Origin of the sequence: Zoogloea dura (assembly GCF_012927165.1) — a bacterium.
In the GTDB taxonomy this organism is placed as follows: domain Bacteria; phylum Pseudomonadota; class Gammaproteobacteria; order Burkholderiales; family Rhodocyclaceae; genus Zoogloea; species Zoogloea dura.
In genome coordinates this window covers 113450-167523 of record NZ_JABBGA010000008.1, presented here as the reverse complement: position 1 = coordinate 167523, position 54074 = coordinate 113450, and the positions used below count along the sequence as shown (strand labels likewise).

The following is a 54074-nucleotide window of genomic DNA, read 5'->3' as shown; positions in this document are numbered from 1 at the left end:
GCCCTCGCCCAGCAAGGTGTGACAACCGATGCAGTTGTTCACTTCCCAGACCTTCTTGCCCGCCACAACGGCCGGTGTCAGGTTGGCCCGGTTGTCGCGCTTGGGCAGGGTCTGCATCGAATCGAAGGTCAGCGCGAGGAACAGGAGCGCAAAAAACACGGTGCCCCCGTAAAAGATGTTTCGCGCCATGGATTTTGTGAATGTCCCGCTCATGGAACCTCCCTGGATGGCATCGCTGCACGGCGCAGCTTGGGGCGGATATTCCGGATCGGTGGGGTCCACGTCCTTGACTCGGGTCAATCCAGCCGGATCAGCCTTGCGCCCGCAGTAGTCAAGCCCGTGGCCAGGGCTGATAATCGGGCCCCGCAGCCACCTGCCGGACACCCGCAACCCGCCTCTTCCGAGCCCATGCCCTCCCGAACTGAAAACGACTTTCTCGGCCTCGCCCCTTTCCTGCGCCTGAGCATCAACGGCGCCGATCTGCGCCAGATCGCCCAGGCGCTGCTCGACAAGGCAGGCCAGGACGAGGACAACCCGTCCCTGTGGATGAACCTGTCCACCGCCTTCTTTGCCATCGGCGAGCGCCAGCTGGGCCTGACCATGCAGGAGCAGGCCCTGCAGATGCAGCGCATCCATGCCCTGCCGGCCCAGCACCAGCCGGCCCGGCTGCGGCTGCTGGTGCTGCTGTCGGCGGGCGACCTGGCAGAGAACACCCCGGTGGACTGCCTGCTCGAGAAGAGCGAGGACATCGATCTCGTCTACGCCTACGCCACCCCCGACATGCCCCTGCCGGCGGGCCTGCCGGAACACGACGTGCTGCTGCTGGCCCTCTCCGACACCACCGACACCCGCCCCATCCTGGACGCCCTGGAGTTTCTGCTGGCCGACTGGCCGTGCCCGGTGATCAACACCCCGGCGGCCATCCGCAACACCGAACGCGGCCGCGCCAGCGCCCTGCTCGGCGACGTCCCCGGCCTGCTCATGCCGCCCACCCGCCTGGTCTCCCGGGCCACCCTGGTGGCGATGGTGATGGGCACGGCGCGCATCGAAGACGTCTTCGAGGGCTGCAGCTTCCCGATCATCCTGCGCCCGATCGGCTCCCAGGCCGGGCGCGACCTGGACCGCCTCGACTCGGCTGACGACATCCCCGGCTACCTGTCGCGGGTCAGCGAGACGGAGTTCTACCTGTCCCGCTTCATCGACTACAGCGGCACCGACGGGCGCTTCCGCAAATACCGCGTGGCCCTCATCGACGGCCAGCCCTTCGCCTGTCACATGGGCGTCTCGAGCCACTGGATGATCCACTACCTCAACGCCGGGATGTACGAGGACGCCGCCAAGCGCGCCGAGGAGCAGGCCTTCATGGAGCACTTCGCCGACTTCGCGCGGCGCCACGCCCCGGCGCTGGAGGCCGTATACCGCCGCTCCGGCCTGGACTATCTTTGCATCGACTGCGCCGAAACCCGCGACGGCCAACTGCTGGTCTTCGAGATGGACCACGCCATGGTGGTGCACGCCATGGACCCGGCAGACCTGTTCCCCTACAAGCAGACCCACATGCTCAAGGTCCGGCACGCCTTCGAGGCCTGCCTGGCCGCCCGCGCCGCCCGGCGCCCCCAGCCCGAGAGCGCCAACCCGTCCGCATGAACCGCCCAGCCCACGCACTCAACCCCGCCGCCAACCCGCGCAACGCCCTCAACTTCTCAGGTGGGCCGGGCGTGCTGCCCGCCGCGGTGCTGCAACAGGTCCAGGAATCCATCGCCAGCGTGCCCGGCGTGGGCCTGTCCATCCTCGGCATCAGCCACCGCTCCGACTGGTTCGCCGCAGTGGTGGCCGAGCTGGAAGACAACATCCGCAGCCTGCTGGGGCTGCCCGCCGACTACCACGTGCTGTTCCTGCAGGGCGGCGCCACCCAGCAGTTCAGCATGCTGCCGATGGCCCTGCTGGCCGGCCGCAAGCACGCGGCCGACTACCTGCATACCGGCTACTGGAGTGGCAAGGCCCTGCCCGAAGCCAGCCGCGTGGGCCCCGTGCGGGTGGCCTGGAGCGGTGCGGCAGAGGGCTTCCGGCGCCTCCCGACGGACGACGAGCTGCACTTCGACGCCGACGCCCCCTACCTGCACTACGTCTCCAACGAGACCGTGGAGGGCCTGCAGTTCCACCGCATGCTCGGGCGCGACGACGTACCGCGCATCTGCGACATGTCCTCGGACTTCCTGTCCGCCCCCGGCGACTACTCGCGCTTCGACATGATCTACGCCCACGCGCAAAAGAACATCGGCCCAGCCGGTGTCACCGTAGTGGTGCTCAGGGACGCCCTGCTCAAGGCAGCCCCGGACAACCTGCCCGGCTTCCTCGACTACCGGGCCCAGATCGCCGCCCACTCCATCCTCAACACCCCGCCGGTGTTCGCCATCTACGTGGTGCTGCTGGTCACCCGCTGGCTGCGCGACCAGGTTGGCGGCCTGGCCGCCATGGACCGCCTGAACCGGGCCAAGGCCGCCCTGCTCTACCAGACCCTGGACAGCAGCGACGGCTTCTACAAGGGCCACGCGGCCGTCGCCGACCGCTCCCTGATGAACGCCGTGTTCCGCCTCGAAACCCCCTGCCTGGAAGCCGAATTCCTCGGCGCCGCGCAAGCCGCCGGCTTCTCCGGGCTGGGCGGCCACCGCAGCATCGGTGGCATCCGCGCCTCGCTCTATAACGGGCTGGGGCTGGACGCGGTGGAAAAGCTGGTGGAGTTCATGGACGGCTTCCGGCAGAAGCACCGCTGAGCCTGACGGCCGCCGCCTGGGAAGGAAAGCCTGTCCGCAATGCACATCTTCCAGAGGAGTCGTCACATGCACCCCCTGCAACGCCTCGGCACGGCCGTCCTGGTGCTTCTGTCCCCCCTGCCCGCCACCGCGGCCTACATCGTGGACACCGGACCCGGCATCAGCGGAGAGCCCTGGGCTTTCGAGCCCGCCCAGTACTTCGCCGGCGAGTTCTCGGTGAGCACAGGGCAGAAGATTCAGTCGATAGAAGGCTATTACTCAAATATCGAAAATGCCCCAGGCTCGGTGACGATCCGCCTGCACCAGGACGCCGGCAACATTCCGGGCAGCGTGCTGTTCAGCCAGAGCCACGCACTGCCCGGGGCGAGCAGCCTGGACTGGTACGGCGTCTTCGGCCTGGACTGGCTCATCGGCCCCGGCACCTACTGGGTGTCCTTCGAGCCGGACGGCGGCATCAAGGGCATCCACCCGGGCAAGGCACCGAACCCGCTGGATGAATATGCCCAGCACTCGGGGGGAGACTGGCTCGACTGGGGCCGCAACTACTTCGACTACCTGGACCTGGGGGTGCGGATCGACGCCACCGCCATTCCGGAGCCGGCCACCCTGGCCCTTGCCGCTGCCGGCCTGGCCGGAATGGTGCTGGCCCGGCGACGCAGGCAGGCACACTGAGTCGCCAACAGGTCGAGATACCCTCCGAGCCCAACTTGTTTCCCTCGGAGGGCAGTCAGTTGGGCTCCGACCGAGGTGACACCCCGCTCCGATGGAAACTCACCGGGCTCGGAGCTGAACTCGCCAGACTTTGAGCCCAGCAAGTTCGTCTCCGGAGTGAACATGTTTCCCCGCGAGGTGAACAAGTCCGGCGCCGAGGGAGGCGAGCTTCCCTCCAGGGCCAGTGGCTTCGTGTCCGGCTTGAACTGGCTTCCCTCCGCAGACAACCCACTGCCCTTCGAGGGTAAGCGGCTCCCCCAAAAAGCGAACGGGCCGCAATTGCGGCCCGTCCACTCCCCTTTTGCCAGGCCTTGCGACCCGGCGGTACTGCGCTCTCTCCCCCCTTTGTTCCTTCTTAGCTCTTGGACTTGTCGGCTTCGGGCTTGGTTTCCTCGGGCTTCACCGGCGGGTGGAATTCTTCCGGGGTGGCGCCGTGCTTGGGCGCGCCGATGGCCTGTTCCACTTCGGGCAGGGTGTGGGCGATGCCCTTGTGGCAGTCGATGCAGGTCTTGCCTTCGTTGAGGCCGGTCTGGTGCATCTTGGACGAGCGGCGGCCCTGCTCGGCGTAGTCGAAGCCGTCGAAGTTGTGGCAGTTGCGGCATTCGCGGGAGTCGGTCTTCTTCATCCGTTCCCATTCATGCTTGGCCAGTTCCAGGCGCTTGGCGTTGAACTTCTCGGGTGTGTCGATGGAGCCGAGGATCTTGTGCAGGACCTCGTTGGACGCCTGGATCTTGCGGATCATCTTGGGGCCCCACTCCTTGGGCACGTGGCAGTCCGGGCAGGTGGCCCGCACGCCGGAGCGGTTGGAGGCGTGGATGGTGCTGCGGTACTCCTGGTACACGTTGTCCTTCATCTCGTGGCAGGAGATGCAGAACGCTTCCCGGTTGGTCCATTCCATGGCCGTGTTGAAGGCGCCCCAGAACAGGATGCCGCCGATGAACAGCATGGCGGCAAAGCCCCAGCCGGTGGCGCGGAGGCGGCCGATCAGGCCTTTCTTGTTGGTATCCATTGCAGATCTCCCGTTATCCAGGCGTCAGCGCATGCCGGTGCCGGGCTTGAAGGTGTTGCCGACCAGCGGCTTGGCGTCGCTCTGCGGCACGTGGCACTGGTTGCAGAAGTAGCGGCGCGGCGACACGCTGGACAGCTCCTGGCCTTCCCGGTCCTTGAAGTGGGTCACCGAGATCTTGGTGGCGCCGGTCTCCTTGGCGCGCGCCCAGGCGTGGCAGTCCAGGCACTTGTTGAAGTTCTTGGTGATGTTGTAACCCTTGATGGCATGCGGGATCAACGGCGGCTGCTGCACGAAGTCGCGCGGCAGGGGTGCCTGGTCGCGGCCATAGCGGGTGCCGTCGCCCTCCGGGTCAGAGGCGTTGATCTCGGCACCCCGCAGGGTCTGCAGCTTGACCGGAGCCTCGCTGGCAGCCGGTACGGCGGTGGGCAGGAGCAGGGCCGGCAGCAAGGCCAGGACGAGGGCGGCAGCCCGTGCGCGGGCGAAGGGGAAGGTCGGCTTGTTCATCACTCGCTCCTTTGGTCGAACCTATGGGTCATCTTGAAAACCTGTTTGTCACATACATCGATACAGCGGCCGCAGGTGGTGCAGTCGGCCGCCAGGATCAGGGGGTGGGTCTGCCCGACGGCCTTCAGGGCAGGACGGATCACCTGGGGTTCGGGGCAGACGGTGAAGCAGTCCATGCAGTCGTCGCAGGCCTTGCGGGCGGGCGCGGCGACCCGCAGCAGGGCCTTGCGGCCGAGCAGGCCGTAGAAGGCGCCCATCGGGCACAGGTGGCCGCACCAGCCGCGGCTGGCCACGAACACGTCGTAGATGAAGATGCCGGCGATCACCATCAGCCCGCCGCCCATGCCGAAGATCAGGCCGCGGTGCAGCAGCGACACCGGATTGAGCCACTCCCAGGCCAGGCTGCCGGTGAGGGCCGCGGCCAGCAGCAGGCCGGCGAGCAGCCACAGGCGGGTGTTGGCGTCGGGCACCCGGCCGGTCTTGATGCCGAGGCGGCGGCGCGTCCAGGCGGCGGCGTCGGTGACCACGTTCACCGGGCACACCCAGCTGCAGAACACCCGCCCGCCGATCAGCAGGTAGAAGGCCAGCACGATGGCCGCACCGATCAGGGCGCTGGAATAGGGCAGATGACCGGTGGCGAGGGTCTGCAGCACCAGCAGCGGATCGGTGAGGGGCAGCACGCCGAGGGTCAGGGAGGACGACAGGTTGCCCTTGGCGATCCACACCCCGAACCACGGGCCACTGAGGAAGGCGAGCAGGATCAGCGCCTGGCTGCAGCGGCGCAGGATCAACCAGCGCTGACGCTGCCACAGGCTGCGCGAGGAGGTGGACGCGGTGGCGGCCATGATCAGGGCTTCCAGTGGGAGTCGAGGCCCCCCCGCGGCGCGGGCCGTACCGGCAGGGTGGCCTTGGGCGGCATGGCGGGTGCGGCCTCCGGAGCGACCGGCGCCGACGGCGCGGTGGGCAACTCGGTGGGCGCCCGGCCGGCGGTGGAGCCGTCGAAGCCGCGCACCGGCATCTCGACCTGTTCGCCGATCAGCGACCCGCCGTGGCGGGCCTTTTCCTCCCAGCCCTTGCGGTAGTGGGCGGGCAGCGCCCCCTGGGCCAGCTGGCGCGGGAAGACCTTGATCGCCGCTTCGGGCAGCACGCAGGATTTCTCGCACTTGCCGCAGCCGGTGCAGGCGTCCGAATGGACGGTGGGCAGCAGCATGGCGTGGCGGTCGGAGCGCGGGTTGTGCTGGGGCTCCAGGGTGATCGCCTTGTCGATCACCGGGCAGACCCGGTAGCACACGTCGCAGCGCAGGCCGAGAAAATTGAGGCAGCTCTCGTGGTCCACCAGCGCGGCGAGGCCCATGCGGGCCTGGTTGATGTCGGTGAGCTGCCGGTCCAGCGCCCCGGTGGGGCAGGCCTTCACGCAGGGAATGTCCTCGCACATCTCGCAGGGGATCTGGCGGGCACGGAAATAGGGGGTGCCGGTGGGCACCGGGTCGCCCAGGTCGGACAGTTTCAGGGTGTCGTAGGGGCAGTCGCGCACACACAGGCCGCAGCGCACGCAGGCCGCCAGGAAGTCCGCTTCCGGCAGGGCGCCGGGCGGACGCAGGGCCTGGGCCGGCAGGGCCGACGCACTACGGGAATACAGCCCCGCCCCGAGGGCGAGCAGACACCCACCGCCCGCTGCCGCGGCGATGCTGTTGATGAACCTGCGCCGCGCCGCCGATACCGGTGGCGGCACCGCGGCGGGCTGGCGGAGAGGTCGTGGGGTGTCCATGACGGTGTCTGGAAGGCGCAGTGAGCCCATGGGCGGCCGCAGCCGCCTCCATGGAAAACGTCAGGCGCGAACCACCTTGACGGCGCACTTCTTGAAGTCGGTCTGCTTCGAGATCGGGCAGGTGGCATCAAGGGTGAGCTTGTTGACCAGCTTCGACTCGTCGAAGAAGGGCACGAAGATCAGCCCGACCGGCGGTTTGTTGCGGCCCTTGGTCTCGATGCGGCCGATCATCTCGCCGCGCCGCGACAGCACCTTGACCACCATGCCGCGCTGCAGGCCGCGCTTCTTGGCGTCGTCCGGGTGCATGAAGATCTGGGCCTCCGGCACCGCCTTGTGCAGCTCGGGCACCCGGCGGGTCATCGAGCCGGTGTGCCAGTGTTCCAGCACGCGGCCGGTGCACAGCCACATGTCGAACTCGGCATCGGGCTTCTCGGGGGGGTCCTGGTAGGGCAGCGCGAAGATCACCGCCTTGCCGTCCTTGTGACCGTAGAACTTCACGCCCTCGCCGGCCTTGACGTAGGGGTCGTAGCCTTCGCGGTAGCGCCACAGGGTCTCCTTGCCATCCACCACCGGCCAGCGCAGGCCGCGGGCCTTGTGATAAACGTCGAAGGGGGCCAGGTCGTGGCCGTGACCGCGGCCGAACTGGGCGTACTCCTCGAACAGGCCCTTCTGCACGTAGAAGCCGTACACCTCGGCCTCGTCGTTGGTGTAGCCCTTGATGGCGTGCTCGTTCACCTTCTGCACGTCACTCTTCGGGAACTTGTTCACCACCTTGTTGGCGTAGAGCACGTCGAACAGGGTCTTGCCCTTCAGCTCGGGCTTCTTGGCGATCAGCTCGGCCGGCCACACCTCTTCCACCTTGAAGCGCTTGGAAAACTCCATGAACTGCCACAGGTCGGACTTGGCCTCGCCCGGCGCCTTGACCTGCTGGCGCCACACCTGGGTGCGCCGCTCGGCGTTGCCGAAGGCGCCTTCCTTCTCGGTCCACATGGCGGCCGGCAGGATCAGGTCGGCGGCCAGGGCAGATACGGTGGGGTACACGTCGGAGACCACCACGAAGGCGGCCGGGTTGCGCCAGCCCGGGTAGATTTCCTGGTTGACGTTGGGGCCCGCCTGCATGTTGTTGGTGGTGCTGGTCCAGTAGCACTTGAGCTTGCTGTCCTTCAGGGCGCGGCTCTGGGCCACGGCGTGCAGGCCGATCTTGTCGGGGATGGTGCCTTCCGGCAGCTGCCAGATCTCCTCGGCATGCTTGCGGTGCTCGGGGTTGGTCACCAGCATGTCGGCCGGCAGGCGGTGGGCGAAGGTGCCCACTTCCCGGGCGGTGCCGCAGGCGGAGGGCTGGCCGGTGAGGGAGAAGGGGCCGGAGCCCGGGGTGGAGATCTTGCCCACCAGCAGGTGGACGTTGTAGATCATGTTGTTCACCCAGGTGCCGCGGGTGTGCTGGTTGAAGCCCATGGTCCAGAAGCTGACCACCTTCTTGTTCGGGTCGGCATACAGCTCGGCCAGCTTCTTGAGGCGCTCGGCGGGCACGCCGGAGAGCTTGGAGACCTTCTCGAGGGTGTATTCGGAGACGAACTTCTTGAACTCCTCGAAGCTGCTCGGGCGGGCATCGCCGGGGTTGTTCTTGGGCTTGCCGTCGGCGCCGGGATAGCCGTTGAACTTGGCATCCTTCTCCAGCGCGTGGGCCGGACGCAGGCCGAAGCCGATGTCGGTCTCGCCGATCTTGAAGTTCACGTTCTTCTTCACGAACTCCTGGTTGACCTTGCCCGACTGGATGATGTGGTTGCAGATGTAGTTGAGGATGGCCAGGTCGGTGTTGGGCACGAAGACCATGCCGTTGTCGGCCAGCTCGAAACTGCGGTGCTCGAAGGTGGACAGCACGTGCACCTGCACGTCGGTCTTGGTCAGGCGGCGGTCGGTGATGCGGGTCCACAGGATGGGGTGCATCTCGGCCATGTTGGAGCCCCACAGCACGAAGGCGTCGGACTGCTCGATGTCGTCGTAGCAGCCCATCGGCTCGTCCATGCCGAAGGTGCGCATGAAGCCGGTCACCGCCGAGGCCATGCAGTGGCGGGCGTTGGGGTCCAGGTTGTTGGAGCGGAAGCCGGCCTTCATCAGCTTGGAGGCGGCATAGCCCTCGAAGATGGTCCACTGGCCGGAGCCGAACATGGCGATCGAGCCCGGGCCTTCGGCCTTGAGGGCGGCCTTCCACTTCTCGGCCATGATGTCGAAGGCCTGATTCCAGCTGATCGGTGCGAATTCGCCATCCTTGCTGTACTTGCCGTCCTTCATGCGCAGCATGGGGCGGGTCAGGCGGTCTTCGCCGTACATGATCTTGGACAGGAAGTAGCCCTTGATGCAGTTGAGGCCGCGGTTCACCGCGGCGTCCGGGTCACCCTGGGTGGCCACCACGCGGCCGTTCTGCACGCCCACCAGCACCGAACAGCCGGTGCCGCAGAAGCGGCAGGGCGCCTTGTCCCAGCGGACGGCGGCGCCGTTCTCGGCGGGGGCGGGGGCCTCGTCCTTCTTCGCCGCGATGGCGGGCACGGAGATGCCGGCCGTGGCGGCGGCCGCGGCGATGGCCTGGGTCTTGATGAAGTCGCGTCGATTGATGCTCATGATTGGGCCTCCTCGCAGGGGGAATGCGCTGCTTGCGCTTGATTCGAAAGGGGGGCGTCACCGGAGGGGACGTTGGTGTGCTCGTAGGCCAGGGTGGCGGCCAGCACCTGGGGCACCCGGTGCAGGGCGATCAGGGTGTCGGACATGGCCGCCCCTTCCGCATCCTCGACGGTGACGACGAGCTTGCCGTCATCCGACATGCCGTGGCATTCGACGCCGGGGTAGGCACACAAGGCGGCTTCCGCCTCGGCACGGGTCTCCGGCTTGATGCGCAGGACGAGACTGACGATGTTCATGAGCCCTCCGGGGCAGTGGGGGTCGCCACCCGCTGGATGGCGACCACGGGACAGGGAGCCAGGCAGGCGCCGCAGCCGGTGCATGAGGTGTTGTCCACCTCGGGCAGGGGCACGCCGCCAAGGCGGGGCCGGAAACGGATCGCACCGGTGTCGCAGATTTCGCCGCAGACGCGGCACTCCACGTTCTGGTGGGCCAGGCAGCCCTCGCCGATGGCAATGCCGAAAGACCAGGGGCCCGGCACGTCGGCTCCGTCGAGGGAGGCGATCGCTCCCGTCGGACAGGCCCGGCTGCAATCACCGCACAGGGTGCAGGCGGCCTGCATGAAGTCAGCCACCGGATGGCCGCTCTCCCCCCGCTGCAGCAGGCCGGTGGGACACGCTTTCACGCAGTCATCGCAGCGGCTGCAGCGATCGAGGAAGAGAGGCTCGGACAGGCTCCAGGGCGGGCGGAAAGGCGCCGGAAGCGGCGCACGCCCACCGAGAAACCGCCGTCGGGAAACATCCATGAGGGGCTCGGGGTCTTTCAGATGGGCCGATGCTAGGCCTCTCCCCCGCTGGAAACCTTGATCTGCGCCAAGAAACGCCCGTGATCGCCGCCCCCCCGGCGAATGCTGCGATCCGTGAAGTATGCCCATGGCGACGGCGCTTCATCACGGGCGGCCCGAAGGTCATTCCTTACACTTCTTTACGTACCGAGGCCCCTGCCACGCAAGCCGCCTGCGCCTGCCCTCAACCCACATGACTATCCATTCCGGGAGATTGGTTCGATGAAGCTGAAGCTGCTGTCCGTTCTCATGCTGTCCGTCCTGCTGTCCGCCTGCGGCAGCGATGGAGGCTCGTCCGGTACCCCCTCCAGCAGCGCGGCGGGCAGCGGGTCTTCAGCCGGCAGCGGCGGAACGGGCACCGGCACCACCACCACTGCCGGCAGCGACTCGGGGGACTGCTTCACCAATGCCGCGCTGTACACCACCGGCAACAACTACCAGATCGACGTGCAGAACCTGGACGGCAGCGGCTCCGTGGCCACGGCCACCAGCAACCGCTACACCGTCAATGGCAGCACCACCTTCAAGGGCAACACCGCTACCGAACTTCAGGTGGACACCACCATCACGACAGGTATCGGTGCCGGCAGCACAACTCAGGTGAAGAACTACACCCGCCTGGAAAGCAGCGAAGCGGTCACCTTCGGGCAGATCAGCCTGGTGTCCACCCTGGGCGTCTCGGTGAGCACCACCACCTCCATCGACCCCGCCCTGCGCAAGCCCTACACCCTGCCCCTCAACACGCCCCGCAGCTATACGTACACGGTCAAGTTCGAGGGCCCCGCGGCTTCTCCCGACAAGACCCAGACCCTCAAGGAAACCTTCCTCGGCACCGAGACCATCAGCGTGCCGGCGGGTAGCTTCAAGGCTTGCAAGATGAGCAGCGAGACCACCATGGACGGCATCACCACCAAGTCCACCAGCTGGAGCGTCGCCGAAGGCCCCTACCGCGGCCTCTTCCTGCAGAGCGCCGACGGCAACGGCACCATCACGGCGCGGACCACGCTGCTGCGCTTCAACGGCGTCTGAAATCCATTTTCAAACGCACAAGGGGCCGCGCTCGCGTGGCCCCTTGTGCGTTGACCGGCAGACATCAGACCTCAGGCGGGCGGCCCCGCCGCCCATCCGGCCAGCGCCCGGCCCACCGCCTCGACCACCTCTCCCCACTCGCCGCGGTGCGACTGGCGGAACAGGCGGGTGCGCGGATACCACGGGCTGTCGCTGCGCCCCCGCTGCCAGCGCCAGTCGCAGCGCCAGGCGGGGAGCAGCAGCCAGCAGGGCAGGCCCAGCGCGCCGGCCAGGTGGGCGCTGGAGGTATCCACCGAGATCAGCAGATCCAGCCCGGCCAGCACGGCGGCGGTGTCGGCGAAGTCATGCAGATGCGGCGCCAGGTTGGTCAGCGGCAGCCCCTCATGTAGCCCCGCTGGCAACGGCTGCGCGGGGACCTGCAGGCTGAAGAAGCGCAGCCCCGGCACCGCCCACAGGGGCGCCAGCAGCGACAGGTCGGGCAGGGAGCGGTCGCGGTCGTTGGCGTGGGCCGGATTGCCCCGCCACACCAGGCCCACCTTGCGCCCGGCGCCGGCAAGGAGCGGCGCCAGCGCGGCCTGGCGCAGCGGGTCGGGGTGCAGGTAGGGAAGGTCGGCGGGGATGCTGTCGGCGCGGGTCGCCGCGCGGAAGGGCAGGCTCAGCAGCAGGGTCCAGTAGTCGTGGGCCTCGAGCAGGCCGTCGGCCTCGTCCTCCAGCGCGAGCAGCTGGTCCACGCCGGCCAGGCTGGCAAACAAGGCCTTCTGGGCCGCCCGGCAGACCAGGGTGACCCGCGCCGCGCCCTGGGCCTTGAGCCACGGCAGGTAGCGGCTGAACTGGATCTCGTCGCCCAGGCCCTGCTCGGGCAGCACCAGCACGGACCTGCCGGCCAGTGGCTCACCCTGCCAGAAGCGGCAGGGCATGTCGGCGGGCACCGACACCGGCGGGGTCTCCCGCAGGCGGCTCTCGTGGAGGGCCCAGCCTTCGTCGAAGCGGCCCGTGGCGAGCAGCAGCTGGCCCAGGTTCCTGGCCGCCACGGCGGAATCCGGATCCAGCGCCAGGGCGCGGCGGAAGCAGGCCTCGGCCTCCCCGTCGCGGGCCAGGTCGGCCAGCAGGGTGCCCAGGTTGGAATGGGTCGCGGCCCAGCCGGGGGCACGCTCGATGGCGGCGCGGAACTCCGCCTCGGCCTCCTCCACCCGCCCCAGCCGGCCGAGCAGGATGGCTCTTTCATTGCGGGGCTCGGCCGCTTCGGGGCACAGGGTAGCCAGACGTGCCCAGCAGGCTGCGGCCTCGTCCACGTCGCCGAGCACGCTGGCGCAGTGGGCGACGATCTCGAGCAGGTCGGGGTCGTCCGTAAACAGCGCCAGGCCCATGCGGGCCGTGCGCAGGGCCTCGGCATGCCGGTCCTGGAAGAACAGCAGCTCGGCCCGGGTCAGGAAGGGGTTGTCCATGCGCGGGATTGTAAGCCCCGCGCCGACCCGGGCAGCAAGGCTCAGGCCGGGATGCGGCCCGCCGGGGTGATGGGAACCTCGTCGCAGTTGGGGGCGCTGTTGGCAGCAATCCCGCTGCGGTCCACCACCAGGAAGTCGCACACTGACCCAAGGGCCAGCAGCGGGTGGTGCCACACCCCGCGGGCGTAGTTGACGCCCTGGTCGCCGCGCGCCAGGAAGACCCGCAGATCGCCCACCCCGGGCGGATCACCGGCCTCCGCCACCACCACCAGGTAGGGCTTGCCGTTGAGGGGCATGAAGGCCTGGCTGCCCAGCGGGTGGCGCTCCATCATCTCCACCACGAAGGGCAGGCTGCGCGGCTGGCCGCGGAAGATCGAGACGATCACCTTGCCCTCCGGCCCCGGCTCGACATTCGCCAGGTCGTGGTAGCGCTCGGTGTTGCCGCCGTTGATGGTGAAGTGGCGCACCGCGTCGCTGGCCTCGATGACGTCGCCGAAGGGTGCGAAGGCCTCCCGGGTGAGGGGCTCGACCCGGAGGTCGTGAATGTCCTGCAAGTCCTGGATGCCGCTCATGGCGCGCCCCTTACTTCTTCTCGACCTTGCCCCACAGGCGCAGGCGCGACACGCCACCGTCGGGGAAGATGTTGAAACGCACGTGGGTGATCGGGCCGAGCCGGGCGATCTCTTCGCTGAAGCTGTGCACCGCGTCCATCTGCAGCTTCTGCTCCGGCAGCAGGGTCTGCCAGAACATGGACTGGGTGGTGATCGAGCGGTCGGTGCCGCCGCTCACGTAAGCAGCCTGGATGGAGCAGCGGTCCGGGTAGTTGCCCTTGAAGAAGGCGGTGTCCACTTCGATCCGGTCCACCGTGCCCGGGGCGCCCAGCTCCAGCACGCACCAGTCGTTGCCCGGCTCGCGGCGGCGCCGGGTCTCCCAGCCATCGCCCATGTTCTGGCCACGCCCGGGCAGCAGCAGCGCCGCCACGGTGGAGCCGAAACTGGCGTCGTTCCACGACACGGCGCGGCCGCCGTTCTCCATCGCCAGCAGGTCGATGGTCTCGTCGCCGGTGAGGCTCTCCAGCGCCCCCACCGGGCGCCCATACACGCGCAACCGGGCGATGCCGCCGTCCGGGTAGATGTTCACCCGCAGGTGGGTCCAGGCGTCGGCGCTGGCGCATTCCAGGATGTGGTGGCTGTTGGGGCCGAGCGGCGTGGCCGGCAGGATCTCGGTCCAGGTGGCCGCCTTGAGGGCCTCTACCTCATCGCTGGCCGACACGGTGGCCTCGATGGACACCGCCGGCGGGTAGTTGCCGGTGAAGTGGCTGGTGTCCACGTCGAAGCCGCGGATGATGCCCTTCACGCCCAGCTTCAGCAGCGCCCAGTCGTGGCCGGCCACGCGCTTGCGGCGGGACTCCCAGCCGTCCATCCACTTGCCGTTGGTGTCGAACTTGCCGGGCACGAACTGCGCCGGCTCCGGGTTGAGCATGCGCGACACCTCGGCGAAGAAATCGTCCGAGGCGTACAAGGCCCGGGCACCCAGGCGCGGGTTGGCGAGATCCACCGAACGCAGGGCCCAGTCGGGCAGGTCGGCGGCGGGGGCAAAGACGGGGGCGCCGGGGGTATGGCTGGCCATGGGTAAGTCTCCTTGGAATCTGTTGGGGTTTGGTTGTCGCTGAGAGGTCAATGCGGGCAGATGCAGACGGGTGCTCAGCCCCGGAAGGGGTGCTTCTCCATCCAATGGCGGGCAATATCCACCCGCCGGCATACCCACACCCGATCATGCTTTTCGATATGGTCGAGAAAGCGCTGCAGAGCGAGGAAGCGCCCCGGGCGCCCCAGCAGGCGGCAGTGCATGCCGACGCTGAGCATGGCCGGCCGCTCGTCGCCCTCCTCGTACATCACGTCGAAAGCATCGCGCAGGTATTCAAAGAACTCATCGCCGTGGGAGAAACCCTGGGGCAGCGAGAAGCGCATGTCGTTGGTGTCGAGGGTGTAGGGCACCACCAGGTGGGGCACCTGGCTGCCGTCGGTCTTCTGCACCGGAGTCCAGAAGGGCAGGTCGTCACCGTAGTAATCCGAGTCGTACAGGAAGCCGCCGTAGTCGGCCACCAGGCGGCGGGTGTTGGGCGAATCCCGGCCGGTGTACCAGCCCAGCGCGCGCTCGCCGGTAAGCTGCTCGATGATCTCCATGCCGATGCGCATGTGCTCGCGCTCGGTGGCCTCGTCCACGTTCTGGTAGTGGATCCAGCGCCAGCCGTGGCAGGCGATCTCGTGGCCCAGCTCGCGGAAGGCGGCGGTCAGTTCCGGGTGGCGCTGCAGGGCCATCGACACGCCGAAGATGGTCATCGGCAGGCCGCGCCGCTCGAACTCCCGCAGGATGCGCCACACCCCGACCCGCGAGCCGTACTCGTAGACCCCCTCCATCGACAGATGGCGGTCCGGGTAGCTGGCCGGGTTGAACAGCTCGGACAGGAACTGTTCGCTACCCGCATCGCCATGCAGCACACTGTTCTCGCCGCCCTCCTCGTAATTGAGGACGAACTGCACCGCCACCCTGGCCTTGCCCGGCCAGTCGGCGAAGGGCGGCTTGCGGCCGTAGCCGATCAGGTCGCGGGGATAGGCGGGATCAAGGGAGGTGGGGGGCAGAACAGGCATGTCGGGCTCCGGCTACTCATGTCGCTAAGTGATGCCCGAAGTGTAGGAGCCCAGCCCCCGGCGTGCGTGCAGGAATGCTTATAACGGATATCAGGCTTGTCGTATGCCGCCCGGTGGCGGGCGCACGGCAGACCGCCTCACAGCTCGGACAGATGCCGTCCGGCAGAGGGCTCGTCGCGCCGCGCCAGGCGCTCGATGAGCTGGGCCAGGCCACCGTTGAGCTGGCGCAGGATGTCTTCCGGCAGCCCCTCCAGGGCCTCCGGCAGCACGCCTTCGACCGGGCCTGGCGCCGCCGCCAGCATCGTCTCCGCCCCCTCGGCCAGGGCCAGCCCCACCCGGCGCTGGTCTTCCCGCCCACGCTCCTTGCGCACCAGGCCGCGCACCTCGAGCTTGTCCACCAGCTGGCTGCAGGTGGACTGGTGGATGGACAGGCGCTGGGCCAGGGCCGACACGCCAATACCCGGCGTGCGTGCAATCTCGTGCAGCAGCCACAGCTGGGAGCCGGACACGCCGCACTGCTGCTCGATCTCGCGGAAATGCTGGCGCACCGAGCCAAAGATCACGCGGAACTGGCGCAACACGGCCAGGGACAGGTCGTCGTGGTCGCCCGCGACCACCAGAGGAGCATGAACAATAGGCATGCCGGGATTATAGTGCCCATGCAGCCGCGCTGAACCGGTGCACCCGATCCGCTGTCCGATCCGGTTGCCGTCCACCGGGACGGCGGCGGACTCACCGCAAGGGAGCACGCCCTACCATGAACGATGAGGAGCCACCCATGAACCAGGAAGCCCTGTGGAGCACGCGCTACCGGGATGCCGGCGATGACTACCTGTTCGGCACCGAGCCGAACCGCTTCCTCGCCCACCGGCACGAACTCTTGAGCAATGGCAGCACGGCCCTGTCGGTCGCCGACGGGGAAGGTCGCAACTCCGTATGGCTGGCGGAACAGGGGCTGGAGGTCACCGCCATCGAACTCTCGGCGGTGGCCGTCGAGAAGGCCCGCCGCCTCGCCCTCGGCCGCAAGATGGACGTACGCTTCCTGCAAGCCGACATGTTCGCGCCCGGCTGGCCCCCCGCCGAACTCCACAACGCCTTCGACTGGGTGGTGGGCATCTTCATCCAGTTCGTCGGCCCCGAATGGCGCGAGCGCCAGTTCGACGTGATGAAACAGCTCACCCGCCCCGGCGGCCGCATCCTGCTGCAGGGCTACACCCAGAAACAGCTCGAGTACGGCACCGGCGGGCCCTCCGCCGTGGAAAACCTGTACACCCCCGAACTCCTTGAGGAGGCCTTCGCCGACTGGGAGATCGAGGAACTCGTCGAATACGAGGAAGACATCACCGAGGGCAAGGCCCACAAGGGCAAGTCGGCGCTGATCGGGATGGTGGCACGCAAGCCGGAGTAAGGCGCAGCGGGCCGCAAGGCCCTGACAGGACAGCCCGGAGGAAGACACCTCCGGGCAAGGTCGAACCCACGGATGCACGGGTCTTGCCGAGAGCCGGACGCCCCCTCCCTGGCTAGCGGATCACGCAGATATCCCCCTGCACCGCGCAGATGCACTCCTCCTCGTTCACCCGCACCCGGGTCAGCTCCGAACCATCCCCGCGCCGGGCCGTCACGGCGATCACGTAGCCGTCGTTGATCGCCGGCCGCAGGTCCTTGTTGGCGCACCAGCCCTTGATCAGCTGGGTCTTGAGCAGGTGGATGTTCTGCTGTTGCTCCACGAAGGGCGCATCGGCCTCCTCGTCCAGCAGGGTCAGCGACAAGGCCAGTTCCTTGCCCTTGAGCTCGGCCTTGTCCAGGCGCACCTCCGGCGTCACCTCGAAGGGCGCGCGGCGCTGGATCTCGGCGGTGGCCTTTTCAAAGGCCCGCGCGGTGCGGCCGGAATTCCAGTGGAAGAAGGCGACAAAGGCGACGATGGCGATGAGGATCCATTTGGTCATGGGCTGGCTTTCGGTTGGAATAAGTCGAGTAACGCCATTACAACCGGGGATTCGGGGAGCAGTCCATGGCTTCCGGCTTCCCGAGCTCGCATCCCCACGCCACCCGTACCGTCAGTCAATACCCCACCGCCCATTCCCCCCTCCTCCACGCGGCGCTATCGTCAGCCCCCAGACGATCATTCCGCCGCCCCCATGCGCATCCTCATTTCCTGGGACCACGGCCAGGTGCCGGCCCGGCTTTTCGACACGCCCAGCGCCCGCGCCGTCTTCTCGGCCCTGCCCATCCACGCCAACGCCAGCCGGCGCGGTGTGGAGATGCGGCTGAGCGCGGCACTGGGCCTGAAGCGCGAGGCGGGAGCGCGGCAGGTGGTGGAAGCGGGGACGCTGTGCTACTGGATCGAGGGCGCATCCCTCACCGTGCCGCTGTGCCCGGGCCAGGCCGCACGGCTGGCCTCGCCGTGCAATGTGCTTGGGCGCCTGGAAGGGGACCCGGCGGCGCTGGAGGGGGTGCGCAACGGGCACCTGCTGGTGCTTAGCAGGCTGACGGACAACGGAGACGCCGACGAGACGACCTTAGCTTGAGCAACGAGCCGCGATTGGATACCGTTGATACCCATTGTTTGTCCTGGAGCCTGGCATGAGTCGATCCACCTCATCTGAGTCCAAGCCCGCGCCAAATGCCGGCATCACCGCGCGAAAGGGTCCGGGGGCCAGTGAGAGCATTTGCACGCGCCCGCTCGACACGGATCAGACTGCCTTCAAAGCGCTCAAGCGCGAGCTCCAGAGTGCATTCTCCGCACCGGACGCAGCTTACCGACAGCTCACCGCGGCCGATGTGGTTACGCGCAACACCCTCAGCGCTCCCAATACCCCTCCGTCTGGTAGATCCCCTTCAGGTAATCCATGAAGTGCCTCACCTTGGCCGGCAGGTAGCGCTGCTGGGGGTAGACGGCCTGGATGTCGTAGGCGCTGAGGGCGAAGTCGTCGAGCACGGTGACGAGTTCGCCGCGCTTGAGTTCGCCTTCGATCTCCCAGGTGGAGCGCCAGCCGATGCCGAGGCCTTGCCGGACCCAGTCGTAGAGCAGCTCGCCGTCGTTGCAGTCGAGGTTGCCGCTGACGCGCAGGGCGACGGGCTTGCCGTCCTTGCGGAAGGACCAGCCGCGCTGCTGGCCGCCTTGCAGGTTGAAGGCCAGGCAGTTGTGGGCGGCCAGGTCTTCCAGGCTGCGCGGCGTGCCGTGGGTGGCGAAGTAGGCCGGGGTGCCGCACACCACCCGGCGGTTGGGGTAGAGGCGCACCGCCACGTAGTTGGGGTCGGTCACCTCGCCGATGCGGATGCCCATGTCGTAGCCTTCGCGCACCAGGTCCACCACGCTGTCGGTGAGGTTGAAGGACAGTTTGATGTCCGGGTGCAGGGCCTGGAAGCCCGGGCCGTGGGGGGCCACGTGGCGGCGCCCGAAGGCGGCCGGGGCCGACACCACCAGGTGGCCGCGCACGGTGTGGCGCCCGGCGCTGATGCCCGCCTCCACCTCGTCGAAGTCCTTCAGCAGCTGGCGGGCCTGTTCCAGGTAGCGCTCACCCAGGTCGGTGAGGTGCAGGCCGCGGGTGGAGCGGTGCATCAGCTTCACGCCGAGGCGGCCTTCCAGCGCATCCAGCCGCCGGCCCATGACCACCGGCGTCACCTGTTCGAGCAGCGCGGCCGAGGCGAAGCTGCCCTTCTCGGCGACGAGCACGAAGCTGCGCAGTTCGGTGTAGCGGTCCATGGTGAGGGTTCCTTTGTCGGTGTGGGGACGATATGAAGGGGTACGGTGAGGGGCGCTGGATCAATGCCTGCTGGGGGACTGTCAGTCATTTTGCGTTCGGGTGCTGGGGTGGCTTTGCTGGTGGGCTTTCCTTTTTTCCACGTTGAATTGGCCGGGATTTCGCCCCGGCGGGCGACCTCCTTTCTTGCTTCGCCAAGAAAGGAGGCAAAGAAGGCGACCCGCCTCCCCGGTCATTCGCTGCGCGAATGACTGCCCTGCGCTGCTCACGGCAGGCGGCCGGCGCGGAACTCGCCCTGCGGGCTCAAACAGCCGCGCCGGACTACCCCGCCTGCCGTTCCGCTGCTCGGCGGGTCGGAACGGGCTTTTCGCAAACACCGCGCGTTTGCTGAAGCAGAGCGTGATGATCAACGCACAAGCACAACCCCAGCGTCTCGCACCCACCGGTCTTTCCGTAGAGGCTCGGTGCTTGCTGAAAGCCCGTTCTGACCCGCCGAGCAGCGCAGCAGCGGGCGGGGCTTTCCGGCGCGGCTGTCTGAGGAGGCGTAGCCGACGAGTTCCGCGCCGGCCGCACGATGCGAGCAGCGCAGGGGAGTCGTTCGCAACGCGAACGACCGGGGAAGCCGGGTCGCCTTTCTTTCCCCCTTTCTTTGGCGACGCAAAGAAAGGGGTCGCCCGCCGGGGCGAATTCCCGGCCAATCCAACGTAAAACAAAGGAAAACCGTTCAGCAAAGGCACCGAGGTGCCCCCACCCCTACACCCCCGGCACCCCCGGCACCCCCGGCACCCCCGGCACCCTCGCCACATGCAGCAGGTTGGTGCTGCCCTGCTGGCCGAAGGGCAGGCCGGCCACCACCACCACGGTGTCGCCGGGCTGGGCCACGCCGGCCTTGAGGGTGGCGGCGGTGGCGTGCTCGATCATCTCGGCCACGTCATGCACCTCGTCGAAGGGCACCGGCAGCACGCCCCACACCAGGGCCAGGCGGCGCGCCGTGGCGAGGCGTGGGGTGAGGGCCAGGATGGGCGCCAGGGGGCGCTCGCGGCTGGCCCGCAGGGCGCTGAAGCCGGAGCTGGTGAAGGCCACCGTGGCGGCCGGCTCGAGCAGTTCGGCCACCCGCCGCAGGGCGCAGCAGATGGCGTCCGGGGTGTTGGCCTCGGCCGGGGTGTGGCTGGCCTCCAGCTCGGTGCGCCAGGCCGGGTCGCGCTCCACCTCGCCGATGATGTGATCCATGATGCTCACCGCCTCCACCGGGTACAGGCCGGAGGCGGACTCGGCGGACAGCATCACCGCGTCGGCGCCCTCGTACACCGCGGTGGCCACGTCGGAGGCTTCGGCGCGGGTCGGCACCGGGGCGCTGATCATCGATTCGAGCATCTGGGTGGCCACCACCACCGGGCGGCCGGCCTTGCGGGCGGCGCGCACGATGCGGCGCTGGAGCACCGGCACCTGCTGGGGCGGCAGCTCGACGCCCAGGTCGCCGCGGGCCACCATGACCCCGTCGGCCAGGGCCACGATGGCGTCCAGGTGGTCGATGGCGGCCGGCTTCTCGAGCTTGGCCATGATCCAGGCCCTGTCGCCGATCAGCTCGCGGGCCTCGCGGATGTCCTCCGGACGCTGCACGAAGGACAGGGCCACCCAGTCCACGCCCAGCTCCAGGCCGAAGGCCAGGTCGGCCCGGTCCTTGGCGGTGAGGGGGGAGATGGGCAGCAGCACGCCAGGCACGTTGACACCCTTGCGGTCGGACAGGGCCCCCCCCACCAGCACGGTGGTCTCGGCGAAGTCGGGGCCGAAGCGGTCCACCCGCAGGCGCAGCTTGCCGTCGTCGAGCAGCAGCTCGGTGCCGGCCTCCAGCGCGGCGAAGATCTCCGGATGGGGCAGACCGGCGCGGCTGGCATCGCCCTCCGCCGGATCGAGGTCGAGGCGGAAGGGCTGGCCCGCCTCGAGCAGCACCTTGCCGCCGGCCATGCGCCCGACCCGCAGCTTGGGGCCCTGCAGATCCATCAGCACGCCGATGGGGTGGCCGCGCTCGGCCTCCACCTGGCGGATCAGCTTGAGGCGCTCGGCATGGTCGGCATGGCTGCCGTGGCTGAAGTTGAGGCGGAACACGTCGGCGCCGGCCGCGCACAGCTCGCGGATGCGTTCGACGGTGGAGCTGGCCGGCCCGAGGGTGGCCAGGATGCGGGAGCGGCGATCGCGTTTCATCAGGCCACCCGCCTTTCCTGCACCAGCCCGCCAAGGGCGGCAAGGGCGGCGACTCCGGCCCGCGCCACCTGGGCGTCCTCGCCGGCCTTGACGCCGGAGACGCCCACCGCGCCGATCACCACCCCGTCGACGATGATCGGCTCGCCGCCTTCCAGGGGCACCACCGGCATGGCCAGGGCGGCGATGCGGCCGTTGTTGACCATGTCCTCATAGGTCTTGCTGGGCTTGCCGGAGAGCACGCTGGTGCGGGCCTTCTCGGGGGCCACGGCGGCGCTCATCAGGGGCGCGTCGTCCATGCGCTGCAGCCACAGGGCGTGGCCGCCGGCATCGCACACGGCGATGCTCACGGCCCAGCCACAGGCCCGTGCCTCGGCCTCGGCGGCGCTGGCGATGCGTTTTACGTCGTCCAGCGTCAATGCGTGGGTGGTCTTCATGTGTGTCTCCTCTTTGGGTGTGTTCGGCCGGGCACTAGCCGATCAGGATGGCCCGGAAGTCATTCACGTTGGTCAGGGTCGGGCCGGTGACCAGGCTGTCGCCCAGGGCGTCGAAGAAGCCGTGGCCGTCGTTGTTGTCGAGGCTGTCACGGGGGCGGATGCCCCGGGCCCAGGCGCGGGCCAGGGTGTCGGGGGCCACCAGGGCCCCGGCGATCTCCTCCAGGCCGTCCACGCCGTCGGTATCGCCGGCCACCGCGTGGATGCCGGCGGCGCCGTCCAGGGCCACCGCCAGGGACAGCAGGAACTCCACGTTGCGCCCGCCGCGCCCGGTGCCGCGCACGGTCACGGTGGTCTCGCCGCCGGACAGCAGCACGCAGGGGGCGGCCACCGGCTGGCCGTGGCGCTTGACCTGCAGGGCGATGGCGGCCATCACCTTGCCCACGTCGCGGGCTTCGCCCTCGATGCTGTCGCCCAGCAGCACGGGGGTGATGCCGGCCGCCCGGGCCACCCCGGCGGCGGCTTCGAGGGCCATCTGGGGGGTGGCCACCAGGTGGGTCTCGACGGCGGCGAGGCGGGGGTCGCCCGGCTTCACCGTCTCGCCGCGGCCGCTGTCGAGCAGGGCCCGGGCCCCGGCGGGCAGATCGATGGCGTAGCGGCGCACGATCTCCAGTGCGTCGGCGCAGCTGGTGGGGTCGGCCACGGTGGGGCCGGAGGCGATGTCCATCGGGTTGTCGCCGGGCACGTCGGAGATCAACAGGTTCACCACCCGCGCCGGATGGCAGGCCGCCGCCAGGCGCCCGCCCTTGATGGCCGAGAGGTGGCGGCGCACGCAGTTCATCTCCGAGATGGTGGCGCCGGACTTGAGCAGGGCCCGGTTGATGGCCTGCTTGTCCTCCAGGCTGACGCCCTCGCCGGGCAGCGGCAGCAGGGCCGAGCCGCCGCCGGAGATCAGGCAGATCACCAGGTCGTCGGCGCTGAGGCCCTGCACCAGTGCCAGCAGCCGGCCGGCGGCCTCGCGGCCGGCTGCGTCGGGCACCGGGTGGGCCGCCTCGACGATCTCGATGCGTTCGCAGGGCACGGCGTAGCCATAGCGCGTCACCACCAGCCCGGACAGCTCGCCCGGCCAGTGGCGCTCGAGGGCCCGGGCCATCGCCGCCGAGGCCTTGCCGGCCCCGATCACCAGGGTCCGCCCCTTGGGCGGCGCCGGCAGGAAGCGCGGGATGCAGTGCTCCGGCTGGGCGGCATTGACCGCCGCGGCGAACAGGGCCTGGAGCAGGTCACGGGGGGAAGAGGAAGTCATGTTCTGTCCTTTGATCGATGGGACGCCGCCCTGCGGGGGTCGGCCATAGCTGCTTTCATATCAGACTTGGACCGTTCCAAGCCTGACTTGGACCTGTCCATCCCTGATTTGCACAAGTCCAGGTCCGGGTTGGAAGTGTCCATCTCCGATCTGGACGCGTTCAAATCAGACTTGGACGCGTCCATCCCGGACTTGGACACTTCCATGTTCGGGATGGAATGTTCCATCCCTGATCTGGACGCTTCCATGTTTGAGATGGAATGTTCCAGCGCGGATTTGGACCCTTCCAAGCCGGAGCCCGACTGCCGCAGCCCGGCGCCTTGAATCCCGGCTCAGCGCTTGCCCAGGTCGATGAACCTCACCCACTGCGCCCCCTTCCACAACACCTCGCGGCCCATGTCCATGAGCTGGTCTGCCCCTTCCACCACGGTCAGGAAGTGGTTGCCGGCCAGTTGCCCCATCTTGCTGGCAAAGCGGCAGCTGCCGTAGGCAAACAGGATCTCGGTCTCCGAGAAGCCGCCCGGGTAGAGCAGCACGTCGCCGCGCGAGGGGTGGCTGGTGTGGTTCTCGAAATCCAGGCCGGTGTCGAAATCGGCCAGCGGCACCCACACCGCCTCGCCGCTCCAGCGGGAGTGGATGACCTGGTTGGAGAAGGGCAGCATCTTCAGGAAGGCCGCGCAGGTCTTCGGCGCGGCCTCTTCCTCCAGGCGCGCGACGAAGCGCCGCGAGCCCACTTCGATGGCAAGGTGGCGCATGGCTCGGCTCCTCAGGCGGCCTGCTGGCCGATCTCGAAGTTGGCCATCTTCTCCAGCGCCCGCACCAGGGCGGAGTGGTCCCAGCCGGCGCCGCCATGGGCCGCGCAGGCGTTGAAGAGCTCCTGGGCGGTGGCGGTGTTGGGCAGCGGCACGCCGAGCTGGCGGCCGGTGGTGAGGGCCAGGTTGAGGTCCTTCTGGTGCAGTTCGATGCGGAAGCCCGGGTCGAAGGTCCGCTTCACCATGCGCTCGCCGTGCACCTCGAGGATGCGCGAGTTGGCGAAGCCGCCCATCAGGGCCTGGCGCACCCTGGCCGGGTCGGCACCGGCCTTGGCGGCCAGCAGCAGGGCCTCGCCCACCGCCTCGATGGTCAGCGCCACGATGATCTGGTTGGCCACCTTGGTGATCTGGCCGTCGCCGTTGCCCCCCACCAGGGTGATGTTCCTGCCCATCAGCTCGAACAGGGGCTTCACCTTGTCGAAGGCGGCCTCGCTGCCGCCGACCATGATGGTCAGGCTGGCGGCCTGGGCGCCCACCTCGCCGCCGGACACCGGGGCGTCCAGGTAGTCACAACCGAGGGCCTGGATGCGCTGGGCGAAGCCCTTGGTGGCCACCGGGGAGATGGAGCTCATGTCCACCACGATCTTGCCCGGGCTGAGGCCGGCGGCGACGCCCTCGGCATTGAACAGGGCGTCCTCCACGTGGGGGGTGTCGGGCACCATGGTGATGATGATGTCGGCCGCCCGCGCCACCTCGGCACCGCTGGTGCAGGCTTTGGCGCCGGCTTCGACGAGGGCCGCCGGGGTGGCGCCGTGGGTGTAGGTGTGCACGGTGTGGCCGCCGGCGATGAGGTGGCCGGCCATGGGGGCGCCCATGATGCCGAGGCCGATGAATCCGATGTTTGCCATGATCTTGTCTCCTGTCCTTGTCTTTGTGGGGGTCTCGTCGGGGTGGGGGCTTCAGTAGGCCTGGAGCCAACCGAGCCCTTCGGCGGTGGTGGTGGCCGGCTTGTATTCGCAGCCGATCCAGCCCTCGTAGCCCAGGCCGTCGATGTGGCGCAGCAGCCAGGGGTAGTGGATCTCGCCGCTGTCCGGCTCGTGGCGGCCCGGGTTGTCGGCCAGCTGGATGTGGGCGATGCGCGGCAGGTGGCGGGCGATGGTGGCGGCCAGTTCGCCCTCCATGCGCTGGGCGTGGTAGATGTCGTACTGGATGAAGAGGTTGGCCGAGCCCACCGCGTCGAGGATCTCCGCGGCCTGGGCAGTCCGGTTGAGGTAGAAGCCGGGAATGTCGTAGGTGTTGATCGGCTCGATCAGCAGGCGGATGCCGGCCTCCTCGAGCTGCGCCGCGGCAAAGCGCAGGTTGGCCACGAAGGTCTCGCGCAGCACTTCGGCGGACACGCCGGCCGGGGCGATGCCGGCCAGGCAGTTGAGCTGGGTGCAGCCCAGGGCGGTGGCGTAGTCGATGGCCCGGGCAACGCCGTCGCGGAATTCGGCAACCCGCTCCGGGTGGCAGGCGATGCCCCGCTCGCCGGCCTCCCAGTTGCCGGCGGGCAGGTTGTGCAGCACCTGCACCAGGCCGTGGCGGGCCAGCCCGGCGGCCAGGTCTTCCTTGGCGAAGGCATAGGGGAAGAGGTATTCCACCCCCTTGAAACCGGCCGCGGCGGCGGCGCCGAAGCGCTCCATGAAGGGCAGCTCGGTGAACAGCATTGAGAGATTGGCAGCAAAGCGCGGCATGGTCTTTTCCTTTGTAGGGGCGGCTTCAGCCGCCCGGGCACACAGCGTTCAATCCAGCAGGGCGATGGCGGTGGGGGCGTCGGCACCCTTCTCGGCCAGCTCCTCGAACTCGTTGATGGCGTTGATCTCGGTGCCCATCGAGATGTTGGTCACCCGTTCGAGGATGATCTCGACCACCACCGGCACGCGGAACGCCTCCATCCAGGCACGGGCCTGGGCGAAGGCCGGCTGGATGTCCGCGGCCTGGCGCACGCGGATGGCCTTGCAGCCCAGGCCTTCGACCACCGTGACGTGGTCGACGCCGTAGCCTTCGGTTTCGGGGGCGTTGATGTTCTCGAAGGCCAGCTGCACGCAGTAGTCCATGTCGAAGCCGCGCTGGGACTGGCGGATCAGGCCCAGGTAGGCGTTGTTCACCACCACGTGCAGGTAGGGCAGCTTGAACTGGGCGCCGACGGCCAGCTCTTCGATCATGAACTGGAAGTCGTAGTCGCCGGAGATGGCCACCACCTTGCGCTGCGGGTCGGCCGCGCACACGCCGAGGGCCGCCGGGATGGTCCACCCGAGAGGGCCGGCCTGGCCGCAGTTGATCCAGTGGCGGGGCTTGTACACGTGCAGGAACTGGGCCGCGGCGATCTGCGACAGGCCGATGGTGCTGACATAGCAGGTGTCCTGGCCGAAGGCCTTGTTCATCTCTTCGTACACGCGCTGGGGCTTCATCGGCGTGGTGTCGAAGTGGGTCTTGCGCAGCAGGGTGCGCTTGCGCTCCTGGCAGTCGGCGGCCCAGGCCTTGCGGCAGGGCAGCTGGCCGGCCGCCTTCAGGTCGCGGGCCACCGCGATCAGCTGGTCGAGGGCCGCGCCGGCGTCGGAGACGATCCCGTAGTCCGGCCCGAAGACGCGGCCGATCTGGGTCGGCTCGATGTCGATATGCACGAACTTGCGGCCCTCGGTGTACACCTCCACCGAGCCGGTGTGGCGGTTGGCCCAGCGGTTGCCGATGCCGATCACGAAGTCGGAGGCCAGCATGGTCGCGTTGCCGTAGCGGTGGGAGGTCTGCAGCCCGACCATGCCGGCCATCAGCGGGTGGTCGTCGGGGAGGCTGCCCCAGCCCATCAGGGTGGGGATCACCGGCACGCCGGTGAGCTCGGCGAATTCCTGCAGGCGGGCCGCCGCGTCGGCATTGATGACCCCGCCGCCGGCCACGATCAGCGGGCGCTCGGCGGCGTTGAGCATGGCCACGGCCTTCTCGGCCTGGGCGCGGCTGGCGGCCGGCTTGTGCAGGGGCAGCGCTTCGTAGGTGTCGATGTCGAACTCGATCTCGGCCATCTGCACGTCGAAGGGCAGGTCGATCAGCACCGGGCCGGGCCGGCCGGAACGCATGATGTGGAAGGCCTGCTGGAAGACCCGCGGCACCAGGGCCGGCTCGCGCACGGTGACGGCCCACTTGGTCACCGGCTTGGCGATGGACTCGATGTCCACCGCCTGGAAGTCCTCCTTGTAGAGGCGGGCGCGGGGGGCCTGGCCGGTGATGCACAGGATGGGGATGGAATCCGCCGAGGCGGAATACAGGCCGGTGATCATGTCGGTGCCGGCCGGGCCGGAGGTGCCGATGCACACCCCCAGGTTGCCGGCCCGGGCGCGGGTGAAGCCCTCTGCCATGTGCGAGGCCCCCTCCACGTGGCGGGCCAGCACATGCTTGAAGCCGCCGTCCTTCTTCATCGCCGAGTAAAGGGGGTTGATGGCGGCGCCGGGCACGCCGAAAACGGTCTCCACGCCTTCCTTGCGCATCACCGCGGCGGCTGCATCCACTGCTCTCATTCGGGCCATGTGTGTCTCCTTGTAGGTCTGTCCGATGGGTCGATGGGGACAGCTTAGGGATTTGCAGATCCCGTTTGAATTGCTGGCGGGATCGGTTCTTTCGGTACTTTTGGTATGGGGTGGAGGGGGTCCTTCGTTCCACGTTGGATTGGCCGGGAGTTCGCCCCGGCGGGCGACCTTCTTTCTTGCTTCGCCAAGAAAGAAGGCAAAGAAGGCGACCCGCCTCCCCGGTCATTCGCTGCGCGAATGACTGCCCTGCGCTGCTCACGGCAGGCGGCCGGCGCGGAACTCGCCCTGCGGGCTCAGACAGCCGCGCCGGACTACCCCGCCTGCCGTTCCGCTGCTCGGCGGGTCGGAACGGGCTTTTCGCAAACACCGCGCGTTTGCTGAAGCCGAGGTTGGCTTCCAACGAGAAAAGCAAAACCCCAGCGTCTCGCACCCACCGGTCTTTCCGTAGAGGCTCGGTGCTTGCTGAAAGCCCGTTCTGACCCGCCGAGCAGCGCAGTATCGGGCGGGGCTTTCCGGCGCGGCTGTCTGAGGAGGCGTAGCCGACGAGTTCCGCGCCGGCCGCCCGATGCGAGCAGCGCAGGGGAGTCGTTCGCGAAGCGGACGACCGGGGAAGCCCGGTCGCCTTTCTTTCCCCCTTTCTTTGGCGACGCAAAGAAAGGGGTCGCCCGCCGGGGCGAAATCCCGGCCAATCCAACGTGGAACGAAGGAAAGCCCCCAAAACACAGCTACAGCCCCCCCGTCAGCAGCAGGTAACCCGGCAACCACCCGGTCAGCACGCCTTGCCCGATGGCCATGCAGGCGGTGGAGCGGGCCAGGGGGCGGCCCAGGGCGAGCAGCAGGAAGAACATCAGCCAGAGTATCGACCAGGCCACCCAGGACAGGCCCAGCCACCACTCACCCGGCGAGCTGGCCGCGCCCAGGGCGTCGGCGGCTACCGGCACAGCGGTGATCGCCACGAACAGGCTGAACCAGCCCAGACCGCGGCCGTCGGCGCCGCTGTAGCGGTTGATGGCGACCCACAGGTAGGTGAAGGAGAAGAGCAGCGACAAGGCCGCCGCCTTCACCGAGGCCAGGTCGGCCCCTTCGCCGAAGGCCAGCTTGAGGGCCACCAGCAGGCTGAGGCCGCCGGCGAACAGGTTGATCACCGGGATCTCCCGGTCGCCGATGCGGCCGAGCATCCACAGGCCGTTGAGGATCAGCACCGCGCCCACGTAGAACAGGGCCAGTCCGAGCAGCATGGCGGCCTCTCAGTGGCGCCCGAGGGCCGCCGTGCCGGCGAAGCGGGCGGCGCTGCCCAGCTCCCGTTCGATGGCGAGCAGGCGGTTGTACTTGGCAACGCGGTCGGAGCGGCTCGCCGAGCCGGTCTTGATCTGGCCGCAGGCGGTGGCCACGGCCAGGTCGGCGATGGTGGTGTCGCCGGTCTCGCCGGAGCGGTGGGAGGCGATGGCGGCGTAGCCGGCGCGGCGGGCGTAGGCCATGGCGGCCAGGGTCTCGCCGAGGGTGCCGATCTGGTTGGGCTTGATCAGGATGGCGTTGCCCAGGCCGTGCTCCACGCCTTCGGCCAGCAGGTGCACGTCGGTGACGAAGAGGTCGTCGCCGACCAGCTGGATGCGCCGCCCCAGGCGGTCGGTGAGCTGGCCCCAGCCGGCCCGGTCGTCCTCGGCCATGCCGTCCTCGATGCTGACGATGGGGTAGTCATTCACCAGGCTTGCCAGGTAGTCGGAGAACTCGGCGCGGGTGAAGGCGCGGGCCTCGCCGGCCAGCACGTAGCGGTCGTCCCGGTGAAACTCGGAGGCGGCGCAGTCGAGGGCCAGGGCGACCTGCTCGCCGGGCTGGTAGCCGGCGGCGCGGATGGCTTCGAGGATCAGGTCGAGGGCCTGGCGGGTGCCGGCCACGTTGGGGGCAAAGCCGCCCTCGTCCCCCACCGCGGTGGGCAGGCCGTAGCGCTGCAGCAGGCTGCGCAGGGCGTGGAAGACTTCGACGCCGGCCTGCAGGGCCTCGCCGAAGCGCTCGAAGCCGTGGGGGACGATCATGCACTCCTGGATGTCCAGGCTGTTGTTGGCATGGGCGCCGCCATTGATGACGTTCATCAGCGGCACCGGCAGCAGCGGCTCGAGCCCGTCCACGGCGAGGTGGCGGTACAGGGGCAGGCCGCGGCCGGCCGCCGCGGCGTGGGCGCAGGCCAGCGACGCGGCGAGGAGGGCGTTGGCGCCCAGGCGGGATTTGTCGGCCGTGCCGTCGAGGTCGCACAGGGCCAGGTCGAGGCCGGCCTGGTCGGCGGCATCACGGCCCCGCAGGGCGGCGGCGATGGGGCCTTCGAGGTGGGCCAGGGCGCGGCGCACGCCCTTGCCGCCGAAGCGCGCCGGGTCGCCGTCGCGCAGCTCGAGGGCTTCGCGCTTGCCGGTGGAGGCACCGGACGGCACCGCCGCCGTGCCCTGGTGGCCCGAGGCCAGGGTGACCGTGGCCTGCAGGGTGGGGTTGCCGCGGGAGTCGAGGATCTCGAGGCCCTCGACGCGGGTGATTTCATGCATGGGGATGAGTCTCCGGATACGGCAGCGGGATCAGAAATGCCATTCCAGCTGGAGAGTCGGCGTACGGGTGTTGATGCCCGGCTTGGTCACGCCGGCGGCGTTGGCGTGGTTGCCGAACTTGTTGAGCCACAGCTCGTAGCCGACCCCGGCGAGCAGGGTGTTCTTGCGGCTACCCGCCAGCTGGCCGACGTCCACCATCAGGGAGGTGCGCATCAGGGTCTCGGCCTCGGTCTTCACCTTGGCGTAGTCGCGGCCCTTGGCGGTGTTGTAGTTGAGGAAGCCCTGGAACTTCATGGGCAGGGAGGCCGCCTGGAAGGGGATGCCCCAGCTGACGCTGAGGATCAGCTGCGGGTCGAAGCCGACCTCGGCCTCGGGGCAGGCCGGGCTGCCCAGGCCGCAGTGGTTCCACTCCTTGCCGGCGAGCAGGCTCACGTCGAGGAAGCCGGGCACGTCGAACTTGAGGGTCGGGCCGGCCACCACCAGGCGCTTGCGGGGGGCGAAGCGGGTGTTCTTGGTGTTGAGGTCGAAGCCGCCGGTGAAGGCCACTTCCTTGACCGGGCCGAAGGACAGGTCCTTGTCGAGCAGCTTGCCCAGGTGCAGCTGGTGGCGGTAGGTGAGGTAGAACTCGGTGGCGCCGGAACCGCCGCCGGACAGCGGGTCGTTCTTGTCGGACTGCAGGACGTCCAGGTTGACGAAGTTCTGGCCGGTGGCATAGCCGCTGGCATGGGTGAATTGCAGCACATGCTTGCGCACGTCCTGGGTGTTGTTCGGCTCGCGGAACTGGGTGCCCCAGCGGTAGCCGAGGAAGCTGTCGCTCCAGGTGGCGGCAAGGGCGGCGGGGGCGATGGCGCCGAGCAGGGCGGCGAGGGTGAGGCTGCGGATCATGGTCGTGTCTCCTCTTTTCTTGTGATCGATGGCCGAGCGAAGCCCCGGCGTGCAGCGGACTGCACGCGCGATGGCGACGGAACGGCGGATTGGCTGAGGGTGGAGCTGGGAGAGGGTGGAGCGGAAGGCTTAGTGGGCTTCGGCGGCCTTGGCGGCTTCGATGGCCCCGGCCTCGTCGGCCTTGCCGCCGTTGAAGTAGAGGTTCAGCGCCACGGCGGCGATGGAGGTGAGCAGGATCCCGGACTCCAGCAGGGGGTGCAGGCTGTGGGACATCTGCTGGGTCCAGCGCGGCGCCACCAGGGGGATCATGCCGGCGCCGATGGAGATGGCGACGATGTACAGGTTGTTGCGCTTGCTCTTGAAATCCACGTTGGCGAGGATGCGCACGCCGGTGGCGGCCACCATGCCGAACATCACCAGGCCAGCGCCACCGAGCACGAAGGTGGGCACCGACTCCACCAGGGCCGCCATCTTGGGCAGCATGCCGAGCACCACCATGATGATGCCGGCAGCCACGCAGACCCAGCGGCTCTTCACCCCGGTGACGCCGACCAGGCCCACGTTCTGCGAAAAGCTGGTGTAGGGGAAGGTGTTGAAGAGGCCGCCGATCACGGTGCCCAGGCCATCGGTACGCAGGCCGTTGGAGAGGTCCTGCTGGCTGATCTTGCGGCCGGTGATCTCGGACAGGGCCAGGAACATGCCGGTGGATTCGATCATCACCACCACCATCACCAGGGCCATGGTCAGCACCATCACGATGTCGAAGGTGGGCATGCCGAAGGCGAAGGGGGTGACGATGTCCACCCAGTGGGCCTGGGCCACCTTGTCGAAGTGCATCTTGCCCATGCCGGCCGCCACCACGCAGCCGATCACGATGCCCAGCAGCACGGCGATGTTCGACACGAAGCCACGGCCATAGCGCACCAGCAGCAGGATGGTGGCCAGCACGAAGGCGGCGATGCCCATGTTGTCGAGGGCGCCGTAGTTGGGGTTGTCCTTCATGGGCACCGGGCCGGGCAGCTTGACCTCGGGCGCGGCGGCACCGGGGGGCAGGCTGGCGGCAGACTCGGCCGCCCTGGCCTTGGCCGCATCCACCATGGCCACCAGCCTGGGCACATCGACACTCTGGGCCAGCGGCGCCGGGCCGCCCATGGCCCAACCGATGCCGACCCGCATCAGGCTGATCCCGATGATGGCGATGATGGTGCCGGTCACCACCGGCGGGAAGAAGCGCAGCAGGCGGCTCATCAAGGGCGCGATGGCGATCGAGATGAGGCCCGCGCCAATGATCGCGCCAAAGATCGCCCGCGCCCCCTCGGGGCCGCTCTGCACATTGGCCATGGCGACCATCGGGCCGACCGCGGCAAAGGTGACACCCATCATCACCGGCAGCTTGATGCCGAAGTGACGGCCGAAGCCGAGGGACTGGATCAGGGTGACCAGGCCGCAGCAGAACAGGTCGGCCGAGATCAGCATGGCCACGTGTTCCGCATCGAGCTTGAGGGCCCGCCCGACGATCAGCGGCACCGCCACCGCCCCTGCATACATCACCAGCACGTGCTGCAGGCCCAGGGTGAACAAGCGCCCGGTGGGCAGGCGCTCGTCCACCGGATCAACCGGCTGGACCTTTGATTCCTTTGAATGCTCCGACATGGAGGTCTCCTCTATCTTGTGTGTGCTCGAGCGTCTCTGCGGACGCTGAAGAAATGCCCGGAGGCACCGGGATCTGGAGCCAGTGTAGGTGGCGTGTTTCCGGCTGGCTGAACCGAGTCCTGATAAGGGAAATAAGCGCTTCGATATTGTTGCTTCGCAACATCGAATCTTCCTCCGAGCATGCGGCCCCTCTTCTGCCCGTACCGCAGTGCAACATCGAAGCCGCGGCGGGGAACCTGGCCCGGCGGGTGCCTGGGGGAGGGCTTCTGCGTATGCTGGGAGCCCTGCCTGCCGCCAGGCCTCCCACGCCCTGGCGCCGGACCTCAATACGATTCCACTGAAGTGCCATGACCTCCTCCTCCGCCCTGCCCCGCCGCGCCCTGCTGGCCCTGCTCGTCCTGTCACTGATCTGGGGCTACAACTGGGTCGTCATGAAGGAGGTGGCGCGCCTCGCCTCGCCCCTCGACTTCTCGGCGATCCGCACGGTACTGGGCGCCGCCGCGCTGTTTGCGACCATGCGCGTGCTGGGCCGGCCGATGCGGCGGATCCCCGGCCGCGACGTGGTGCTGCTCGGCCTGCTGCAGACGGCGGCCTTCACCCTGCTGATCCAGTGGGCGCTGGTGAATGGCGGGGCCGGCAAGACCGCCGTGTTGGTGTACACCATGCCCTTCTGGCTGGCACCGCTGGCCACCTGGTTGCTGGGCGAGCGGATCGGCAGCGCCCAGTGGGTCGCCACCGGCGTGGCCGCCGCCGGCCTGGTGATGATCCTGGAACCCTGGTCGATGGGCGGCAGCGCCTTCAGCAACCTGCTCGCCATGGGCGGCGGCCTGTGCTGGGCCCTGGCCACCGTGGTGGCCAAGCGCCTGCGCCAGCGACAGGCGGTGGACCTGCTGGCCCTGACCGCCTGGCAGATGCTTTTCGGCGCTATCGTGCTGTGCGTGGCCGCCCTGCTGGTGCCGTCACGCCCGATCGACGCCACACCGTATTTCTATGGCGCCCTGGCCTTCAATGCCCTGTTCGCCACCGGGCTGGCCTGGCTGTTGTGGCTGTATGTGCTGCAACACCTACCCGCCGCCATCGCCGGCCTGTCGGCCCTCGGCATCCCGGCCATCGGCGTGCTGTCCGGCTGGCTACAGCTGGGCGAGCGCCCGAGCCCGGCGGAGATGGCCGGCATGGGGCTCATCGGCCTGGCCCTGGCCATGATCAGCCTCGCCGGCCTGCGCCGCCCACCTTCACGGCCCTGACTCCCCGACTGCCATGCCCCCCCTTGCCTCCTCCCCCCTGATCCACGTGATCGACACCGCCCCGCAGCTGCCGGGCAGGCTCCAGCGCGTGGCACGCCAGCTCGGCGCCAGCCTGCATCACTGCTCCAGCGCGGAGCGCCTGCTGGTGGATCTCGACCCATCCCGGGCCTGCGTGATCCTGGCCGACGCGTCCCTTCCGGACGACGGCGCCCTGAGCCTGCTCGGGACACTGCAGCAGCAAGGCGCGGGAATCCCCCTGATCGTCACAGCGGCAGGAGCGGACGGGGGCGATGTGGACCTGTGCCGGCGCGCCTTCCGTGCCGGCGCAACAGACTTCCTGCCCCTCGATGCTCCGCTGGAAGTGCTGGCCGAATCCCTGCGCAAGGCGATCGGCACCCAGGTTCTCAACCGGGTACGACACCAGCGCGAACTGCGCACGCGGGCGCTCTATGCCCGCCTGTCAGGGCGTGAGCGGGAAGTGCTGGGGATGGTGGTGGCCGGCCTCACCAACAAGGAGATCGCCCGTGCCCTGAGCGTGTCGCCGCGCACCGTGGAGGTCCATCGGGCACGCCTGGGCATCAAGCTGGAGACGGACTCGCTGGCCCAGCTGGTGCGCGAGTATGCCCAACTGGTGGACGAGGACGATGGCGGCCAGGCCTGGCAGGCCTGTGGCCGCGCCCTCGGGTCGCCCCTGGCGCCGTCCGCAGCGCCCCTGTCCTGAGATCCGCCCCCTCAGCTGACCACCAGCTTGAGGGTGATGACCTTGCCGCAACAGGCCTCGTCGAGCATCTCGGCGGGGCCTTCGTAGGCATCGCCTTCCCTCACCTCGGCGCGGGACCAGGTCATGGCCAGGCCGTTCTCCGCCAGGAAGGTCTGCAGGGCGCGCACGCGCTTGCCCAGCAGCACCGGGTTGTAGCCCTTGGCCGGACGGTCGCCGTAGCCGGTGATGACCAGGCGGAAGCCGCTGCCCGGCTGGAATTGGGACGCCAGGCCGCGCAGGAAGCCCAGCCAGGCGGGACGGATGGTCTCGCCCCGCGCGTCGAACACTTCCTGCGGGTCCAGGGCCAGGGTCAGGGCCCGCTCGCCCTCCGCCTGCTCCACCGGCACCTGGAACTCGCCGGCCAGCACCAGCACCGCGCGGGAGCGTTCCGGCCACAGATCGGAGGCCGCCAGCGCCTGCACGGCCAGTGCCAGCAGGAGTCCCCAGCCCAGGCGGAACGTCCAGCCCTGACGCTGCATTTCACCCTTTCTTGCCACGTCTCCCTCCCGTGCTCACGGGCATCTCCCAAAGCCGCCGCAAACTCGCCATAAGGAGGGGCGACTCCCGCTGGGCATGGGATGCAAACATCGCGATGACCAGCCCCCGATCGAAATCCACCAGCAGGCTGCTGCCGTTCTCCCCCACGATGGCGGCCTGACGGGTTCGCCGACCCGGGTGGGCAAAATGGTACTGCCAGCCCACGTCCGCCCCAAGCGCCTTGACGGCCGCCGGACGCTCAGCGTCCTGCCCCCCCCCCGCCGCCAGGGCATCGGCAAACCAGGCGGGCAGATAAGTGCGCCGACCAGGGCGGCCGCGGGCGTCCAGCAGCGCCTGACCAAAACTCGCAAAGTCTTCAAGGCTGAGTGCCAGCCCATCCGCAAGCGCCGTGCCGACCCCGTCGGTCGCCCAGAAGGCGGGGTGGCGGGCGCCGATGCGTTCCTGCATCTCGCACAGGAGCGCAGCGACAGGCTGGCGCCGGGCCTTTTCGACCACCCACACCAGCAGCTCTCCCCCCGGACCGATCGCCTCCGCTCCATGCTCTCCTTCGGCCCGCGGCCATACAGGACGAGCCTTGAGCCAACCCCGCAGGTCCGCCCCCGGGGCCGCGGTCCAACCCGCCACGCTGCGCCACTGACCGATCTCGTCATCCCCCCAGCCCAGACCGGTGCGCCCATCCAGAAGGCGCTGCACGGGCCGCTTGCCCAACTCCCTGACATCACCCAACTCGGGAATGAGGCGGTTAATGGCCTTGTCCCGGGCCAGGCGACCTTCGCTGGCAGCTCTGGCCAGCCAGGCGACCAGGATGGGTCGGGTGGCTGACTGGAGAAGGCGCGGAGCGGCGGGGTCAAAGCCGCTGCGACGGTAGTCGAGGAGGGTTCGACCCTGGCGGAGGATTATCACCCCGTCAGCGTCGATCCGGTTTTCAAGCAGGAAGCGCAGGCTGCGTGTGCTGTCGTCCGCCGGGTCCGTGACCGATACCCTGTCCGGATCGAGGCGCCAGGAAGCCGCCGGCCGCGACGCCGCCGCACTGGCCGGCGCGACGCTAAGCCCGGGCATGAATTGCGCCGGGCGGGTCACGCCGAAGCGCAGGGTGCCGGCCTCCAGCCAGTTTGCGCGCGTCACCCAGGCGTTGCCTGCCTCGGTGCCAGGCCGGGACTCCCGCGTCGTGCACGCTGCCCCCACATGCGCACAGACCACGCTGGCAAGCAGCCCCAATGCCAGTGATGCCACAGACGGCATAGCCATCTAGATCCCCCCCCCTTGTATGGATGGCTCGGCAAAGCGCTCAACAGCTTGCCGGGTCAGCTCATTGAACGCATGCTGCCCCGTCGCCGCCCGAGCACGCAGCCAGGCGGCATCACCAGCACGAGCCTCGGTGATTTCCCGCAATGCATTGAGCTGGCCGGAACAGCCCAACGCCGCGGCATCACCTGCCAGCGTGGCAAGCAATGCCTCCAGCGCCGTGGCCAGGCACCGCGGCTCGCGGCGTAGAGGGTCAGCCAGTTCAGCCTCGAAGCCAAAGCGGCAGGCCTGGAACTTGTTGTGCCGGGCCACCAAGGTCTGCAGCACCGGATCCACCGGCGGCCGCTCCCGCAACAGGTAGCGGCACAGACACTGCGCCAGGGCCGCAAGTTGCACCGCACGCGCCACGCTCAACGGAGTGTCGCAGATGCGCAGTTCAACAGTGCCGTACTCGGGCTTGGGGCGCACATCCCAGTACAGATCCTTGATGCTCGCGGCTACGCCGCAGGACTGCAACAAGGCCATGTGGTCGAGGAAGGCGGCCCAATCCGCGACGTCAGGGGCCTGCCCCGACAGGGGAAAGGCCGACACGGCGTTGAGCCGCGCCGACTGGAAGCCTGTGTCGGTGGCATCCATGTAAGGCGAGGAGGCCGACAGGGCAATGAAATAGGGGATGTGGGCGTTGAGGGCATGGGTCAGCCAGATCGCCTCATCGCCGGAGCGCACGCCCACATGGATATGCTGGCCGAACACCGTGAACTGCTTGCTGAGGTAGCCGTAACGTTCGTTCAGAAACGCGAATCGCTCGCCAGGCGAGATACGCCTCTCGGGCCAGCGATGGAAGGGATGGGTTCCGCCACCACACACCGCGATGTTGTTGCGCCCGCAGTGACGAACCAGCAAGGCCCGCAGGCCCTCCAGGTCCGCCGCGATGCCGGCAATGTCCTGACGGGGCTTGGAGTTCACCTCGATCATGCTCTCGGTGATCTCTAGCTTCACCTCCCCATGGCTGTCATCACCCGGCAAGCTGGCCAGCAGATCGGTGGCCGCGCGGGTAAGGTCGTAGTCCCGCAGGGACACCAATTGCAATTCCAGCTCCACCCCGAGGGTCAGGGGACGGCTCGACGCAAAACGCAGACCCGCCAGATCGCTCATTCTGTTCTCCTCCCGGCGGCCGGCGCCGTCTCCCCCGCCCGCACCAGCGCCGCACGGCACAATTGCGGGCCAATGAACTCCATCACCGCCGCTGCCAGCAGCGGCAGCACCAGGGCCTGGCCGCTGACCTCCGGATAGATCGTCGTCAGTTCGGCCGCCATGAAGATGGCCGTGGCGGAGAGCGGCTGGATGCCCAACCCGACCAGGCGCCGCTTGGCCATCGGCAGATCTGCCTGGCCGACGAGAGTAACCCCGCCAAACTTCGCCAGCCCGCGCACCAACAGCAAACCCAGCACCTGGGCCACCGCCAGGGGGGTCATGTCGGTGAGAGGTAACATGGCCCCCGTGACGACGAAGAGGACCACGGCCAGGAGACCATGCCCCTGAGGCAGGCTGGCGTAGGTCAGCACGCGACCGCGATCCAGGCTTCCCAAGGCAAGCCCCATCATGAAAAGGCACAGGAAGACCGGCACTGCCACCATGCGTGCCAGCCCGATGGCAAGCAAGGCCGCCGCGACCAGCACAAAGACCTGGGCCAGCGCACCACCGGACTGCCGGGCCGCCACCGCCAGGGCCAGGCGGGCGCACAGCCAGGCGATGATGCCACCGCCACCTACCACCCAGCAGGGGTGGGCCAGGCTGTTGAGCCAGTCACCCGACTGCTCTGCATGGATGACCCCCAGCACTATCGCAAACACCACAAATGAGGCTGTACAGTTGATCGCAGTGAGCACCTGGGTACGCTGTGCGACCTGCCCCTCGGCCCGGCACTCCTCGGTGATGAGCAGCACCACCGCCGGTGCGGAAGCCATGGCGATGGCAGCCGTCGCCGCGCTCCAGGCGGGTGACAGATCCACCGCCAGCCAGGCAAAGGCAAACAGTCCGGCAAAGGCGAGCCCCGCCTCGGCGCCGGCGCTGCGCAACAGGCCGGGATTGAGCCTGAGCCAGCGCCAATCCAGATTGCGCCCGGTCTCCATCATCAACAGCCCAAGAGCCACATCTGCAACGGGGCGTGCCATCGCCACCCCCTCGGCATCCAGCCAGCCCAACCCCTCCGGACCGCACACGGCGCCCGCCAGCACATAGCCGACGAGGCGCGACAGCCCCAGACGGCGCTGCAGCAACTCCCCCACCACCAGGCCGGCGATCAGCAGCAGGGCGAACAGAGCCAAGGCATCAAGTTGATCTGGAAAAGGGGGGAGGAAGAAGAGGCGATCCTGCAGGGCCTCCCAGGCGTCACGCAGAATCGTCATGAGGGACGGGCTCCGTTCGGCAGATGGCGCTTGCCGCGACGAGGCTGGTAGCGCCGCGCCTCGCCGAAGCCGATGATTGCCAGTTGCGTGCAGAGCGGGCCGAGCAGTTGCATCAGCACGATCAGCCCCATCAGAGCGCCCGCCAGATGCGGGGCGTCACTACCGGCCAAGCCGGCATCGCCCAGCAGCACCAGCGCCACGCTGGACATGGGCAGTAAGCCCACCGCAGTGAACAGGGCCAGCGCCGGCGCCTGCCCATCCAGACGGCCTGCCACATGCAGGACACCCCAGTGGCCCCCGAATCGTGCAAGCGCAAGGGCCACCGCGAGCGGCCAGTGCATGAGCAGTTCGCCGATATCCAGGGCAGCCCCCGCCAGCACGAAGGTGACCACCAGGAACACCCGCGCATCCGATGCGATCCGCAGGGCTACGACCCTTCCCTGCCGGTCTAACAGGCGGGTCAGCACACCAAAAGACAGCAACGTGAGCAGCGGCGACACATCGAGGCTAAGGGGCAGCCCCGTGCCGATCACGATCAAACCCAGCAGCATCAGATGCTGATGCTCCGCATGGTGGCCAAGCCAGCCGGCCGCGCGGCAGGCCAGGGCCGCCAGGCCTGCCCCCAGCGCCACGGACAACAGCAGTTCGGCGAAGGCTCCTGCCACGTGGGCTACCGTGAGTCCCGCATCGTCGGTCTGCATCAGCGGGCGCAGCAGACACATCATGGTGAAGGCCACACAACCATTGATGGCGACCAGTCCATACAAACGACGAGTGGAAGGGCCATCGGCACCCACATCGGCGGTTGTGGCAATGGTGATCGCCGGCGACGTGGATAGCGCCACCGCGGCACCGAAGCCCGCCGTCAGTGGATCAGCGCCGGCCCACAACAGCACGCCGCCGACCACGGCCAGCACACCGCCGCTTTCGGCCAAGCCGGTCAATACCAGGCGCCGGTCAAACCCCTCTCCTGGCGCGGGCAGGCGGTTGCCCAGTTCGAACAGGATCAGACCCAGTGCCGGGTAGATGAAAAACTGGGCAGCCCCCAACACATAGGGATCGACCCAGCGCAGACCACTGTTGCCGAGCATGACCCCCACCAGCACATAGCCTGTGGTGCGTGGCAGATTGAAGACTCGGCGACTCAGTTCTCCGCCCGCCGTACCGGCGAGCAGCAACAGTCCGAACAGCAGCAAAGGGGATGGTTCAAGATCGCTGAAGGAAAGCGGCATGCAAAAAACAGAGGGCTCCACGCCCCGACCTGAACCGGGATCGCGGAAGGCCCTCCAAAGTCTCCTTGCTGGTGGTTGCCCGTTGATGGAACGGGTACGAATCGCATCGGCCATGCAAGGCCGACGTCCCCTTTCCTAGATAGATTGCCATCAATATAATTTGCAGCAATAAATTTCGCAAACCCTAAAGCCGTACTCATGATCGTCTTGAACCGGCTGTGGGGCTTTTGTTTCCCCTTTCTGCCCCCGTCCTGGAGTTCGATTTCATGAAACAAACCGTCCTGGCGAGCCTGCTGGCCTGTGCCGCCCTTGCCGCCTGTTCCACCACCGCAACCAAGACCGTCACCGCGCCGGAAAGCGCCCCTGCCGCGGCCCAGGCCAACACCGCCCCGGTCGCCGCCGACAAGCTGTCCGCCGCCGAACTGGAGGCTCGCCGCCTGGCTGCTGCGCGGACCGAGCTGGCCAAGAAGAGCGTGTATTTCGATTACGACAAGTTCACCGTGGCGGCCCGCTACCAGGATGTGGTCAAGCAGCAGGCGGACTTCACCGCCGCCACCGCGAGCGACCTGATCTCCGTGGAAGGCAATGCCGACGAGCGCGGCAGCCGGGAATACAACCTGGCGCTGGGTCAGAAGCGCGCCGAAGCCGTTCGCAAGGCGCTGGTGAACATGGGCGTGGCCGACAGCCGCATCGAGGCGGTCAGCTTCGGCAGCGAAAAGCCCCGCGCCACCTGCCACGACGAGAGCTGCTGGTCCGAGAACCGCCGGGTGGACTTCGCCCACAAGGACCGCTGAGCGTCCCGCAAAAAAAAAAGCCCACCGGCCGGGAGGGAGGGAGAACCGGCGGTGGGTTGCAGGAGAAGGCTGGCTGTGCAGAGGCGGCTCCACCGCCCTTGCATGCCAGTGAATATCGTTCAGACCGCCAGCAGGGCGTCCAGCCGGAAGCGGGCGATCTTGCCGATCTCAGTGAGGCAGGTGCGGAACTCGCCGGCCCGGTCGCGGGCCAGACGGGCCTCCACGGCGTCCATGATCTGGTAGCGGGACAGGCCCTTCACCGCGATCACGAAGGGGAAGCCGAAGCGCTCCCGGTACTGCGCATTGAGACGGCGCAGGCGGGCCAGTTCCTCGGCGCTGCACTGGTCCAGGCCGGCGCCGCGCTGCTCGCCGGTGGACGCGGTGGTGAGGGTGCCGGCGGCCGCTTCCTTGCCGGCCAGCTCCGGGTGGGCGCGGATCAGGCCGAGCTTCTCCTCGTCGCTGGCGGCGTCCAGCACCGCCAGCATGGCGGCGTGGAGCGCGTCGACGCTGGCGAAGGGGCGGGCCGCCCAGGCCCGCTCGGGGATCCAGGGCGAGTGTTCAAAGATGTCCGCCAGGCGGGCGACGAAGCCGTCGCGGTCGGCGGCAGAGAGGGTCTCGAGCGTAGTCGTGGTCATGGGATGTCCTCGTGGCCGGCCTCAGTCGGCGAGCCGGGCGCCCTGGGCGTACCAGCGGGCGATGAGCTGTCGTTCCGTGTCGGTGATGCCGGTCAGGTTGCCCAGGGGCATGTAGCCGCTGGCAACGGTCTCGGCGATCTTGGCGGCGTGCTGGCCGATCTGTTCCGGCGTCTGCAGCACCACGCCCTTGGGCGGCTGGGCAAAGCCCTCGCGGGTCGGCTTGTCGGCGTGACAGGTGGTGCAGCGGTGATCCACCACCTGCCTGAAGGCCGCGAAGCTGACCTTGTCGCCGCCCGCATCCACCGTCTTGGGCGCCATCAGCACGATCAGTGTGACGAGCAGGGCCACCCCGGCGGCGGGCAGCCACCACTTCACCTGGCCCCGGTGGCGCAGCACGAAGAACTGACGGATCAGCACGCCGGCCAGCATCATCACCACCAGGATCAGCCAGCCGTGGGGGTGGGAATAGGTCATCGGGTAGTGGTTGCTGATCATGATGAACAGCACCGGCAGCGTGAAGTAGGTGTTGTGCACCGAGCGCTGCTTGCCCACCTGGCCGGGGCGGGTGTCCACCGGCAGGCCGGCGCGGATCTGCTCGACCATGCGCTTCTGGCCGGGAATGATGTGGATGAAGACATTGGCCACCATCATGGTGCCGAGCATGGCCCCCACGTGGATGTAGGCGCCGCGGGCCGAGAACACCTGGTGCAGCAGCCAGTCGCAGGCCACCACGAAGATGAAGACCAGCACGGCGAGCAGGCCGTCGCGGCCCATCAGCGTGCGGCACAGGAAGTCATACACCACCCAGCCGACCGCCAGGAAGCCCACCGACAGGCCGATCGCCGCGCCCTGGCCGATGTCCAGCACCTGCTTGTCGATGAGGTAGCTGGAAGCGCCGATCCAGTACACCACCACCAGCAGGCTCATGCCCGACAGCCAGGTGGTGTAGGCCTCCCACTTGGACCAGTGGAGGTCGTCGCTGAGGGGTTCGCCCTTCGGCCCGGTGAGGAATTTCTGGCTGCAGTAGAAGCCGCCGCCATGCACGGCCCACAGCTCGCCGAAGACGCCGCGCTCGCCATCGGCGGCCTTCTTCGGCGGCCTCAGGGAGTTGTCGAGCATCACGAAGTAGAAGGATGCACCGATCCAGGCGATGCCGGTGATCAGGTGGAGCCAGCGCAGCAGCAGGTTGGCCCAGTCGAGGAGATAGGTTTCCATGTCTCGTCAGTCTCTTGCGGAAAGGCGGCGGGGCTCAGCTGCCGCGGTAGGTGGAGTAGCTCCACGGGGAGACCAGCAGGGGCACGTGGTAGTGCTGGGACGGGTCGGCGATGCCGAAGCGCAGCACCACCTCATCGACGAACAGGGGCTCGGGAAGGGCCGCACCGAGGCTGCGGAAGTAGTCGCCGGCGGCAAAGACCAGCTCGTAGCTGCCGGCCTCGAGGGCCTCACCCTGCAGCAGGGGCTGGTCGCAGCGGCCATCGTGGTTGGTGAGGGTGCGCAGCAGCTCGCGGCGCCCGCCGTCGATGCGGAACAGGGTCACCGCGATGCCGTTGCCCGGCCGGCCGTTGGCCGTGTCGAGCACGTGGGTGGTCAGTCGTCCCATGGTCTGTCTCCTTGTTGTGCTTGTATTGGATGGAGACGAGTGTAGGGCGAGGCGCGCTTAAGAAATCGGATATGGGCTTATAAGCCGTATATAGTTTCTGATATTTTCCTGGCCCCCCGGCCCCCCCCTGCGAGCCCCCGATGAGCAGCCGACGAAGCGAAGACCAACTCGACACCTACCTGCTGCGCATGCTGTGCCTGCTGGTCACCGAGCGCAGCGTGTCGCGCACGGCCCTCAAGCTGAACCAGTCGCAGCCGGCGGTCAGCCTGGCCCTCAAGCGCCTTCGCCAGATCCTCGGCGACCCGCTGCTGGTGCGGGAGAAGAGCGGCATGGTGCCCACCGAGCGGGCCCTCACCCTGCTCTCCCACGCCAAGGGCGCGCTGGCCGAGATCGACCGGATGACCTTCTCGCCGGAATCCTTCGACCCGCAGACCAGCCGCTACGAGTTCCGCATCGGTGCACCGGACTACCTGGCGCCGATCTTCATGGCCGGGGTGGTGGAGCGGATCCGCAAGGAAGCGCCCCAGGTGCGCCTGAGCCTGCAGTCGCTGGGGCCGAGCTTCGACTTCGAGCGCTCCCTGGCCGAGGGCGACCTGGACGTGGTGATCGGCAACTGGCCGGAACCGCCCCACCGCATGCACCTGTCGATGCTGCTGGAGGACGAGGTGGTGTGCCTGGTGGCGGCCAGCCACCCGCTGGCCCGCAAGGGCCTGAGCGCCGAGGACTACCAGCGCGCCGCCCACATCGTGCCGATGCCCTACTCGATCAGCCAGCGCGGCGTGGTGGATACCATGCTGGCCACCCACCGCATCAACCGGGACGAACGGGTGGTGGTGCAGTCCTTCACCACCGCCCCCTACCTGCTGCTGAACAGCGACCTGGTGTTCACCACCACCCGCCATTTCGCCCGCTTCTACGCCGACCTGCTGCCCCTGGCCATCCTGCCCTCGCCCATCCCCTTTCCGGACATGCGCTTCTACCTGCTGTGGCACGAGCGCAACCACCTCACCCCCGCCCACCGCTGGATCCGCCGCCTGCTCAGCGAGTGCGGGCGGCAGATCAAGGCCGGGTAGGGGCTGCGAAGGCCAGGGCGTCGTCCAGCCGGTCGTTGCCCCAGAACATCTCCTCCCCCATAAAGAAGGTCGGTGCGCCGAAGACGCCGCGGGCGCGGGCTTCGTCGGTGTGGGCACGCAGGCGGGCCTTGACGGCGTCGCTGCCGGCGGCGGCCAGGATCTCCGCGGCCGGCAGGCCGAGGCCCTCCAGCAGCGGTGCCAGGGCAGCCTCGCTGTTGATGTCCTGGTCATGCACGAAATTGAGCTGCATCACCGCCTGGCAGAAGGCGCCCACCCAGGGCTCGCCTTCACCGGCCAGGGCCACCCGCAGGGGCAGCACACCGAGGCGCGGAAAGACACTGGGGCGCTGCCAGGGCAGGCCGTACTTGCGACACTCGCGGACCATGTCCTGCCACATGTAGGCCCCCTTCTCCTTCTGCAGCACGAAGGGCGAGTTGTCCATGCCCAGGGCCCGGAAGATCGGGCCGAGCAGGAAGGGCTTCCACAGGACGCGCACCCCCTGGCGGGCGGCCGCCGCCTCGATGCGCATCACGCTGAGATAGCTGTAGTTGCTGCCGAACTCGAACCAGAACTCGAGGGCCGGCGCATGGGTTTCGGTATTCATGGTTTCTCCCTGGATCGGGGGGGAATGGAGGCGGCTCAATCGAACAGCACCAGGCAGCGCACTTCGATGCTCTGGCGCAGGGGCGCGTCGGCCGGCACAGCCGGCAGGTCGAAGGCGGCATGGGGGGTGAAGCGGGCCACGCCATTCACCCGCGAGTCGTACTGCTTGAAGACCAGGGCTTCGTGGCGGTCCATCTCCGGGTAGAAGGCCCAGCGGTGGCGGGCCGCATGGTGGAGCAGGTAGATCTCGCCGACCCGGTCCGGGTAGCGGATCTCGGCCGGCACCAGGTCATCGGCCAGCACCGAGCGGGCATCGCAGACGGCGAGGGGCGTATCCATCACGGGTCCGGCGATGGAGCGCCAGACATTGATGATGGCAAAGCGCTCCACCCCGGCCCGCCGGGCCGCGTCGGTAACGACCTTGTCGAGGCGGGCGCGGCCGGAGGCCTCGCTGTAGTCGTTATGGACCCGGCTCACCGCGGCCGGGCGGCTGCCGTCGCCCATCCGGCCGAAGCCCAGGGGCGGCCGCCCCGCCTCACGGCGCCGCACCAGGTGATCGAACACGAAGGCCTCCCGGGCGCCGGTCACCCAGCAGGCCAGCTCGGCCATCTCCGGGTAGTAATCGCGGCGGATCGCCTCATGGTCATGGAAGTCGGGCAACGCCGAGGGCGCCTCCCACAGCTCGTAGCCCTCGCGGTCCACCGACGGCCGCGCGGCGATGGCCCTGGCATCGGCGATGTGCATCACCCGCGCAGCGTAGGCGCAGTTCTCCCAGGGCGTGCCCGGCGGCGGCTCGTAGAGGTAATTGACCGGCCGGCCGGTCATGGGCTGCAGGTAGTCGAGCCCGGCGTCCACCCCGGGGACCCGGGGCGTGGCAGGCGAGAAGGCAGGCCGCAGGCCAGGGGAGTGGGACGGACGGCCGCCAGCAGCGTGGCGGACGGACACGGGAACGGGATCGATGGCCAGGGACATGGGAACCTCCGCAAAAATCGGATTGGAGAAGCCCGCCGCGGTCAGCCCGCGCCGGGTGCCCCCATTTGAATTCGGAATGCGAAGCCCCATCAAACGGGAAATTCTCAGGATTCACATGCGCCGTTCGCATGCCAGACGGCCACGGTGAAAAAGCGGGGGGAGGATTTTCCCGACCATTCCTCCAAGGCATGCGAGCCATGCTCTTTTTCCGTTTGTCACAGCACGCCCGACGCGTTCGAATGCAGCCCATGCACACCCGGAACCCGCTCAGGCGCTTCAGCCCCCTCGCCGGCCTTGCCCGGCTGATCGGGGCGGCCCTGCTGCTGGCCGCCCTGTACGGCGGCTTCCGGGCCTGGCTGGCCCCCGACAACCTGTTGGCGTGGCTGAGCACCCTGAGCTTTTGCGGCTGACCGGCATCTGCCCCCCTCCCCTCCCGCCGGTCAGCTGCCCTTTTCTTCTCGGCCAAGCGCTTCCTGACCTGTAGCAGCAGCCTCCGCAACGATCCACCTGGCCACCTCCTCCACCTCCGGCCGCGCCGCGGCTTCGGCACGCAGCAGCCAGAAGGCATTGGGGCTGGCCGGCCCCGGCCGGGGCGTATCGAGGCGGCACAGGCGGCCATCGGCCAGGGCCTGCCCGATCAGCTCGAGCCGCCCCAGGGCCACCCCCTGGCCGGCAATGGCGGCCTGCACCAGCTGGTCGTACTGGTTGAAGCGCAGCACGCCGCGGGGCTTCAGCGCGTCCCAGCCCTGGCTGGCCAGCCACTCGCTCCAGCGCAGCCAGGGGCGGTATTCCCCGTCGAACTCCAGCAGCACCCGGCTTTCCAGTGCAGCCAGATCCAGGGTGCCGGACAGCCCCAGGGAGGGATGGGCGACCGGCGCGATGGTCTCGCCGAAGAGCCGCTGGGCGCCCTCGGGCGCTGTCTCGGGCGGGCAGTAGCGCACCGCCATGTCCAGCCCGTCCACCTTCAGGTCGGCCACCCGGTTGCTTGCCGACAGGCGCACATCGATGCCCGGATGCGCCTGCAGGAAGTCCCCAAGGCGCGGCATCAGCCACAGGCCGGCGACACCGATGCTGGTGCTCACCGTCACCGGGCGGGCCGCGGCACCGCCGCGGAGCACGCCCACCACGTCCTGCAGGTCGCTGATCGCCCCGTCGGCGCAGCGGAACAGGCGCTCGCCCTCCGGCGTGAAGGAGATGGCGCGATGCCCGCGCAGCAGCAGGCGCACGCCGAGCATGTCCTCCAGGGCCAGCACCTGGCGGCTCACCGCCGACTGGGTGAGGCACAGGTCCTGGGCGGCCAGGGTGATGCTCATGCGCCGCCCCACCGCTACAAAGCCCCGGATCAGATCCAGGGAGGGAAGTCGGGCCAGACCGATTGACATGCAATCACCTCATACGAAAGAAACCAAAAAGTGGTTTGAAGCCCGGCTTGCGAGCCACTCTAATCAAGGCAGAAGAAGCCGCAACAGAAGCGGCTTCACTTTACCCAATCGAATGCGAGAAAGCCATGACAAATAGTTCGAACACCCTCACCAAGCCCTGGATGCTGGTGGTGGCCGGGGGCCTGGTGATGGGCCTGGCCCTCGGCGTACGCCACGCCCAGGGCATCTTCCTGGTGCCGGTCACGCTGGACCGGGGCTGGTCGCGGGAGGCCTTCGGCTTCGCCATCGCCCTGCAGAACCTGGTGTGGGGCCTGGCCCAGCCCTTCACCGGGATGATCGCCGACCGCTTCGGTGCCCGCCGGGTCATCGCCGGCGGGCTGGCCCTGTACGGCCTGGGGCTGTACGGCATGGCCGGCGCCGATTCCCTGGCGGGCTTCAACCTGACGGCGGGCGTGGGCATCGGCGTGGCCCTGTCGGCCACCTCCTTCGGCGTGGTGTACGGGGCCCTGAGCCGCCTGGTGCCGGCGGAGCAGCGCAGCTGGGCCCTCGGCCTGGCCGGCGCGGTGGGGGGCCTGGGCCAGTTCTTCCTGGTGCCCGGCGCCCAGGGCCTGATCGACCAGCTCGGCTGGATGGGCGCCCTCGGCGCGCTGGCCCTGCTCTGCGCGCTGCTGCTGCCCTGTGCCCTTCCCCTGCACGACCGGCCCGGCCAGGACCCGTCCGCCGGTTCCGGCCAGAGCCTGCGCGCCGCCCTGGCCGAGGCCTTCGGCCACCGGGGCTTCTGGCTGCTCAACTTCGGTTTCCTGGCCTGCGGCTTCCAACTCGCCTTCATCGCCTCGCACCTGCCCGCCTACGTGCAGGACAAGGGCTTGTCGGCCGGCACGGCCGTTGCCGGCCTGGCCACCATCGCCCTCGCCAACGTGGCCGGCACCTATGTGTGCGGGCTGCTCGGCGGCCGCTACCGGCGCAAGCACCTGCTGTGCATCCTGTACCTGCTGCGGGCGGCCGCCATGGCGCTGTTCGTGCTGCTGCCCCTCAGCCCGGCCAGCCTCTACCTGTTCTGCGCAGTGATGGGCTTTCTGTGGCTGGGCACGGTGCCGCTCACCAACGGCCTGGTGTCCCAGGTCTTCGGAGTCCGCTACATCACCACCCTGTTCGGCTTCGTCTTCTTCGGCCACCAGCTGGGCGCCTTCTTCGGGGTGTGGCTGGGCGGCTATGTGTTCGAGGCGACCCGTTCCTACGACCTGATCTGGCTGAGCGGCATCGCCCTCGGGGTGATCGCCGCCGCCCTGCACTACCCCATCGATGACCGGGAGATCCTGCGCCCGGCCGTGCCGGCCATACCGGCCTGAACCCGGGCAGGCCGGTTCGGCTCCGGGGGGCAGCGGGTTCGGCCCGGAGCCCGGTGAGTGTCCCTCCGGACTGAAGCTGTTCCCGCTGAGGCCAGTGGGTCTGGCTCCGGAACCGAACCTGTTTCCTTCCGCGGTGAACTCACTTCGCCCGGAGGGAAACACGTTCGGCACCGAGCCCAACATGTTCCCCTCTGAATCCAGATGGAGCGGCCCCGGAGGGGAACTCATTTCGCGCCGTGAGGAACTCGCTTCGCTCCGGAGGGAACCGGTTGCTCCCGGAGCTGAACTTCCGGGGTCCCCACCGCTCAGGGCGTGGGCCGCAGCCCCTCGCCCAGGCCTTGCAGCGGCCCCAGGGGGTTGGAGCGCAGTTCGGTCTCTTCGATGCGCGGGCGGCCGCTCCACTGCTTGAAGACCACCTTGTCGTTGACCACCACGATCAGGGCGCCGAACTTCCAGCCGGTGGTCAGGGTGTCGCGCTTGAAGTTGAGGAAGTCGAGCATGAAATTGCCCACCCGCTTGCGGTCGATGCGGCTGGGCTCCATGAAGTAGCCGACGCAGCCGTCCTGGGCCTTCATGCAGTCGAGGATGCCGGGTGGAATCGCCGCCCGCTCCTGCAGCGGCGAGGGCAGCACCGCGCGCACCACCTGGGAGTGGTTGAGGATCTGCACGTTGGGCGTGACCGCCGGATCGAAACCCAGCTCGCGCACCGTGGCCATGTCGGTCTGGTAAGGCACGATGCGGTCGTAGGCGTGCTTGGCCTGCTCGAAATCCTCCCAGTTGTTCTTCACGTCCTGCCGCGACGTGGGCAGCATGCTGGCGCAGCCCGCCAGCATGATGACGATAGGCAACACATGCAATTTCACGGTTCAGCCCCCTTGTCCGCACTCGCCACGGAAACCCGCCCCTCTCCTTTGTTTAACCCTATGTGACAGGCGCACAAGCCGCAAGCAGGACACGCTGGCGGGTGAGGAGAAGATCCTGTTTCCGCTCTCCACCGGCGCAGCGGACAGCGCGGGAGAGGCTCGGGTTTTCCCTGCTTGGACCTGCTCGATGGCCAGTCGTGCGGCTGGTGGTGGGCCGCCCGCGCAGTTAGCATGCCCGCACACCCACCGCCCCTCACCTGGAGCACCTTCCGCCATGCGCATCGCCCTTCTCTCCGACCTCCACCTGTCCGCCGCGCCGATGCCCTTTCCGCAGGTGGAGGCGGATGTCATCGTGCTGGCGGGCGACCTCGGCCGGCCGGCGCAGGCCATCGAGTGGGCGCGCGCGACGCCCCGGCCCACGCTCTACGTGGCGGGCAATCACGAGTTCTACGGCAGCGATCTGCTCAGCACCCGGCTGGAGCTGGGCCGGCTGGCCGCGGGCAGCCCGCTGCGGGTGCTGGAGCGCGGCGAGTGGGTCCACCAGGGCGTGCGCTTCCTGGGCTGCACCCTGTGGTCGGACTTCCGCATCTTCGACAGCGAGGCGGCACGCCTGCAGGGGGTGCAGGCGGCGCTGGGCTTCACCCGCGACTACACGCGGATCCGGGTGGCGCCGGACTTTCCCGAGACCTTCTCGCCGGCGCTTTCCCAGCTGCTGTTCCTGGAGTCGGTGGAGTGGCTGGAGGCGTGCTTCGCCCGCCCCCACCCGGGGCCCACGGTGGTGATCACCCACTTCGCGCCGAGCCTGCGCAGCGTCGCCCCGCAGTTTGCCGGCTCGCCGGTGAATGCCTGCTTCGTGTCCGACCTGGACGCCCACATCCTGCGCTGGCAGCCGGCCCTGTGGCTGCACGGCCACACCCACGACAGCTTCGACTACCGCATCGGCGCCACCCGGGTGGTGTGCAACCCCCGGGGCTACGCCCGCCGGGCCCACCCCGACGGGCCGCTGGAGCTGGAAAATCCGCGCTTCGATGCAGGCCTGGTGCTCACCCTGTGAGCGCCTTCAGACTCAGTAGGTGCTGCCGGTGGACGATGACAGCTGCCCGCCATCCACATTGAGCTCGTAGGTGGACGGCGCGCTGATGGCCGGCAGCTTGCGAACCTGCACGCGGGTGAAGGTGAGCGGCAGCCCGGGCGCCAGCACCAGGCTGGAATTGCTGGCGGCCCTGAGCAGGTAGGCGGCACCATCCACACCCGGATTGGCGACGGTCCTGAGGGTCACCGAGGGCGCACCGGCGGAGCCGGGCGTGGTGCTCATCAGCAGGGCGGTCTCCTGGTCCACCCCGATGGCCCGGGCGGTGGCGGCGGAGCTCCAGCCGTCGCCGATCACCCGCGCCAGGAAGGTTAGCAACCGCCCCATGCGGTCCCGGGCGTCGAAGTGGGAGTCGGTGACCGTGCCGGACAGGGGCTCGAAGGGCGTGCCGTAGGTCCAGAAATCCCGCTTGATGGTCACCGCATCGGGCTTGAAGGGATCGGCCAGGGCCTCGGCCGAGGTGATGGTGGAGGGGGAGGCGATGTAGGCGTACTGGCTCAGGATCATCATCCCGGCGCTGGTGCCGCCGACAGGGATGCCGTAGGTCCGGACGTGGTCGGACAGCACGCGCTCGAGCAGGGTGCCCTTCCAGAAGTTGTAGTAGTCGCCCTGGTCGCCGCCGGTGAACCAGATCGCCCCCGCCTTGCGGATGTAGCCTTCGAGTTCGGTGCTGTTGGCGGCGTCGACCGTGGGGACCACCACTGTCTGCACCGCAGCCAGCTTGCCGAGCTTGTAGATGAAGCTGTCGTAGGCCGGATTGCCGCCGGCACGGATCACCAGCAGGTTGCCGGGCCGGCCGGTCAGGCCGCTGCCGCAGTCAGCCATGCGCTCGATCATCCAGCGGAAGGCCTCCTTGACGTCCAGCCCGCCGCCCATCAGCACCGCCGCCCGGGTGGGCAGGGCATAGGCGCCACAGGGCAGGTAATCGACCGGCTTGCCATGGTCGTAAGTGCTCAGTCTGGCCTTGTTGGCCGCCAGCGCCGGCGTGACCAGGCCCGCCGACAGCAGCGCCGTGGCCAGCAGCACGGCCCGCAGGGCCGTCCTCGGCCTGCCCTGGCCTTGCGGATGCCCGGACATGGCGGGCCTGGTCGGATTCTTTTTCATGATTGCCTCCTCGTGATCGGATGCACTGAACGGCAGCATCGGGCCGGACCTGAACGCACCATTCTAGCCCTGCGGACACGCCGATCCGCCCGCCCTTTCGGGGCATCCGGTGGAAGGGAAAGCGGCCCCAAAGCCCAAAGCGGGCGACGATGCAATTGACATCAACCACCTCCGCCCCTAGCCTTGCCCTGAAAATACGAAATACATAATCCGTCGCAATTAATCCCGCAAAAGGAGATTCACCTTGACCGTCCAGAACCTCCCGCCCGACAGCTACCGCCAGGTGGCCGCCGGAGAAATCCAGACCAAGGTGCATATCTACCGGACCGCCCTCGGCGACGACGGCCCTGGCAGTGTCGGCTGGCAGGGCGCCGATGGTGACTGGCAGCAAGTCCCCCTGGCCGTCGGCGAGACCGTGGCCATCACGGTGGACGGCGCCGCCGGCACCCTGCTCAATCTATGCCCGGCCACCGTCCAGCTGCTGTGGAACAACATCCACATCAAGGACATGCAGGCCGTGCCGGAGGGCGGCGCACGTGCGCTGATGGCCCACCGCGGCGACTCTGCTCAGAAGGCGCCCGCCAGGGGGCTGCGGGAACACCACGGCAGCCCCAGGCGCGGCAACTGAGTTCGTCCGCATGACCTGAGGCTGAGCAAGCCAGCCTGGATTGAATACCTACCAGTTGGTAGGTATATTCAGCACCGGCCTTCGCCGTGGAACCGGATTCGCCCGACTCTTGCCACGCTCCGGCCCGGAGACTCCCATGCGTCCGATCCCTCCCTGGCTGCGCCTGCTGGCGGCACTCGTTCCCCTCCTCGCCAGTTCTCCCGCCCCGGCGGCCCCCCCCAATGACGCCGCCGCCCTGCGCGGCGTGACGGAGGGCAAGGGGATCTTCCTGATCGATTTCAACGATCCCCGCAAGACCGCCTTCTACCTGAGCATCATCAAGGAAACCCATGGCGGCATGCTGCGCCAGGGCGTCAGGCCCGATCTCATCATCGTGTACATCGGGCCGACCGTGCGCTTCCTGACCAGCAAGCCGGACAGCTCGCTCGAGCTGGATCACCAGGACGCGTTGGAGTCCATCGCCATGCTGGTCAAGGAGCTGGCCGACCTGGGCGTGCGCCACGAGGTCTGCGCCATCGCCACGCGGGTCCTTCGGATCGACGACAACACCCTGCTGCCCGGGCTGAGCCTGGTGGCCGACGGCTTCATCTCCCTGATCGGCTACCAGACGCAGGGCTACAGGCTGGTCCCCCTGTTCTAGGCGTCCGCGCCGGCCGGCGGAAGCGCCAGGGCCAGCACCTGCGCAAAGCCGTCCAGGGCCAGGGCCCGGGACTGCATGGCGCGGGCCACCAGGCTGCCGCCTTCGAGGGTGCTCAGGATCAGGGCCGCCAGGGCGTCGGCGCCCCCTGCCCAGCGCAACTGGCCGGCCGCGCAGCCGGCCCCGACGATCCGGCCCAGCCAGGCCAGATGCAGCTCGAAGTAGGCCCGGGTGCGGGTATGGAGGGAGTCCGGCAGCGCCGCCAGCTCGGCCGACAGGGCACAGCACAGGGGACGCAACTGCTCGTCGAAGCCATCCAGAAACAGCTCGGCATACTGCCGCAGGCGTGCCGGCGCATCGCCCGGCCCGGCCTCGATGTCGGCCAGGGCAGCGGCGAAGCGCGCCATGGCGACCTCGACGACCTCTTCGGCGAGGCGCTGCTTGGTGGGAAAGTGGTAGTGGATGCTGGCCTTGGTGATGCCGATCTTGTCGGTCAGGTGGGCGTAGCTGAAGGCCGAGTAGCCGGAACGACGGATCAGGTACTCGGCCTCGGCCAGCAATTGGGAGCGGGTTGGAGCGGTCATGGAGCGAAGGCTATCATCCCGCGCCCCGCCGGACATCAATGAACATGGCCCGCCCCCAGGGCCTCGGCTTCGATGCCCGGCAGCAGGTGCCCCACCGAGCGCCGATACTCGGCGGGCGCCACCGGCAGCGCCTTGTAGCGCTCCGGCAGGGGCCGGGCGAGGACTTCGTTCATGTCCAGGCCCTCGGCCGCCGCCTGACGCAGGGAGCCGGACAGCCACTCCAGCCAGTCACGGGTACGCCGGATCGGCGCCGCGTTGCCGGACACCGCCCCGTGCCCGGGCACCAGCACCTTCACGCCGCCGCCGGCCAGCATGGCATCAAGCGTGTCCAGGGAGGCCAGCCAGCGCGCCACCCGGGCATGGGGCGTGGTCGGCGCCCGGTCGTTGAAGACCAGGTCACCGGCGAACAGGACGCCACTGCCTTCGTCGAACAGTGCCAGGTCGGCCCCGGTATGCCCGTCGAGGGCCAGCACGCGCAGGCGCCGCCCCCCCACCTCCAGGGGCCCGGCCTGCAGGGTCCGGGTCGGCACCACGACCTCGGTACCCGACATCCAGTCGCCGCTCATGCGGAACAGGTTCTCGGCAAAGGCATTGCCCTCGCTGGCGATCCCCCGCTGCACCTCCGCCAGGCTGCCGAGCGGCACGTCGGAGAATGCCTGGTTGCCCAGGAAGTGGTCGGGATGGTGGTGGGTGTTGATCGCCAGCAGCACCGGCTTGTCGGTCACCCGGGCGATGGCTTCGCGCATTTGCCGGCCATAGCGCAGCGACGGGCCGGTGTCGACCACCACCACGCCCTGCGGCGCAACGATGAAGCCGGTATTGACGATGTTGCCGCCATTCCGCGTGTCGAAATCCTCGGTCTTGCCAACGAACACATACACGTCGGGCGCCACCGCCTGCGGCACCAGCCGGTAGTCGAAATCATCGGCGCGGGCCGCCAGGGAGACACAGGCCAGCAGGGCAAGGATGAGGCGCTTCATGGTGCAATCCGGACGTCGAAGGTG

57 protein-coding genes (2 of these 57 running past the window's edge) are annotated in these 54074 nt (G+C 68.6%); 15 read left to right on the top strand and 42 right to left on the bottom strand.

The genetic code is table 11. The features are described 5' to 3' along the window. Nucleotides 1-213: the 5' portion of a c-type cytochrome gene (locus HHL15_RS12240; RefSeq protein WP_169146050.1), read on the bottom strand. Its footprint begins 213 nt before the window's first position; the window shows 213 of its 426 coding nt (coding positions 1-213); the start codon lies at nt 211-213; its stop codon lies beyond the left edge, outside the window. A 195-nt stretch (nt 214-408) separates the two neighbouring features. Here HHL15_RS12240 and HHL15_RS12235 point away from each other — a divergent pair, with 195 nt between their 5' ends. The 3 genes from HHL15_RS12235 to HHL15_RS12225 all read left to right on the top strand — a co-directional run bounded on the left by HHL15_RS12235 (nt 409) and on the right by HHL15_RS12225 (nt 3446). Next, a complete protein-coding gene (locus HHL15_RS12235) occupies nt 409-1647 on the top strand; it encodes an ATP-grasp domain-containing protein (RefSeq protein WP_169146049.1) in 1239 nt (412 codons plus the stop codon). Further along, a complete protein-coding gene (locus HHL15_RS12230) occupies nt 1644-2774 on the top strand; it encodes a phosphoserine transaminase (RefSeq protein ID WP_169146048.1) in 1131 nt (376 codons plus the stop codon). The genes HHL15_RS12235 and HHL15_RS12230 overlap by 4 nt, the downstream gene beginning before the upstream one ends. Before the next feature lie 66 nt (nt 2775-2840). After that, nucleotides 2841-3446 carry a PEP-CTERM sorting domain-containing protein gene (locus HHL15_RS12225; RefSeq protein WP_235943366.1) on the top strand — a complete coding sequence of 202 codons (606 nt, stop codon included), beginning with the start codon at nt 2841-2843 and terminating at the stop codon, nt 3444-3446. 394 nt (nt 3447-3840) lie between these two features. Here HHL15_RS12225 and HHL15_RS12220 read toward each other — a convergent pair whose 3' ends face one another. Genes HHL15_RS12220 through napF form a run of 7 tightly spaced genes read right to left on the bottom strand, consistent with a single transcriptional unit; the run spans nt 3841 to nt 10187 of the window. Next, entirely contained in the window at nt 3841-4494 is a 654-nt protein-coding gene (locus HHL15_RS12220) for a NapC/NirT family cytochrome c (RefSeq protein ID WP_169146046.1), read from the bottom strand. Between the two features lie 24 nt (nt 4495-4518). Further along, entirely contained in the window at nt 4519-4998 is a 480-nt protein-coding gene (locus tag HHL15_RS12215; protein ID WP_169146045.1) for a nitrate reductase cytochrome c-type subunit, read from the bottom strand. Then, nucleotides 4998-5843 (bottom strand): quinol dehydrogenase ferredoxin subunit NapH, encoded by an 846-nt coding sequence (napH, locus tag HHL15_RS12210; protein ID WP_169146044.1) that lies wholly within the window; start codon nt 5841-5843, stop codon nt 4998-5000. The genes HHL15_RS12215 and napH overlap by 1 nt, the downstream gene beginning before the upstream one ends. A 2-nt stretch (nt 5844-5845) precedes the next feature. Further along, nucleotides 5846-6766 (bottom strand): ferredoxin-type protein NapG, encoded by a 921-nt coding sequence (gene napG, locus HHL15_RS12205; RefSeq protein WP_169146043.1) that lies wholly within the window; start codon nt 6764-6766, stop codon nt 5846-5848. A gap of 60 nt (nt 6767-6826) precedes the next feature. Next, nucleotides 6827-9385 (bottom strand): nitrate reductase catalytic subunit NapA, encoded by a 2559-nt coding sequence (gene napA / locus HHL15_RS12200; RefSeq protein WP_169146042.1) that lies wholly within the window; start codon nt 9383-9385, stop codon nt 6827-6829. Further along, nucleotides 9382-9681, bottom strand: coding sequence for a chaperone NapD (locus HHL15_RS12195; protein WP_169146041.1), 300 nt, complete (start codon nt 9679-9681; stop codon nt 9382-9384). Before HHL15_RS12195 ends, napA begins: the two co-directional genes overlap by 4 nt. Continuing rightward, the gene (gene napF, locus HHL15_RS12190; protein WP_169146040.1) at nt 9678-10187 is read right to left on the bottom strand and encodes a ferredoxin-type protein NapF; all 510 of its coding nucleotides are present in this window, start codon (nt 10185-10187) and stop codon (nt 9678-9680) included. The genes HHL15_RS12195 and napF overlap by 4 nt, the downstream gene beginning before the upstream one ends. Before the next feature lie 261 nt (nt 10188-10448). Between napF and HHL15_RS12185 the strand changes: the two genes are divergently transcribed. Further along, a complete protein-coding gene (locus tag HHL15_RS12185; RefSeq protein ID WP_169146039.1) occupies nt 10449-11255 on the top strand; it encodes a hypothetical protein in 807 nt (268 codons plus the stop codon). A gap of 71 nt (nt 11256-11326) precedes the next feature. On the opposite strand, the gene HHL15_RS12180 is transcribed toward HHL15_RS12185, so the two are convergent. The 5 genes from HHL15_RS12180 to HHL15_RS12160 form a co-directional block, all read right to left on the bottom strand. Beyond that, nucleotides 11327-12700: a tetratricopeptide repeat protein gene (locus HHL15_RS12180; protein WP_169146038.1), complete on the bottom strand. Its 1374-nt coding sequence runs from the start codon at nt 12698-12700 to the stop codon at nt 11327-11329. Nucleotides 12701-12741: 41 nt separating this feature from the next. Further along, nucleotides 12742-13272 (bottom strand): ureidoglycolate lyase, encoded by a 531-nt coding sequence (locus HHL15_RS12175; protein ID WP_169146037.1) that lies wholly within the window; start codon nt 13270-13272, stop codon nt 12742-12744. A 10-nt stretch (nt 13273-13282) separates the two neighbouring features. After that, nucleotides 13283-14329 carry an allantoicase gene (gene alc, locus HHL15_RS12170; RefSeq protein ID WP_169146036.1) on the bottom strand — a complete coding sequence of 349 codons (1047 nt, stop codon included), beginning with the start codon at nt 14327-14329 and terminating at the stop codon, nt 13283-13285. A gap of 74 nt (nt 14330-14403) precedes the next feature. Beyond that, nucleotides 14404-15351 (bottom strand): allantoinase PuuE, encoded by a 948-nt coding sequence (gene puuE / locus HHL15_RS12165; RefSeq protein WP_169146035.1) that lies wholly within the window; start codon nt 15349-15351, stop codon nt 14404-14406. 137 nt (nt 15352-15488) lie between these two features. Further along, nucleotides 15489-15992: a MarR family winged helix-turn-helix transcriptional regulator gene (locus tag HHL15_RS12160; protein WP_169146034.1), complete on the bottom strand. Its 504-nt coding sequence runs from the start codon at nt 15990-15992 to the stop codon at nt 15489-15491. A 137-nt stretch (nt 15993-16129) separates the two neighbouring features. On the opposite strand from HHL15_RS12160, the gene HHL15_RS12155 reads away from it, so the two are divergent. After that, nucleotides 16130-16759 (top strand): SAM-dependent methyltransferase, encoded by a 630-nt coding sequence (locus tag HHL15_RS12155; RefSeq protein ID WP_169146033.1) that lies wholly within the window; start codon nt 16130-16132, stop codon nt 16757-16759. Nucleotides 16760-16871: 112 nt separating this feature from the next. On the opposite strand, the gene HHL15_RS12150 is transcribed toward HHL15_RS12155, so the two are convergent. Then, on the bottom strand, nt 16872-17297 hold the full coding sequence (locus HHL15_RS12150) for a hypothetical protein (RefSeq protein ID WP_169146032.1): 426 nt from the start codon (nt 17295-17297) through the stop codon (nt 16872-16874). A gap of 192 nt (nt 17298-17489) precedes the next feature. Here HHL15_RS12150 and HHL15_RS12145 point away from each other — a divergent pair, with 192 nt between their 5' ends. After that, on the top strand, nt 17490-17879 hold the full coding sequence (locus tag HHL15_RS12145; protein ID WP_169146031.1) for a cyclophilin-like fold protein: 390 nt from the start codon (nt 17490-17492) through the stop codon (nt 17877-17879). 272 nt (nt 17880-18151) lie between these two features. On the opposite strand, the gene HHL15_RS12140 is transcribed toward HHL15_RS12145, so the two are convergent. The 12 genes from HHL15_RS12140 to HHL15_RS12085 all read right to left on the bottom strand — a co-directional run bounded on the left by HHL15_RS12140 (nt 18152) and on the right by HHL15_RS12085 (nt 32369). Then, nucleotides 18152-19057: a LysR family transcriptional regulator gene (locus tag HHL15_RS12140; protein ID WP_169146030.1), complete on the bottom strand. Its 906-nt coding sequence runs from the start codon at nt 19055-19057 to the stop codon at nt 18152-18154. 751 nt (nt 19058-19808) lie between these two features. Then, on the bottom strand, nt 19809-21257 hold the full coding sequence (gene pyk, locus HHL15_RS12135; RefSeq protein ID WP_169146029.1) for a pyruvate kinase: 1449 nt from the start codon (nt 21255-21257) through the stop codon (nt 19809-19811). Then, the gene (locus HHL15_RS12130) at nt 21257-21691 is read right to left on the bottom strand and encodes a GlcG/HbpS family heme-binding protein (protein ID WP_169146028.1); all 435 of its coding nucleotides are present in this window, start codon (nt 21689-21691) and stop codon (nt 21257-21259) included. Before HHL15_RS12130 ends, pyk begins: the two co-directional genes overlap by 1 nt. Before the next feature lie 34 nt (nt 21692-21725). Further along, nucleotides 21726-22991, bottom strand: a complete 1266-nt coding sequence (locus tag HHL15_RS12125) for a glycerate kinase type-2 family protein (protein ID WP_169146027.1) — start codon at nt 22989-22991, stop codon at nt 21726-21728. Nucleotides 22992-23323: 332 nt separating this feature from the next. Next, nucleotides 23324-23746, bottom strand: a complete 423-nt coding sequence (locus HHL15_RS12120) for a DUF3830 family protein (RefSeq protein WP_169146026.1) — start codon at nt 23744-23746, stop codon at nt 23324-23326. Between the two features lie 11 nt (nt 23747-23757). Beyond that, on the bottom strand, nt 23758-24651 hold the full coding sequence (locus tag HHL15_RS12115) for a 2-hydroxy-3-oxopropionate reductase (protein ID WP_169146025.1): 894 nt from the start codon (nt 24649-24651) through the stop codon (nt 23758-23760). 51 nt (nt 24652-24702) lie between these two features. Next, on the bottom strand, nt 24703-25476 hold the full coding sequence (hyi, locus tag HHL15_RS12110) for a hydroxypyruvate isomerase (protein ID WP_169146024.1): 774 nt from the start codon (nt 25474-25476) through the stop codon (nt 24703-24705). Between the two features lie 48 nt (nt 25477-25524). Then, entirely contained in the window at nt 25525-27300 is a 1776-nt protein-coding gene (gene gcl / locus HHL15_RS12105; protein ID WP_169146023.1) for a glyoxylate carboligase, read from the bottom strand. Nucleotides 27301-28025: 725 nt separating this feature from the next. Next, complete coding sequence (locus tag HHL15_RS12100) at nt 28026-28538, bottom strand: AmiS/UreI family transporter (RefSeq protein WP_169146022.1); 513 nt, start codon at nt 28536-28538, stop codon at nt 28026-28028. Between the two features lie 9 nt (nt 28539-28547). After that, nucleotides 28548-29831, bottom strand: a complete 1284-nt coding sequence (gene eno / locus HHL15_RS12095; protein WP_169146021.1) for a phosphopyruvate hydratase — start codon at nt 29829-29831, stop codon at nt 28548-28550. Nucleotides 29832-29861: 30 nt separating this feature from the next. Continuing rightward, on the bottom strand, nt 29862-30716 hold the full coding sequence (locus HHL15_RS12090; protein WP_169146020.1) for a hypothetical protein: 855 nt from the start codon (nt 30714-30716) through the stop codon (nt 29862-29864). Between the two features lie 129 nt (nt 30717-30845). Continuing rightward, a complete protein-coding gene (locus tag HHL15_RS12085) occupies nt 30846-32369 on the bottom strand; it encodes a nucleobase:cation symporter-2 family protein (protein WP_169146019.1) in 1524 nt (507 codons plus the stop codon). A 347-nt stretch (nt 32370-32716) separates the two neighbouring features. Here HHL15_RS12085 and HHL15_RS12080 point away from each other — a divergent pair, with 347 nt between their 5' ends. Together HHL15_RS12080 and HHL15_RS12075 are read left to right on the top strand one after the other, a co-directional pair. Beyond that, the gene (locus tag HHL15_RS12080; RefSeq protein WP_169146018.1) at nt 32717-33613 is read left to right on the top strand and encodes a DMT family transporter; all 897 of its coding nucleotides are present in this window, start codon (nt 32717-32719) and stop codon (nt 33611-33613) included. Nucleotides 33614-33626: 13 nt separating this feature from the next. Continuing rightward, nucleotides 33627-34334 carry a response regulator transcription factor gene (locus tag HHL15_RS12075; protein ID WP_169146017.1) on the top strand — a complete coding sequence of 236 codons (708 nt, stop codon included), beginning with the start codon at nt 33627-33629 and terminating at the stop codon, nt 34332-34334. An 11-nt stretch (nt 34335-34345) separates the two neighbouring features. Here the strand turns inward: HHL15_RS12075 and HHL15_RS12070 are convergent, their stop codons facing one another. Genes HHL15_RS12070 through HHL15_RS12050 form a run of 5 tightly spaced genes read right to left on the bottom strand, consistent with a single transcriptional unit; the run spans nt 34346 to nt 39756 of the window. Then, nucleotides 34346-34870 (bottom strand): hypothetical protein, encoded by a 525-nt coding sequence (locus HHL15_RS12070; RefSeq protein WP_169146016.1) that lies wholly within the window; start codon nt 34868-34870, stop codon nt 34346-34348. Next, the gene (locus HHL15_RS12065; RefSeq protein WP_169146015.1) at nt 34854-36119 is read right to left on the bottom strand and encodes a serine hydrolase domain-containing protein; all 1266 of its coding nucleotides are present in this window, start codon (nt 36117-36119) and stop codon (nt 34854-34856) included. The genes HHL15_RS12070 and HHL15_RS12065 overlap by 17 nt, the downstream gene beginning before the upstream one ends. Further along, nucleotides 36120-37271: a YbdK family carboxylate-amine ligase gene (locus HHL15_RS12060; protein ID WP_169146014.1), complete on the bottom strand. Its 1152-nt coding sequence runs from the start codon at nt 37269-37271 to the stop codon at nt 36120-36122. It abuts the gene before it with no gap. After that, nucleotides 37268-38524, bottom strand: a complete 1257-nt coding sequence (locus tag HHL15_RS12055; protein ID WP_169146013.1) for a cation:proton antiporter domain-containing protein — start codon at nt 38522-38524, stop codon at nt 37268-37270. Before HHL15_RS12055 ends, HHL15_RS12060 begins: the two co-directional genes overlap by 4 nt. Beyond that, nucleotides 38521-39756: a cation:proton antiporter gene (locus tag HHL15_RS12050; RefSeq protein WP_169146012.1), complete on the bottom strand. Its 1236-nt coding sequence runs from the start codon at nt 39754-39756 to the stop codon at nt 38521-38523. The genes HHL15_RS12055 and HHL15_RS12050 overlap by 4 nt, the downstream gene beginning before the upstream one ends. A 266-nt stretch (nt 39757-40022) precedes the next feature. Between HHL15_RS12050 and pal the strand changes: the two genes are divergently transcribed. Beyond that, complete coding sequence (gene pal / locus HHL15_RS12045; protein WP_169146011.1) at nt 40023-40550, top strand: peptidoglycan-associated lipoprotein Pal; 528 nt, start codon at nt 40023-40025, stop codon at nt 40548-40550. Between the two features lie 119 nt (nt 40551-40669). Here the strand turns inward: pal and uraD are convergent, their stop codons facing one another. Genes uraD through uraH form a run of 3 tightly spaced genes read right to left on the bottom strand, consistent with a single transcriptional unit; the run spans nt 40670 to nt 42785 of the window. Continuing rightward, nucleotides 40670-41185, bottom strand: a complete 516-nt coding sequence (gene uraD / locus HHL15_RS12040) for a 2-oxo-4-hydroxy-4-carboxy-5-ureidoimidazoline decarboxylase (protein WP_169146010.1) — start codon at nt 41183-41185, stop codon at nt 40670-40672. Nucleotides 41186-41206: 21 nt separating this feature from the next. Then, nucleotides 41207-42400, bottom strand: coding sequence for a urate hydroxylase PuuD (locus HHL15_RS12035; protein WP_169146009.1), 1194 nt, complete (start codon nt 42398-42400; stop codon nt 41207-41209). 34 nt (nt 42401-42434) lie between these two features. Beyond that, on the bottom strand, nt 42435-42785 hold the full coding sequence (uraH, locus tag HHL15_RS12030) for a hydroxyisourate hydrolase (protein WP_169146008.1): 351 nt from the start codon (nt 42783-42785) through the stop codon (nt 42435-42437). 140 nt (nt 42786-42925) lie between these two features. Here uraH and HHL15_RS12025 point away from each other — a divergent pair, with 140 nt between their 5' ends. Next, nucleotides 42926-43858: a LysR family transcriptional regulator gene (locus HHL15_RS12025; RefSeq protein ID WP_169146007.1), complete on the top strand. Its 933-nt coding sequence runs from the start codon at nt 42926-42928 to the stop codon at nt 43856-43858. On the opposite strand, the gene HHL15_RS12020 is transcribed toward HHL15_RS12025, so the two are convergent. Further along, entirely contained in the window at nt 43845-44462 is a 618-nt protein-coding gene (locus HHL15_RS12020) for a 2-hydroxychromene-2-carboxylate isomerase (protein WP_169146006.1), read from the bottom strand. The genes HHL15_RS12025 and HHL15_RS12020 overlap by 14 nt on opposite strands. Before the next feature lie 35 nt (nt 44463-44497). Beyond that, nucleotides 44498-45433 (bottom strand): CmcJ/NvfI family oxidoreductase, encoded by a 936-nt coding sequence (locus HHL15_RS12015; RefSeq protein ID WP_206198730.1) that lies wholly within the window; start codon nt 45431-45433, stop codon nt 44498-44500. Nucleotides 45434-45681: 248 nt separating this feature from the next. Here HHL15_RS12015 and HHL15_RS12010 point away from each other — a divergent pair, with 248 nt between their 5' ends. Beyond that, nucleotides 45682-45843 carry a hypothetical protein gene (locus tag HHL15_RS12010; protein ID WP_169146005.1) on the top strand — a complete coding sequence of 54 codons (162 nt, stop codon included), beginning with the start codon at nt 45682-45684 and terminating at the stop codon, nt 45841-45843. A 30-nt stretch (nt 45844-45873) separates the two neighbouring features. On the opposite strand, the gene HHL15_RS12005 is transcribed toward HHL15_RS12010, so the two are convergent. Beyond that, entirely contained in the window at nt 45874-46815 is a 942-nt protein-coding gene (locus tag HHL15_RS12005) for a LysR substrate-binding domain-containing protein (protein ID WP_169146004.1), read from the bottom strand. 125 nt (nt 46816-46940) lie between these two features. Here HHL15_RS12005 and HHL15_RS12000 point away from each other — a divergent pair, with 125 nt between their 5' ends. Continuing rightward, entirely contained in the window at nt 46941-48164 is a 1224-nt protein-coding gene (locus HHL15_RS12000) for an MFS transporter (protein ID WP_169146003.1), read from the top strand. Between the two features lie 305 nt (nt 48165-48469). Here the strand turns inward: HHL15_RS12000 and HHL15_RS11995 are convergent, their stop codons facing one another. Then, nucleotides 48470-49027 carry a hypothetical protein gene (locus tag HHL15_RS11995; protein WP_169146002.1) on the bottom strand — a complete coding sequence of 186 codons (558 nt, stop codon included), beginning with the start codon at nt 49025-49027 and terminating at the stop codon, nt 48470-48472. 274 nt (nt 49028-49301) lie between these two features. On the opposite strand from HHL15_RS11995, the gene HHL15_RS11990 reads away from it, so the two are divergent. Continuing rightward, the gene (locus HHL15_RS11990) at nt 49302-50081 is read left to right on the top strand and encodes a metallophosphoesterase (protein ID WP_169146001.1); all 780 of its coding nucleotides are present in this window, start codon (nt 49302-49304) and stop codon (nt 50079-50081) included. A gap of 12 nt (nt 50082-50093) precedes the next feature. Here HHL15_RS11990 and HHL15_RS11985 read toward each other — a convergent pair whose 3' ends face one another. Beyond that, the gene (locus HHL15_RS11985) at nt 50094-51221 is read right to left on the bottom strand and encodes a cyanophycinase (protein ID WP_169146000.1); all 1128 of its coding nucleotides are present in this window, start codon (nt 51219-51221) and stop codon (nt 50094-50096) included. A 244-nt stretch (nt 51222-51465) separates the two neighbouring features. On the opposite strand from HHL15_RS11985, the gene HHL15_RS11980 reads away from it, so the two are divergent. Next, a complete protein-coding gene (locus HHL15_RS11980; RefSeq protein WP_169145999.1) occupies nt 51466-51849 on the top strand; it encodes a hypothetical protein in 384 nt (127 codons plus the stop codon). A 136-nt stretch (nt 51850-51985) separates the two neighbouring features. Further along, entirely contained in the window at nt 51986-52489 is a 504-nt protein-coding gene (locus HHL15_RS11975) for a DsrE family protein (RefSeq protein ID WP_169145998.1), read from the top strand. Here HHL15_RS11975 and HHL15_RS11970 read toward each other — a convergent pair. The 3 genes in view from HHL15_RS11970 to HHL15_RS11960 are tightly spaced (at most 35 nt apart) and all read right to left on the bottom strand, a layout consistent with a single transcriptional unit that may run on beyond the window. Beyond that, entirely contained in the window at nt 52486-53070 is a 585-nt protein-coding gene (locus HHL15_RS11970) for a TetR/AcrR family transcriptional regulator (RefSeq protein ID WP_169145997.1), read from the bottom strand. The genes HHL15_RS11975 and HHL15_RS11970 overlap by 4 nt on opposite strands. 35 nt (nt 53071-53105) lie before the next feature. Beyond that, nucleotides 53106-54050: a quinoprotein relay system zinc metallohydrolase 1 gene (locus tag HHL15_RS11965; protein ID WP_169145996.1), complete on the bottom strand. Its 945-nt coding sequence runs from the start codon at nt 54048-54050 to the stop codon at nt 53106-53108. Next, nucleotides 54047-54074, bottom strand: the final stretch of a protein-coding gene (locus HHL15_RS11960) for a quinoprotein dehydrogenase-associated SoxYZ-like carrier (protein ID WP_235943365.1). 743 nt of this gene lie beyond the right edge of the window; only the last 28 of its 771 coding nucleotides appear in the window; the start codon falls outside the window, past its right edge — the gene reads right to left on this strand; the stop codon is at nt 54047-54049. Before HHL15_RS11960 ends, HHL15_RS11965 begins: the two co-directional genes overlap by 4 nt.

Coding starts and splice junctions, on each gene's coding strand:
- HHL15_RS12235 (WP_169146049.1), top strand. CDS start 409: ATGCCCTCCCGAACTGAAAACGACTTTCTCGGCCTCGCCCCTTTCCTG.
- HHL15_RS12230 (WP_169146048.1), top strand. CDS start 1,644: ATGAACCGCCCAGCCCACGCACTCAACCCCGCCGCCAACCCGCGCAAC.
- HHL15_RS12225 (WP_235943366.1), top strand. CDS start 2,841: ATGCACCCCCTGCAACGCCTCGGCACGGCCGTCCTGGTGCTTCTGTCC.
- HHL15_RS12220 (WP_169146046.1), bottom strand. CDS start 4,494: ATGGATACCAACAAGAAAGGCCTGATCGGCCGCCTCCGCGCCACCGGC.
- HHL15_RS12215 (WP_169146045.1), bottom strand. CDS start 4,998: ATGAACAAGCCGACCTTCCCCTTCGCCCGCGCACGGGCTGCCGCCCTC.
- napH (WP_169146044.1), bottom strand. CDS start 5,843: ATGGCCGCCACCGCGTCCACCTCCTCGCGCAGCCTGTGGCAGCGTCAG.
- napG (WP_169146043.1), bottom strand. CDS start 6,766: ATGGACACCCCACGACCTCTCCGCCAGCCCGCCGCGGTGCCGCCACCG.
- napA (WP_169146042.1), bottom strand. CDS start 9,385: ATGAGCATCAATCGACGCGACTTCATCAAGACCCAGGCCATCGCCGCG.
- HHL15_RS12195 (WP_169146041.1), bottom strand. CDS start 9,681: ATGAACATCGTCAGTCTCGTCCTGCGCATCAAGCCGGAGACCCGTGCC.
- napF (WP_169146040.1), bottom strand. CDS start 10,187: ATGGATGTTTCCCGACGGCGGTTTCTCGGTGGGCGTGCGCCGCTTCCG.
- HHL15_RS12185 (WP_169146039.1), top strand. CDS start 10,449: ATGAAGCTGAAGCTGCTGTCCGTTCTCATGCTGTCCGTCCTGCTGTCC.
- HHL15_RS12180 (WP_169146038.1), bottom strand. CDS start 12,700: ATGGACAACCCCTTCCTGACCCGGGCCGAGCTGCTGTTCTTCCAGGAC.
- HHL15_RS12175 (WP_169146037.1), bottom strand. CDS start 13,272: ATGAGCGGCATCCAGGACTTGCAGGACATTCACGACCTCCGGGTCGAG.
- alc (WP_169146036.1), bottom strand. CDS start 14,329: ATGGCCAGCCATACCCCCGGCGCCCCCGTCTTTGCCCCCGCCGCCGAC.
- puuE (WP_169146035.1), bottom strand. CDS start 15,351: ATGCCTGTTCTGCCCCCCACCTCCCTTGATCCCGCCTATCCCCGCGAC.
- HHL15_RS12160 (WP_169146034.1), bottom strand. CDS start 15,992: ATGCCTATTGTTCATGCTCCTCTGGTGGTCGCGGGCGACCACGACGAC.
- HHL15_RS12155 (WP_169146033.1), top strand. CDS start 16,130: ATGAACCAGGAAGCCCTGTGGAGCACGCGCTACCGGGATGCCGGCGAT.
- HHL15_RS12150 (WP_169146032.1), bottom strand. CDS start 17,297: ATGACCAAATGGATCCTCATCGCCATCGTCGCCTTTGTCGCCTTCTTC.
- HHL15_RS12145 (WP_169146031.1), top strand. CDS start 17,490: ATGCGCATCCTCATTTCCTGGGACCACGGCCAGGTGCCGGCCCGGCTT.
- HHL15_RS12140 (WP_169146030.1), bottom strand. CDS start 19,057: ATGGACCGCTACACCGAACTGCGCAGCTTCGTGCTCGTCGCCGAGAAG.
- pyk (WP_169146029.1), bottom strand. CDS start 21,257: ATGAAACGCGATCGCCGCTCCCGCATCCTGGCCACCCTCGGGCCGGCC.
- HHL15_RS12130 (WP_169146028.1), bottom strand. CDS start 21,691: ATGAAGACCACCCACGCATTGACGCTGGACGACGTAAAACGCATCGCC.
- HHL15_RS12125 (WP_169146027.1), bottom strand. CDS start 22,991: ATGACTTCCTCTTCCCCCCGTGACCTGCTCCAGGCCCTGTTCGCCGCG.
- HHL15_RS12120 (WP_169146026.1), bottom strand. CDS start 23,746: ATGCGCCACCTTGCCATCGAAGTGGGCTCGCGGCGCTTCGTCGCGCGC.
- HHL15_RS12115 (WP_169146025.1), bottom strand. CDS start 24,651: ATGGCAAACATCGGATTCATCGGCCTCGGCATCATGGGCGCCCCCATG.
- hyi (WP_169146024.1), bottom strand. CDS start 25,476: ATGCCGCGCTTTGCTGCCAATCTCTCAATGCTGTTCACCGAGCTGCCC.
- gcl (WP_169146023.1), bottom strand. CDS start 27,300: ATGGCCCGAATGAGAGCAGTGGATGCAGCCGCCGCGGTGATGCGCAAG.
- HHL15_RS12100 (WP_169146022.1), bottom strand. CDS start 28,538: ATGCTGCTCGGACTGGCCCTGTTCTACGTGGGCGCGGTGCTGATCCTC.
- eno (WP_169146021.1), bottom strand. CDS start 29,831: ATGCATGAAATCACCCGCGTCGAGGGCCTCGAGATCCTCGACTCCCGC.
- HHL15_RS12090 (WP_169146020.1), bottom strand. CDS start 30,716: ATGATCCGCAGCCTCACCCTCGCCGCCCTGCTCGGCGCCATCGCCCCC.
- HHL15_RS12085 (WP_169146019.1), bottom strand. CDS start 32,369: ATGTCGGAGCATTCAAAGGAATCAAAGGTCCAGCCGGTTGATCCGGTG.
- HHL15_RS12080 (WP_169146018.1), top strand. CDS start 32,717: ATGACCTCCTCCTCCGCCCTGCCCCGCCGCGCCCTGCTGGCCCTGCTC.
- HHL15_RS12075 (WP_169146017.1), top strand. CDS start 33,627: ATGCCCCCCCTTGCCTCCTCCCCCCTGATCCACGTGATCGACACCGCC.
- HHL15_RS12065 (WP_169146015.1), bottom strand. CDS start 36,119: ATGGCTATGCCGTCTGTGGCATCACTGGCATTGGGGCTGCTTGCCAGC.
- HHL15_RS12060 (WP_169146014.1), bottom strand. CDS start 37,271: ATGAGCGATCTGGCGGGTCTGCGTTTTGCGTCGAGCCGTCCCCTGACC.
- HHL15_RS12055 (WP_169146013.1), bottom strand. CDS start 38,524: ATGACGATTCTGCGTGACGCCTGGGAGGCCCTGCAGGATCGCCTCTTC.
- HHL15_RS12050 (WP_169146012.1), bottom strand. CDS start 39,756: ATGCCGCTTTCCTTCAGCGATCTTGAACCATCCCCTTTGCTGCTGTTC.
- pal (WP_169146011.1), top strand. CDS start 40,023: ATGAAACAAACCGTCCTGGCGAGCCTGCTGGCCTGTGCCGCCCTTGCC.
- uraD (WP_169146010.1), bottom strand. CDS start 41,185: ATGACCACGACTACGCTCGAGACCCTCTCTGCCGCCGACCGCGACGGC.
- HHL15_RS12035 (WP_169146009.1), bottom strand. CDS start 42,400: ATGGAAACCTATCTCCTCGACTGGGCCAACCTGCTGCTGCGCTGGCTC.
- uraH (WP_169146008.1), bottom strand. CDS start 42,785: ATGGGACGACTGACCACCCACGTGCTCGACACGGCCAACGGCCGGCCG.
- HHL15_RS12025 (WP_169146007.1), top strand. CDS start 42,926: ATGAGCAGCCGACGAAGCGAAGACCAACTCGACACCTACCTGCTGCGC.
- HHL15_RS12020 (WP_169146006.1), bottom strand. CDS start 44,462: ATGAATACCGAAACCCATGCGCCGGCCCTCGAGTTCTGGTTCGAGTTC.
- HHL15_RS12015 (WP_206198730.1), bottom strand. CDS start 45,433: ATGTCCCTGGCCATCGATCCCGTTCCCGTGTCCGTCCGCCACGCTGCT.
- HHL15_RS12010 (WP_169146005.1), top strand. CDS start 45,682: ATGCACACCCGGAACCCGCTCAGGCGCTTCAGCCCCCTCGCCGGCCTT.
- HHL15_RS12005 (WP_169146004.1), bottom strand. CDS start 46,815: ATGTCAATCGGTCTGGCCCGACTTCCCTCCCTGGATCTGATCCGGGGC.
- HHL15_RS12000 (WP_169146003.1), top strand. CDS start 46,941: ATGACAAATAGTTCGAACACCCTCACCAAGCCCTGGATGCTGGTGGTG.
- HHL15_RS11990 (WP_169146001.1), top strand. CDS start 49,302: ATGCGCATCGCCCTTCTCTCCGACCTCCACCTGTCCGCCGCGCCGATG.
- HHL15_RS11985 (WP_169146000.1), bottom strand. CDS start 51,221: ATGAAAAAGAATCCGACCAGGCCCGCCATGTCCGGGCATCCGCAAGGC.
- HHL15_RS11975 (WP_169145998.1), top strand. CDS start 51,986: ATGCGTCCGATCCCTCCCTGGCTGCGCCTGCTGGCGGCACTCGTTCCC.
- HHL15_RS11970 (WP_169145997.1), bottom strand. CDS start 53,070: ATGACCGCTCCAACCCGCTCCCAATTGCTGGCCGAGGCCGAGTACCTG.
- HHL15_RS11965 (WP_169145996.1), bottom strand. CDS start 54,050: ATGAAGCGCCTCATCCTTGCCCTGCTGGCCTGTGTCTCCCTGGCGGCC.